At 72.2% G+C, this 52,650-nt stretch carries 61 protein-coding genes and 1 tRNA gene (1 of these 62 only partly in view); 32 read left to right on the top strand and 30 right to left on the bottom strand.

Annotation, left to right across the window (positions count from 1 at the left end):
• Window positions 1-67: 67 nt before the first annotated feature.
• The gene (locus ACFY8W_RS12390; protein WP_391103541.1) at window positions 68-739 is read right to left on the bottom strand and encodes a pentapeptide repeat-containing protein; all 672 of its coding nucleotides are present in this window, start codon (window positions 737-739) and stop codon (window positions 68-70) included.
• Window positions 740-846: 107 nt separating this feature from the next.
• Here ACFY8W_RS12390 and ACFY8W_RS12395 point away from each other — a divergent pair, with 107 nt between their 5' ends.
• Window positions 847-2,040 (top strand): NAD(P)-binding protein, encoded by a 1,194-nt coding sequence (locus ACFY8W_RS12395; RefSeq protein WP_391103543.1) that lies wholly within the window; start codon window positions 847-849, stop codon window positions 2,038-2,040.
• A 70-nt stretch (window positions 2,041-2,110) separates the two neighbouring features.
• A complete protein-coding gene (locus ACFY8W_RS12400; RefSeq protein ID WP_391103546.1) occupies window positions 2,111-3,100 on the top strand; it encodes a zinc-binding dehydrogenase in 990 nt (329 codons plus the stop codon).
• Between the two features lie 14 nt (window positions 3,101-3,114).
• On the opposite strand, the gene ACFY8W_RS12405 is transcribed toward ACFY8W_RS12400, so the two are convergent.
• The 4 genes from ACFY8W_RS12405 to ACFY8W_RS12420 are packed head-to-tail and all read right to left on the bottom strand — an operon-like array spanning window position 3,115 to window position 5,256.
• The gene (locus ACFY8W_RS12405) at window positions 3,115-3,450 is read right to left on the bottom strand and encodes a hypothetical protein (protein ID WP_391103549.1); all 336 of its coding nucleotides are present in this window, start codon (window positions 3,448-3,450) and stop codon (window positions 3,115-3,117) included.
• Window positions 3,451-3,459: 9 nt separating this feature from the next.
• Window positions 3,460-3,942 carry a GNAT family N-acetyltransferase gene (locus tag ACFY8W_RS12410; protein ID WP_391103551.1) on the bottom strand — a complete coding sequence of 161 codons (483 nt, stop codon included), beginning with the start codon at window positions 3,940-3,942 and terminating at the stop codon, window positions 3,460-3,462.
• 19 nt (window positions 3,943-3,961) lie between these two features.
• Window positions 3,962-4,858: an aminoglycoside phosphotransferase family protein gene (locus tag ACFY8W_RS12415; RefSeq protein WP_391103553.1), complete on the bottom strand. Its 897-nt coding sequence runs from the start codon at window positions 4,856-4,858 to the stop codon at window positions 3,962-3,964.
• Window positions 4,855-5,256 (bottom strand): thioredoxin domain-containing protein, encoded by a 402-nt coding sequence (locus tag ACFY8W_RS12420; protein WP_391103555.1) that lies wholly within the window; start codon window positions 5,254-5,256, stop codon window positions 4,855-4,857. Before ACFY8W_RS12420 ends, ACFY8W_RS12415 begins: the two co-directional genes overlap by 4 nt.
• A 153-nt stretch (window positions 5,257-5,409) precedes the next feature.
• Here ACFY8W_RS12420 and ACFY8W_RS12425 point away from each other — a divergent pair, with 153 nt between their 5' ends.
• Window positions 5,410-6,807, top strand: a complete 1,398-nt coding sequence (locus tag ACFY8W_RS12425; RefSeq protein WP_391103557.1) for an FAD-dependent oxidoreductase — start codon at window positions 5,410-5,412, stop codon at window positions 6,805-6,807.
• 261 nt (window positions 6,808-7,068) lie between these two features.
• Here ACFY8W_RS12425 and ACFY8W_RS12430 read toward each other — a convergent pair whose 3' ends face one another.
• The 3 genes from ACFY8W_RS12430 to ACFY8W_RS12440 all read right to left on the bottom strand — a co-directional run bounded on the left by ACFY8W_RS12430 (window position 7,069) and on the right by ACFY8W_RS12440 (window position 9,400).
• Window positions 7,069-7,500, bottom strand: coding sequence for a hypothetical protein (locus tag ACFY8W_RS12430; RefSeq protein WP_391103559.1), 432 nt, complete (start codon window positions 7,498-7,500; stop codon window positions 7,069-7,071).
• Window positions 7,497-9,230, bottom strand: coding sequence for a right-handed parallel beta-helix repeat-containing protein (locus tag ACFY8W_RS12435; protein WP_391103562.1), 1,734 nt, complete (start codon window positions 9,228-9,230; stop codon window positions 7,497-7,499). The genes ACFY8W_RS12430 and ACFY8W_RS12435 overlap by 4 nt, the downstream gene beginning before the upstream one ends.
• Before the next feature lie 96 nt (window positions 9,231-9,326).
• A tRNA-Thr gene (locus tag ACFY8W_RS12440) sits at window positions 9,327-9,400 on the bottom strand.
• A gap of 191 nt (window positions 9,401-9,591) precedes the next feature.
• On the opposite strand from ACFY8W_RS12440, the gene ACFY8W_RS12445 reads away from it, so the two are divergent.
• From ACFY8W_RS12445 to ACFY8W_RS12455, 3 genes are all read left to right on the top strand, one after another.
• Window positions 9,592-10,689: a sn-glycerol-3-phosphate ABC transporter ATP-binding protein UgpC gene (locus tag ACFY8W_RS12445; RefSeq protein WP_391103564.1), complete on the top strand. Its 1,098-nt coding sequence runs from the start codon at window positions 9,592-9,594 to the stop codon at window positions 10,687-10,689.
• 225 nt (window positions 10,690-10,914) lie between these two features.
• Window positions 10,915-11,337, top strand: coding sequence for a hypothetical protein (locus tag ACFY8W_RS12450; protein ID WP_391103566.1), 423 nt, complete (start codon window positions 10,915-10,917; stop codon window positions 11,335-11,337).
• A gap of 44 nt (window positions 11,338-11,381) precedes the next feature.
• Window positions 11,382-12,095: a sugar phosphate nucleotidyltransferase gene (locus ACFY8W_RS12455; RefSeq protein WP_391103569.1), complete on the top strand. Its 714-nt coding sequence runs from the start codon at window positions 11,382-11,384 to the stop codon at window positions 12,093-12,095.
• Between the two features lie 116 nt (window positions 12,096-12,211).
• Here the strand turns inward: ACFY8W_RS12455 and ACFY8W_RS12460 are convergent, their stop codons facing one another.
• The 7 genes from ACFY8W_RS12460 to ACFY8W_RS12490 form a co-directional block, all read right to left on the bottom strand.
• Window positions 12,212-12,739, bottom strand: a complete 528-nt coding sequence (locus ACFY8W_RS12460) for a hypothetical protein (RefSeq protein WP_391103571.1) — start codon at window positions 12,737-12,739, stop codon at window positions 12,212-12,214.
• Between the two features lie 206 nt (window positions 12,740-12,945).
• On the bottom strand, window positions 12,946-14,466 hold the full coding sequence (locus ACFY8W_RS12465; protein ID WP_391103572.1) for a DoxX family membrane protein: 1,521 nt from the start codon (window positions 14,464-14,466) through the stop codon (window positions 12,946-12,948).
• A 116-nt stretch (window positions 14,467-14,582) separates the two neighbouring features.
• A complete protein-coding gene (gene rlmB / locus ACFY8W_RS12470; RefSeq protein ID WP_391103573.1) occupies window positions 14,583-15,539 on the bottom strand; it encodes a 23S rRNA (guanosine(2251)-2'-O)-methyltransferase RlmB in 957 nt (318 codons plus the stop codon).
• 91 nt (window positions 15,540-15,630) lie between these two features.
• Window positions 15,631-17,028, bottom strand: coding sequence for a cysteine--tRNA ligase (gene cysS, locus ACFY8W_RS12475; protein WP_391103574.1), 1,398 nt, complete (start codon window positions 17,026-17,028; stop codon window positions 15,631-15,633).
• Window positions 17,029-17,210: 182 nt separating this feature from the next.
• Window positions 17,211-17,723: a 2-C-methyl-D-erythritol 2,4-cyclodiphosphate synthase gene (gene ispF / locus ACFY8W_RS12480; protein ID WP_391103576.1), complete on the bottom strand. Its 513-nt coding sequence runs from the start codon at window positions 17,721-17,723 to the stop codon at window positions 17,211-17,213.
• Window positions 17,713-18,462: a 2-C-methyl-D-erythritol 4-phosphate cytidylyltransferase gene (ispD, locus tag ACFY8W_RS12485; protein ID WP_391103578.1), complete on the bottom strand. Its 750-nt coding sequence runs from the start codon at window positions 18,460-18,462 to the stop codon at window positions 17,713-17,715. The genes ispF and ispD overlap by 11 nt, the downstream gene beginning before the upstream one ends.
• Before the next feature lie 301 nt (window positions 18,463-18,763).
• Window positions 18,764-19,246: a CarD family transcriptional regulator gene (locus tag ACFY8W_RS12490; RefSeq protein ID WP_003953493.1), complete on the bottom strand. Its 483-nt coding sequence runs from the start codon at window positions 19,244-19,246 to the stop codon at window positions 18,764-18,766.
• 841 nt (window positions 19,247-20,087) lie between these two features.
• On the opposite strand from ACFY8W_RS12490, the gene ACFY8W_RS12495 reads away from it, so the two are divergent.
• The gene (locus tag ACFY8W_RS12495) at window positions 20,088-20,750 is read left to right on the top strand and encodes a DUF461 domain-containing protein (RefSeq protein WP_391103580.1); all 663 of its coding nucleotides are present in this window, start codon (window positions 20,088-20,090) and stop codon (window positions 20,748-20,750) included.
• 99 nt (window positions 20,751-20,849) lie between these two features.
• On the opposite strand, the gene ACFY8W_RS12500 is transcribed toward ACFY8W_RS12495, so the two are convergent.
• Both ACFY8W_RS12500 and ACFY8W_RS12505 read right to left on the bottom strand, forming a co-directional pair.
• Window positions 20,850-21,530: a response regulator transcription factor gene (locus ACFY8W_RS12500; RefSeq protein WP_015035162.1), complete on the bottom strand. Its 681-nt coding sequence runs from the start codon at window positions 21,528-21,530 to the stop codon at window positions 20,850-20,852.
• On the bottom strand, window positions 21,527-23,065 hold the full coding sequence (locus tag ACFY8W_RS12505) for an ATP-binding protein (RefSeq protein ID WP_391103582.1): 1,539 nt from the start codon (window positions 23,063-23,065) through the stop codon (window positions 21,527-21,529). Before ACFY8W_RS12505 ends, ACFY8W_RS12500 begins: the two co-directional genes overlap by 4 nt.
• A 298-nt stretch (window positions 23,066-23,363) precedes the next feature.
• On the opposite strand from ACFY8W_RS12505, the gene phoU reads away from it, so the two are divergent.
• Together phoU and ACFY8W_RS12515 are read left to right on the top strand one after the other, a co-directional pair.
• The gene (gene phoU / locus ACFY8W_RS12510) at window positions 23,364-24,044 is read left to right on the top strand and encodes a phosphate signaling complex protein PhoU (RefSeq protein ID WP_391103584.1); all 681 of its coding nucleotides are present in this window, start codon (window positions 23,364-23,366) and stop codon (window positions 24,042-24,044) included.
• Window positions 24,045-24,168: 124 nt separating this feature from the next.
• On the top strand, window positions 24,169-24,327 hold the full coding sequence (locus ACFY8W_RS12515; RefSeq protein WP_384410130.1) for a hypothetical protein: 159 nt from the start codon (window positions 24,169-24,171) through the stop codon (window positions 24,325-24,327).
• A 396-nt stretch (window positions 24,328-24,723) separates the two neighbouring features.
• Here ACFY8W_RS12515 and ACFY8W_RS12520 read toward each other — a convergent pair whose 3' ends face one another.
• Complete coding sequence (locus tag ACFY8W_RS12520) at window positions 24,724-25,194, bottom strand: GNAT family N-acetyltransferase (protein ID WP_391103586.1); 471 nt, start codon at window positions 25,192-25,194, stop codon at window positions 24,724-24,726.
• A gap of 108 nt (window positions 25,195-25,302) precedes the next feature.
• Between ACFY8W_RS12520 and ACFY8W_RS12525 the strand changes: the two genes are divergently transcribed.
• Window positions 25,303-25,920 carry a GNAT family N-acetyltransferase gene (locus ACFY8W_RS12525; protein WP_391103588.1) on the top strand — a complete coding sequence of 206 codons (618 nt, stop codon included), beginning with the start codon at window positions 25,303-25,305 and terminating at the stop codon, window positions 25,918-25,920.
• Here ACFY8W_RS12525 and ACFY8W_RS12530 read toward each other — a convergent pair.
• Complete coding sequence (locus ACFY8W_RS12530; RefSeq protein WP_391103589.1) at window positions 25,910-26,263, bottom strand: hypothetical protein; 354 nt, start codon at window positions 26,261-26,263, stop codon at window positions 25,910-25,912. The genes ACFY8W_RS12525 and ACFY8W_RS12530 overlap by 11 nt on opposite strands.
• Window positions 26,264-26,387: 124 nt before the next feature.
• Complete coding sequence (locus tag ACFY8W_RS12535) at window positions 26,388-27,068, bottom strand: hypothetical protein (RefSeq protein WP_391103590.1); 681 nt, start codon at window positions 27,066-27,068, stop codon at window positions 26,388-26,390.
• Between the two features lie 231 nt (window positions 27,069-27,299).
• Here ACFY8W_RS12535 and ACFY8W_RS12540 point away from each other — a divergent pair, with 231 nt between their 5' ends.
• The 4 genes from ACFY8W_RS12540 (at window position 27,300) to ACFY8W_RS12555 (ending at window position 29,429) form a co-directional block, all read left to right on the top strand.
• Complete coding sequence (locus tag ACFY8W_RS12540; RefSeq protein ID WP_391103592.1) at window positions 27,300-27,761, top strand: DUF6325 family protein; 462 nt, start codon at window positions 27,300-27,302, stop codon at window positions 27,759-27,761.
• Window positions 27,762-27,803: 42 nt separating this feature from the next.
• Window positions 27,804-28,118, top strand: a complete 315-nt coding sequence (locus ACFY8W_RS12545; RefSeq protein WP_391103594.1) for an SHOCT domain-containing protein — start codon at window positions 27,804-27,806, stop codon at window positions 28,116-28,118.
• Between the two features lie 316 nt (window positions 28,119-28,434).
• A complete protein-coding gene (locus tag ACFY8W_RS12550; RefSeq protein WP_391103597.1) occupies window positions 28,435-29,190 on the top strand; it encodes a hypothetical protein in 756 nt (251 codons plus the stop codon).
• A complete protein-coding gene (locus tag ACFY8W_RS12555; RefSeq protein ID WP_391103599.1) occupies window positions 29,187-29,429 on the top strand; it encodes a hypothetical protein in 243 nt (80 codons plus the stop codon). The genes ACFY8W_RS12550 and ACFY8W_RS12555 overlap by 4 nt, the downstream gene beginning before the upstream one ends.
• A 649-nt stretch (window positions 29,430-30,078) precedes the next feature.
• Here ACFY8W_RS12555 and ACFY8W_RS12560 read toward each other — a convergent pair.
• Together ACFY8W_RS12560 and ACFY8W_RS12565 are read right to left on the bottom strand one after the other, a co-directional pair.
• A complete protein-coding gene (locus ACFY8W_RS12560) occupies window positions 30,079-30,891 on the bottom strand; it encodes a protein phosphatase 2C domain-containing protein (protein WP_391103602.1) in 813 nt (270 codons plus the stop codon).
• Window position 30,892: 1 nt separating this feature from the next.
• Window positions 30,893-31,729: a sigma-70 family RNA polymerase sigma factor gene (locus ACFY8W_RS12565; protein ID WP_391103604.1), complete on the bottom strand. Its 837-nt coding sequence runs from the start codon at window positions 31,727-31,729 to the stop codon at window positions 30,893-30,895.
• Window positions 31,730-31,896: 167 nt separating this feature from the next.
• Between ACFY8W_RS12565 and ACFY8W_RS12570 the strand changes: the two genes are divergently transcribed.
• The 13 genes from ACFY8W_RS12570 to ACFY8W_RS12630 all read left to right on the top strand — a co-directional run bounded on the left by ACFY8W_RS12570 (window position 31,897) and on the right by ACFY8W_RS12630 (window position 39,310).
• A complete protein-coding gene (locus tag ACFY8W_RS12570; protein WP_391103606.1) occupies window positions 31,897-32,229 on the top strand; it encodes a hypothetical protein in 333 nt (110 codons plus the stop codon).
• A gap of 2 nt (window positions 32,230-32,231) precedes the next feature.
• Complete coding sequence (locus ACFY8W_RS12575) at window positions 32,232-33,578, top strand: FtsK/SpoIIIE domain-containing protein (RefSeq protein ID WP_391103608.1); 1,347 nt, start codon at window positions 32,232-32,234, stop codon at window positions 33,576-33,578.
• Between the two features lie 82 nt (window positions 33,579-33,660).
• Window positions 33,661-33,852, top strand: a complete 192-nt coding sequence (locus tag ACFY8W_RS12580; protein WP_391103611.1) for a hypothetical protein — start codon at window positions 33,661-33,663, stop codon at window positions 33,850-33,852.
• Between the two features lie 19 nt (window positions 33,853-33,871).
• On the top strand, window positions 33,872-34,570 hold the full coding sequence (locus ACFY8W_RS12585) for a DUF2637 domain-containing protein (RefSeq protein WP_391103614.1): 699 nt from the start codon (window positions 33,872-33,874) through the stop codon (window positions 34,568-34,570).
• A 20-nt stretch (window positions 34,571-34,590) separates the two neighbouring features.
• Entirely contained in the window at window positions 34,591-34,776 is a 186-nt protein-coding gene (locus tag ACFY8W_RS12590) for a mobile element transfer protein (protein WP_391103617.1), read from the top strand.
• Between the two features lie 13 nt (window positions 34,777-34,789).
• Window positions 34,790-35,122 carry a SpdD protein gene (locus tag ACFY8W_RS12595; RefSeq protein WP_391103619.1) on the top strand — a complete coding sequence of 111 codons (333 nt, stop codon included), beginning with the start codon at window positions 34,790-34,792 and terminating at the stop codon, window positions 35,120-35,122.
• Window positions 35,123-35,127: 5 nt separating this feature from the next.
• A complete protein-coding gene (locus ACFY8W_RS12600) occupies window positions 35,128-35,676 on the top strand; it encodes a diguanylate cyclase domain-containing protein (protein WP_391103621.1) in 549 nt (182 codons plus the stop codon).
• A gap of 91 nt (window positions 35,677-35,767) precedes the next feature.
• Complete coding sequence (locus ACFY8W_RS12605; RefSeq protein WP_391103623.1) at window positions 35,768-35,950, top strand: hypothetical protein; 183 nt, start codon at window positions 35,768-35,770, stop codon at window positions 35,948-35,950.
• Window positions 35,947-36,144, top strand: a complete 198-nt coding sequence (locus ACFY8W_RS12610) for a hypothetical protein (protein WP_391103625.1) — start codon at window positions 35,947-35,949, stop codon at window positions 36,142-36,144. Before ACFY8W_RS12605 ends, ACFY8W_RS12610 begins: the two co-directional genes overlap by 4 nt.
• On the top strand, window positions 36,141-37,550 hold the full coding sequence (repSA, locus tag ACFY8W_RS12615; RefSeq protein WP_391103627.1) for a replication initiator protein RepSA: 1,410 nt from the start codon (window positions 36,141-36,143) through the stop codon (window positions 37,548-37,550). The genes ACFY8W_RS12610 and repSA overlap by 4 nt, the downstream gene beginning before the upstream one ends.
• A 2-nt stretch (window positions 37,551-37,552) precedes the next feature.
• Complete coding sequence (locus ACFY8W_RS12620; protein ID WP_391103629.1) at window positions 37,553-37,753, top strand: helix-turn-helix domain-containing protein; 201 nt, start codon at window positions 37,553-37,555, stop codon at window positions 37,751-37,753.
• Window positions 37,753-38,997: a tyrosine-type recombinase/integrase gene (locus tag ACFY8W_RS12625; protein ID WP_391103631.1), complete on the top strand. Its 1,245-nt coding sequence runs from the start codon at window positions 37,753-37,755 to the stop codon at window positions 38,995-38,997. Before ACFY8W_RS12620 ends, ACFY8W_RS12625 begins: the two co-directional genes overlap by 1 nt.
• A gap of 16 nt (window positions 38,998-39,013) precedes the next feature.
• Window positions 39,014-39,310 carry a ribosomal protein L7/L12 gene (locus tag ACFY8W_RS12630; protein WP_391103633.1) on the top strand — a complete coding sequence of 99 codons (297 nt, stop codon included), beginning with the start codon at window positions 39,014-39,016 and terminating at the stop codon, window positions 39,308-39,310.
• 85 nt (window positions 39,311-39,395) lie between these two features.
• Here the strand turns inward: ACFY8W_RS12630 and ACFY8W_RS12635 are convergent, their stop codons facing one another.
• The gene (locus ACFY8W_RS12635; RefSeq protein WP_391103636.1) at window positions 39,396-40,154 is read right to left on the bottom strand and encodes a phosphoglyceromutase; all 759 of its coding nucleotides are present in this window, start codon (window positions 40,152-40,154) and stop codon (window positions 39,396-39,398) included.
• Window positions 40,155-40,280: 126 nt separating this feature from the next.
• Between ACFY8W_RS12635 and ACFY8W_RS12640 the strand changes: the two genes are divergently transcribed.
• Entirely contained in the window at window positions 40,281-41,642 is a 1,362-nt protein-coding gene (locus tag ACFY8W_RS12640) for an MFS transporter (protein WP_391103638.1), read from the top strand.
• A 342-nt stretch (window positions 41,643-41,984) separates the two neighbouring features.
• Here the strand turns inward: ACFY8W_RS12640 and ACFY8W_RS12645 are convergent, their stop codons facing one another.
• Window positions 41,985-42,491, bottom strand: coding sequence for a YbjN domain-containing protein (locus tag ACFY8W_RS12645; RefSeq protein ID WP_386863807.1), 507 nt, complete (start codon window positions 42,489-42,491; stop codon window positions 41,985-41,987).
• Window positions 42,484-43,863 carry a D-inositol-3-phosphate glycosyltransferase gene (gene mshA / locus ACFY8W_RS12650; protein WP_391103907.1) on the bottom strand — a complete coding sequence of 460 codons (1,380 nt, stop codon included), beginning with the start codon at window positions 43,861-43,863 and terminating at the stop codon, window positions 42,484-42,486. The genes ACFY8W_RS12645 and mshA overlap by 8 nt, the downstream gene beginning before the upstream one ends.
• Window positions 43,864-44,188: 325 nt before the next feature.
• On the opposite strand from mshA, the gene ACFY8W_RS12655 reads away from it, so the two are divergent.
• The 3 genes from ACFY8W_RS12655 to ACFY8W_RS12665 all read left to right on the top strand — a co-directional run bounded on the left by ACFY8W_RS12655 (window position 44,189) and on the right by ACFY8W_RS12665 (window position 48,120).
• A complete protein-coding gene (locus tag ACFY8W_RS12655) occupies window positions 44,189-44,998 on the top strand; it encodes a class I SAM-dependent methyltransferase (protein WP_391103641.1) in 810 nt (269 codons plus the stop codon).
• A 296-nt stretch (window positions 44,999-45,294) separates the two neighbouring features.
• Entirely contained in the window at window positions 45,295-46,353 is a 1,059-nt protein-coding gene (locus ACFY8W_RS12660; protein WP_391103644.1) for an NlpC/P60 family protein, read from the top strand.
• Between the two features lie 516 nt (window positions 46,354-46,869).
• Entirely contained in the window at window positions 46,870-48,120 is a 1,251-nt protein-coding gene (locus tag ACFY8W_RS12665) for a SpoIIE family protein phosphatase (protein WP_391103646.1), read from the top strand.
• Window positions 48,121-48,156: 36 nt separating this feature from the next.
• Here ACFY8W_RS12665 and ACFY8W_RS12670 read toward each other — a convergent pair whose 3' ends face one another.
• From ACFY8W_RS12670 to ACFY8W_RS12685, 4 genes are all read right to left on the bottom strand, one after another.
• Window positions 48,157-48,492, bottom strand: a complete 336-nt coding sequence (locus tag ACFY8W_RS12670) for a DUF2516 family protein (RefSeq protein WP_391103909.1) — start codon at window positions 48,490-48,492, stop codon at window positions 48,157-48,159.
• Between the two features lie 194 nt (window positions 48,493-48,686).
• Window positions 48,687-49,238: a hypothetical protein gene (locus ACFY8W_RS12675; RefSeq protein WP_391103649.1), complete on the bottom strand. Its 552-nt coding sequence runs from the start codon at window positions 49,236-49,238 to the stop codon at window positions 48,687-48,689.
• Between the two features lie 22 nt (window positions 49,239-49,260).
• The gene (locus ACFY8W_RS12680) at window positions 49,261-49,632 is read right to left on the bottom strand and encodes a helix-turn-helix domain-containing protein (RefSeq protein ID WP_391103651.1); all 372 of its coding nucleotides are present in this window, start codon (window positions 49,630-49,632) and stop codon (window positions 49,261-49,263) included.
• Window positions 49,633-49,788: 156 nt separating this feature from the next.
• Complete coding sequence (locus ACFY8W_RS12685) at window positions 49,789-50,928, bottom strand: saccharopine dehydrogenase NADP-binding domain-containing protein (RefSeq protein ID WP_391103654.1); 1,140 nt, start codon at window positions 50,926-50,928, stop codon at window positions 49,789-49,791.
• A gap of 71 nt (window positions 50,929-50,999) precedes the next feature.
• Here ACFY8W_RS12685 and ACFY8W_RS12690 point away from each other — a divergent pair, with 71 nt between their 5' ends.
• Window positions 51,000-51,980 carry a helix-turn-helix domain-containing protein gene (locus ACFY8W_RS12690; RefSeq protein WP_391103656.1) on the top strand — a complete coding sequence of 327 codons (981 nt, stop codon included), beginning with the start codon at window positions 51,000-51,002 and terminating at the stop codon, window positions 51,978-51,980.
• A gap of 101 nt (window positions 51,981-52,081) precedes the next feature.
• Here the strand turns inward: ACFY8W_RS12690 and ACFY8W_RS12695 are convergent, their stop codons facing one another.
• A protein-coding gene (locus ACFY8W_RS12695; RefSeq protein ID WP_391103658.1) for an ATP-binding cassette domain-containing protein crosses the window boundary here: on the bottom strand, window positions 52,082-52,650 show its 3' portion. Its footprint extends 1,792 nt past the window's final position; 569 of the gene's 2,361 nt are visible here — the last part of the coding sequence; the start codon falls outside the window, past its right edge — the gene reads right to left on this strand; its stop codon occupies window positions 52,082-52,084.

Consider the following 52,650-nt stretch of genomic DNA (forward strand, 5'->3'; position numbering starts at 1 on the left):
GTGTCTCACCGGTCAGGCCGGACAGGGGCGTCGCGGGCCCGGCATGACCGGCGAGAAAGCCCCCGGCTCAGGAAGGGTCTTCCACCCGCACCCCCAGCTGCGCCGCGAACACCGGCGCCAGGTCGAGCAGCTGCGCCGTGGAGATCACCGCGCCCGCCAGGGCGTCCACCCCGCGCGCGATCTCGATCCGCTGGACGGTCCGCAGGTCGACGTCCTTCAGCTTCGCCCGGCTGAGGTCCGCCCCCGTCACCACGCAGTCCCGGAACTCCACCCGCTCCAGGACCGCGCCCCCGAAGTCCGGCTCGCCCAGCACGCACCCCTCGAAGAGGACGTCCCGCAGCTCCGCCATCCGCAGGTTCAGATAGTCGATCTTCCCGCCCCGCACCCACACCCGCTCGAGCACCGCTCCGTGCAGCTGCGTCCCGCCCAGCCGCGCGTCCACCAGCTCCACGTCCCGCAGCTGCGCCCCCGCGAGATCGGTGCCGACGCCCCGCACGCCCTCCAGCACCGAGTCGAGGAAGCGGGCGGACTTCAGCCGCGCCTCGTCGAGCCCGCAGTCCCGCACCGCGCAGTCCAGGAACCGCGCCCCCGCGCCGTTCCCTCCGGCCAGGTCCAGGCCGGCGAGCTCCAGGCCGTCGTAGTCCCCGTCCGGCTCCAGACCGCCCTCGTACGCCTCCAGCGGAGGCAGGCGGACCTCGGCCCTGCGCACCTTCGCGACCGTCTTCTTCCTCGTGCCCATGACGGCCATGGTGACGCACGCCACTGACAGTCCCCCGCCGGCGATGTCACGAACGCGCCCGGGCCGCTCGTCCCCTTCGTGAAACCCGACACGAGAGAGCCGGACAGATGCGGAAGATCACGATCATCGGCGGCGGCTTCGCCGGACTCACCGCGGCCGTCACCGCCGCCGAGGCGGGCGCCAAGGTGACCCTGTACGAGTCGCACCACACGCTCGGCGGACGCGCCCGTACCGCCGAAGGCCCGTACCTGACCAACGAGGGCCCGCACGCGATCTACGACGGCGGCCCGCACTGGACCTGGCTGAAGCAGCGCGGCCTGCTCGGCGAGCTCGCGCCGCTGCCGTTCCGGGAGGCGGCGAAGCTGCGCTTCCACCACAAGGGCGCGCTGCGCCGCGTCCCGCCGCTGGGCTTCCTGCGGCAGTCGTTCCGCACGGCGGACCGGGCGCCGGTCGACGAGGACTTCCGCACCTGGGCGACCCGGCTCGCCGGGCCGGACGCGGCCCGCGCCGCCGCCTCGTACAGCGGTGTCGCGCTGTACCACCACGACCCGGGCGCGCTGTCGGCCCGCTTCGTGCAGGAGCGGCTGCACCGGGCCGCGTCGGTGCCGGCGGAGGCGCACTTCATCAAGGGCGGCTGGGGCAGGCTGATCGAGCGGATGGCGGCGCGCGCGTGGGAGACGGGCGTACGGATCGAGACCTCGTCGCGCGTCGACGGCCTCGGCGACCTGCCGCGCGGGGCGGGCCCGGTGGTGGTGGCGACCTCGCTGCCGGCCGCCGCGCGGCTGCTCGGCGACCCGTCGCTGACGTGGGAGTCGGGCCGTACGGTCCTGTTCGACCTGGCGCTGAGGAGCCGGCCGGGCCGGAAGGGCGATCCGTTCGCGATCTCGGACCTGTACGCGCCCGGCTGGGTCGAGCGCTTCACCACGCAGGACCCGAGCCTCGCTCCCGCGGGCGAGGAGCTGATCCAGGCGCAGCTGCCGATCGGTCCCGGCGAGGCGAAGGCGGACGGGGTGGCGCACGCGGAGCGGCTGCTCGACCTGGGCTTCGCGGACTGGCGCGAGCGCGCGGTGTGGCGCCGCGAGGCGGTCTCCAACGGCCGTACGGGCGCGGTCGACCGCCCCGGCACCACCTGGCGCGACCGGCCGGCGATCGACCGGGGCGACGGCGTGTACCTGGCGGGCGACCAGGTGGCGGCGCCGGGCGTGCTCGCGGAGGTGTCGTTCACGAGCGCGGTGGAGGCGGTGTCGCTCGCGATGCGGGCGGATCTGCGGACGAAGCCGCTTGACCTCAAGCACGCTTGAGGTCGGAGGCTGGTCCCGCCGCACGAGATCACCGGGCCCGACGGACCCGACCGACCCAGGGGAGCCAGCCATGCACGCCATCCGCCTCCACGCCTTCGGCCCGGCCGAGAACCTGACGTACGAGCAGGTCGCGGACCCGGTACCGGGCCCCGGCCAGGTCCGCGTCAGGGTGACCGCGGCCGGCGTCCACCTCCTCGACACCGTGCTGCGCGAAGGCGGGACGGGGCCCTTCCCGGCGCCCGCCGAACTGCCCACCGTCCCCGGCCGCGAGGTCGCCGGCACGGTGGACGCGCTCGGCGAGGGCACCGACCCGACGTGGCTCGGCAAGCGGGTGGTCGCCCACCTGGGCATGGTGCCGGGCGGCTACGCCGAACTCGCCGTCACCGACGCCGGCCGCCTCCACGCCCTTCCCGACCACGTCGGCGAGGCGGAGGCGGTCGCCATGATCGGCACGGGCCGCACGACCCTCGGGATCCTGCAGTTCACCGAGCTCGGCCCGGAATCGGTCGCGATCGTCCCGGCCGCGGCGGGTGGCATCGGCACCCTGCTCGTGCAGTACGCGAAGAACGCCGGCGCCACCGTGATCGGCCTGGCGGGCGGCGAGGAGAAGGCCGCCAGGGTGAAGGAGAACGGCGCGGACCTGGCGGTCGACTACACGGCGCCGGACTGGGCGGAGCAGGTCGCCGCGTACCTCGACTCGCTCGGCAGGAGGGCGACGGTCGTGTTCGACTCGGTCGGCGGAGCGACCGCCCGTGCCGCGGTGGACCTGCTCGGCGAGGGCGGACAGCACGTCGTCTTCGGCTGGTCGGGCGGCGAGGAACTCACCTTCACGGAGGAGGAGCTCACGGCCCGCGGCATCACGTCGACGTCCGTCCTGGGCCCTGCGATGATCCAGAAGGCGGGCGGCGACGTCCGCAACCTCGAACTCGCCGCCCTGGCCGCGGTCTCCGCCGGCACCCTCCGCCCGGCGGTCCACCGCTTCCCCCTCGCGGAGGCGGCGGCGGCCCACCGTGCCCTGGAGACCCGGGGCACGACGGGCAAGGTGGTCCTGGTCCCCTGACGAGCCCCGCGGGCTCAGATCCCGAGCACGTCCCAGGAGTGCCCCTTGAACTCCTTCTGGAAGTCGGGGTGGTCCTCCCACATCCGGGCGATGGAGCGCAGCACGTCCCAGTTGTGCTCCAGCGCCTGGTCCACGACCTGCCGCAGCTCCGGCGCCGAGGCCCGCTTCTCCAGCAGCCCGTTCACCGCCGATGCGGCCTGCACGGTGTAGCGCAGCGCCCGCAGCGCACGGGAGGTGTCGTCCATCCCGAAGCCGTGGTCGCTCCCGTTCTCCGGGTCGAAGAGCGGCGTGAGCCGCGCCTCGACGAAGGCCGTGATCCGCTCGAACCGCTGCTGAATGTCCTTGTCCATGCCCCCTTCCTACCTTCTCCCGCCCCCGCCCAGCGACTTCAGGGCCCCGTCCGTCAGGCGGTACACCGTCCACTCGTCCTGCGGGCGGGCCCCCAGGGACTCGTAGAAGTCGATGGACGGCTTGTTCCAGTCGAGGACCGACCACTCCAGGCGCTCGTATCCGCGTTCCACGCAGAGGCGGGCGAGTTCGGCGAGGAGGGCCCTGCCGTGGCCGCCGCCGCGCATCTCCGGACGGACGTAGAGGTCCTCCAGGTAGATGCCGTGGACGCCGCGCCACGTCGAGAAGTTGAGGAACCAGAGGGCGAAGCCCGCGACCTCGCCCTCGGTGGTCTCGGCGATGTGGGCGTAGGCGGCGGGACGGTCGCCGAAGAGGGCTTCGTGGAGCTGTTCGGGAGTCGCGCGGGCCTCGTCGAGGGCCTTCTCGTACTCCGCGAGGTCGCGGACGAGCTGGTGGATCACGGGGACGTCGGCGGGCGTGGCGGTACGGATCATGGAGCCAGGGTGCACCCCGTCAGGGGTGCCTGGCCAACAGGTTCCGCGCGATGGACACCTGGTCCGGGTCCAGGGCCGGTTCGCCGTCCGCCACGTCCCACAGGCCGTTCTGGAGCACCCGGGCCAGCGTCCAGGCCCTGGCCCGGGCACGGTCCAGGGCCAGGCGCTCGGTGAGGAGGTCGAAGCGCCACGAGGTCACGGCCGGGTCCGGGTCCCACAGGTTGGTGAGGGCCGGCAACAGGTCGAAGCCCGGGTCGCCGACGAGCGGCTTCGGGTCGATGGCCAGCCAGGGCTCGCGCTCGGAGGCCAGGACGTTGTCGTAGTGCAGGTCCCAGTGGAGCAGCCGGTCGCCGGGCTCGCCCATGACCTCCCGTACCACCGCCGCGCAGGTCCGCAGGAGCGCCGCGTCGTCCGGGTCCGCCAGCCGCTCGGCCGCCTCCGGCGTCTCCGCCACCATCCGCGCCGCGACGTCCCCCAGGGACCGCAGGCCCGGCGGCGCGGGGACGGCGGCCAGGCGGGCCAGCAGGTCCGCGAGGACGCGCACGGCCTCGCGCGCGTCGCCCAGCGCCGACAGGTGACGGGTCTCGTCCGCCCGTTCCAGGAGCATCGTGCCCGTCTCCTGGTCGTGTTCGAGGAGGCGCACGGCCCCGTCCCCCGCCCACGCCCGCAGCGCGACCGGCTCGCCCTCGGTCTCCTCGTCCAGGAGCTGGAGCTTGAGCGCGGCCCGCGTGCCGTCCGCCCGGACGGCGGGCAGCACCAGCGACGCCGCCCCGTGCATCGACGGGCCGGTCAGCCGCAGCCCCCAACGGTCCACGAACTCCTCGGCCCGGCCGGGCAGTCCGGCGATGAACGCCCGCCCCGCCTCGCCGTTGCACTCCGCCTGCGACGCCGCCAGTGCCTCCGGGATCTCGATCACCCCACCGAGAGTAGGGCGTGTCTGTCGAAACAGCGCCGGGTCAAGGAGCGGCGGCCGGCCTGGTCCGCCGGGCGGGCCCTGGACACCGGCGTCGCGCACCTTCCCGGCCGCCGCCCGCTCGGCGAGGCCCCCGAACCCGCCTCGAACCTCGCGCAGTAGCTGCACCGCGGATCGACGAAAACCGTCACCGTGTGCGGCGCCTCCGCCTCCCCGACGACGATCTCCGCGCCGTCCACCGCCGCCGGCAGCCCGGCGAGCACGTCGGCGTGGTCCGCCGCCGCCACCGTCAGCGCCGCGTCCGAGGCACCGCCGCCCTGCGAACAGCCCACCGCCGCAAGGGCGGTGAGACCCGCGACGGCCGCCGCGAGGGCGGCGCGCCGGGTCCCGCGTACCCGCATGGGGAGAGTCCTTCCGGAACGACGAAATCCGTACTCCCGAAGCAAGGCGCGCCGCCGCCCGGCAGCCCGCGGCGAAGGACCCGTATCCACGGAGCCGAGGCCCCCGGTAGCCTCCCGCGCACGGCCCCGGCAGGACCCGGAAGAGGGATGGACATGAGCACGATCGGCACGGTCAACGGCGGCATCTCGTTCTGGTACGCGCAGGACGGCGCCCCCGCCCCGCGCGAGCCGCTGCCCGGCGACACGACCGCCGACGTCTGCATCGTCGGCGGCGGCTACACCGGCCTGTGGACCGCCTACTACCTCAAGAAGGCCGTCCCCTTCCTCAACATCACCGTCCTGGAGGCCGCCTTCTGCGGCTACGGCGCCTCCGGCCGCAACGGCGGCTGGCTCTACAACGGCATCGCCGGCCGCGACCGCTACGCGAAGCAGCACGGCCACGAGGCCGCCGTCCGCCTCCAGCACGCCATGAACGACACCGTCACCGAGGTCGTCGACGTCTGCGCCGCCGAGGGCATCGACGCCGACGTCCACCGCGGCGGCGTCCTGGAGGTCGCGACCTCGCCCGCCCAGCTCGCCCGCCTCAAGGACTTCCACGCCGTCGAGATCGCCTTCGGCGAGAAGGAGCGCGAGCTGTACGGGGCCCGCGACACCGCCGAACGCATCCGGGTCACCGGCGCCGTCGGCTCCTCCTGGACCCCGCACGGCGCCCGGCTCCACCCGGTGAAGCTGGTCAAGGGCCTGGCCGCCGCCGTCGAGGCGCTCGGCGTCACCATCCACGAGTCCACGCCGGTGACGGAGATCAGGCCGAAGCACGCGGTCACGCCGTACGGCACCGTCCGCGCGCCCTACGTGCTGCGGTGCACCGAGGGCTTCACCGCCTCGCTCGCGGGCCAGCGCCGCACCTGGCTCCCCATGAACTCCTCCATGATCGCCACCGAACCCCTCACCGACGCCCAGTGGGAGGCCATCGGCTGGGACGGCCTGGAGACCCTCGGCGACATGGCGCACGCCTACATGTACGCCCAGCGCACCGCCGACGGCCGCATCGCGCTCGGCGGCCGGGGCGTCCCGTACCGCTACGGCTCGAAGACCGACAACGACGGCCGCACCCAGCCCCGGACGATCGAGGCGCTGCGCGAGATCCTGATCCGCTTCTTCCCGCAGCTCGCGGGCGTCGGCATCGCCCACGCCTGGTCCGGCGTCCTCGGCGTGCCCCGCGACTGGTGCGCCACCGTCACCCTCGACCGCTCCACCGGGCTCGGCTGGGCGGGCGGTTACGTCGGCTCCGGCGTCGCCACCGCCAACCTGGCCGCCCGCACCCTGCGCGACCTCATCCAGCAGGACTCCGGCCAGTCGGGCCCGACGGACCTGACCGCCCTGCCCTGGGTCGACCACCGCGTCCGCAAGTGGGAACCGGAGCCGCTGCGCTGGCTCGGCGTCCAGACCATGTACGCCGCCTTCCGCGGCGCCGACCGCCGCGAGTCCGCCGCCCGCACGGCCGAGACGGACCGCATCGCGGTCCTCGCGAACAGACTCAGCGGCCGCTGAGCCCGGCCGCTCCGGACTCCGGGCGCCGGGCGGCGGCCTCCGGGCCCCGGGCGCCGGGCGGCGGTCTCCGGGCGGCGGTCCCGGGCCCCGGTCTTCGGGCTCCTGCCTGACCGAAGACCGAGGCCGCCCGCTCCCGCACTCCGACGCGCCGGGCTCCGGGCCCCTGCCGCAGCCGAGGCCGGCCGCTCCGGGCTCCGGTATCCCGGCGCCCTGCCTCAGCCGAGGCCGCCCGCTCCGGGCCCCGGACTCCGGCCCCCTGTCTCAGCCGAGCCCCGTCAGTCCCTGGATCGCGGAGAGCGCCCATTCCTGGGCCCCGACCGTCGTCCCGGCCGCCACGCCCGTCGCGACCGGGGCGAGCGCGCCCCGGAGCATGGTGAGGGAGCGGCGCAGCCGGCCGGGCTCGGGCTCGTCGGTGCCGCTGATGGTGTCGAGGACCTCGTTGGCCGCGGCCTCGGTGTCCTCGCGCTCCTGCGCGCCGAGGCCCTGCTCGGGCAGCCGCGCCAGCAGCTCCCTCACGAGGTCGGCGAGTTCGGTGTAACCGGGGGCCACCGCCGCGGGGGTGTGGTTGATCTGGTTCTGGGTGACCTGCTCGTTGCCCACGGCGATCTGCGAACCGGTCACCGAGCCGTGGATGTGGAGCCCGGGGGTCCCGGAGCCGTCGGAAGGCGTCACGCCGTGCTGGGGATCGTTCATGCGGGAGTTCCGTCCTCGTCGGTCTGCGTCGGCTGCCGGCTGGTGATGTGCTGGTTCATCTCGACCCGCTCGTTGCCCACGGCGATCTGGGAGTTGATCACGTTCCCGTGGATGGTGAGGGCCGGGCCCATGACGTAGGTGACGTTCGCGGGCGCCTGCGCCGGCTCCTCCGCCTCCTCCACCGGCAGCGAGGTCCGCAGCGACGGCATCGCCACCCGCCCGTTGTGCCGCACGCCCGTCCCGCGCGCCCCGGTCACCGCGCAGTCCACGAGCTGCCCGCCCGCCTCGTCCCGGACCCACGCGCCCACCGCCGCGCAGTCGGCGAACTCGCTGCCGGAGACGTCCAGATAGGCGTGGTCCTTGGCGAGGAGTCCGATCGAGTCCGAACCGGCCACCGTGAGACGGCGGGCGACGAGCCGGCCCTTCCCGAGGGCCACGGCCCCCACCGTGCTCACCGCCCGCGCGCCGCAGTCGGTCACGAACAGCTGTGCCTCTTCGGCGACGCCGAAGCCCACGGTGCCGCGTTCGGCGGTGACCCGGCGCAGGGTGACCCTCGACTGGCCGAGGGCCTCCACGGCCGACATCGCGAAGTCGTGGAAGACCGCGTCGGTGACGTCGGCCGTCGTGCCGCCGTCGCCCCGGGTCTCCAGGTGCGTCGGGCAGCGCTCCACGCGGACCTGCTCGAACTCGGCCTTGCCGCCGTCCCGGACCCGCAGCGCGACTCCCGTCAGGTCCGCGACCCGGAGCCCGGTGAAGCGGCCCCGGCCGGCGCTGACGACGGCCACGCCCACGTTGCCGCCGAGGATCCGGCAGTCGTCCACGCGCGGGGCGCCGCCCTCGCCCACGTGCACCGCCACGTTGCCGGCCCGGCCGACCTCGCAGTCCTCGAAGCGGCCGCGGCCCGCGGTCCGTACGTTGATCCCGGTGTCCCGGCAGCCGACGAAGGCGCAGCCGCGCACGACCGGGTCGGAGCCGCTCGCGACCGCGATGCCGTGCTCGGCGTCGGTGACGCGGACGCGGTCCACGGAGCCGACGGACTGCTCGATGTACGCGACGCCCTCCGCGTGACCGGCCTCGACGACGCAGTCCGCGACGGCGAGCTCCGCCTGCGCGTCGGCCATCACGGCCGCGTTGCCGGTGCCGGTCAGCTCGCAGCCGGTGACCCGGGCCCGGGCGCCGCTGACCCGGATGCCGTGGATCCGGCTGCGCTCGAACCGGCTGTGCGCGACGGACACCTGGGCGCCCTCGATCGCCGCGAGCGCGTTGTCCGCGGCGTCGGTGAACCGGCACCGCTCGACGAGCCCGCCGGCCCCGGCGAAGAGCACCCGGCCGTGCCGGAAGGCGCTGTCCCGGAGCGTCACCGCGGTGCCGGGCGTCGCGTGCACGCAGACGCCGCCCGGCGCCCGTACCTCCGTGTGCTCCAGCGTGAGCGCGCCCGCGCCGCAGCGGACGACGTCCGCGTCGCGCGAGGCCAGGACGAGACCACGGGCCAGGACCGTCCCGGCCGTCTCCAGGACGGTGCCGCGCGGCAGCCCCACCGTGACCGAACCCGGCTCGCCCGCCGCGACCAGCTCGACCTCGCCCCGGACGAAGAGCGGCTCCGCGTAGTGCCCGGGCGCGATCTCGATCCGGGCCGGCCGGCCCCTTCGGGCCGCCGCGGCGAGCGCGGACGCGATGTCCCGGTGGGCGCCCATGCCGCCGCGCGGCGAGACGCGGTACCTCGCGACCATGGCGGCACCTCCCCCGTCCGCTCCGCACGCCCCAAAAAACCGAGGCCCCGCCGCCCGCACGGACGACAGGGCCTTGGACCTGGTGCTGTTTCAGAGAGCCCCCTGTCGGGTTCGAACCGACGACCCCCGCTTTACAAGAGCGGTGCTCTGGCCAGCTGAGCTAAGGAGGCAGCGAGTGCAGTGTAACGAACGCCCGCCCGCCCACGGTCGGAAATCTCACGCATCCCGTAGCACCCGGACTGCTGACAGATCCGACGGCGCCAGGTAGCGTCACCTCGAGTTCACCCTGGTGGACTAGACCTCAATCCTTCCTTTACTCGGATCGTCCGGCACGTTCCTGCCGGTGAAGGGACACATCACCATGGCTTCCGTCACCTACGACAAGGCGACCCTGGTCTACCCCGGCGCCGAAAAGCCCTCCGTCAACGAGCTGGAGATCGAGATCGCCGACGGCGAGTTCCTCGTCCTCGTCGGCCCCTCCGGCTGTGGCAAGTCGACCTCGCTGCGCATGCTGGCCGGCCTGGAGGACGTCACCTCCGGCGCCATCCGCATCGGCGACCGCGACGTCACGCACCTGCCGCCGAAGGACCGGGACATCGCCATGGTGTTCCAGAACTACGCGCTCTACCCGCACATGACCGTCGCCGACAACATGGGCTTCGCGCTCAAGATCGCCGGCGTGAACAAGAGCGAGATCCGCGCCAAGGTCGAGGAAGCGGCGAAGATCCTCGACCTCACCGAGTACCTGGACCGCAAGCCGAAGGCGCTCTCCGGCGGTCAGCGCCAGCGCGTCGCCATGGGCCGCGCCATCGTCCGCGAGCCGCAGGTCTTCCTCATGGACGAGCCGCTGTCGAACCTCGACGCCAAGCTCCGCGTCTCGACCCGTACCCAGATCGCGAGCCTCCAGCGCCGCCTGGGCATCACGACGGTGTACGTGACGCACGACCAGACCGAGGCCCTCACCATGGGCGACCGGGTCGCGGTCCTCAAGGACGGTCTGCTCCAGCAGGTCGACACCCCGCGCAACATGTACGACAAGCCCGCCAACCTCTTCGTGGCCGGCTTCATCGGCTCCCCGGCCATGAACCTGATCGAGGTCCCGATCACCGACGGCGGCGTGAAGTTCGGCGCGAGCGTCGTCCCGGTCTCCCGCGAGGCCATCGCCGCCGCGGCCGCCAGGGGCGACACCACCGTCACCGTCGGCGTCCGCCCCGAGCACTTCGACGTGTCGGGCCCGACCGGCAAGGACGGCCTGGCCGTGACCGTGAACGTGGTCGAGGAGCTCGGCTCCGACGGCTTCGTGTACGGCTCCACCCGCGTCGGCGGCGAGGACAAGGACGTCGTGGTCCGCGTCGGCGGCCGCGAGGTCCCGGCCAAGGGCTCCACGCTGCACGTCGTGCCGCGCTCGGCCGAGCTGCACGTCTTCTCGACCTCCACGGGCGAGCGTCTCTCCGACTGACGCTCGCGCCGCACGCCGGACGCTCCGACCCCGCTTGCGGGGGCGGGGCCGTTCGCGTACTGGAGGCATGAATCCCCGACTCGGCGAAAACCCCGGCAGAACTGGGCAAACAGGCACCCGCCCACTCCCCTGCGTCAACACGGGATTCGAAAAGCCGCCTCGAACCATCCCTCGCGAGAGTGACTAAATGTCGCCATATCACTACCGGCCGCTACGCTCGCCTGCGTGACGCACACTGCCCGCCGAATCGGCCGCTCTCTCGCCCTCGTCCTGCCCGTCGTCCTGGTGCTCTCCGGAACGCTCGCGGTGTCCGCCGTTCCGTGGGCCGGACAGAGCCACGGGACCCAGATGCTGACCGCGTCGACCGCCTCGTCGACGGATGCCTCCACCCGGGCCAAGTCCCGTGCCCCGCAGGATATTCTCCGCGACCAGCTCCTCGCAGAGCTTCAGGAGAAGGACCCCGGGGTCGCCCTCACCCACCTCCAGCGTGAGGTGGAGAACCGGCCCTCGCTCGCCCAGCACTGCATGTCCATCGCCCGCGCCCTCGGCGCCGCCGCCGTCGAGCGCTTCGGCCCGACGCGTGCCCAGTCCTACTCCCGCCCGGTCTGCGACACCTCGTTCGCGACCGGCGTCATGAACGCCGCCTGAGCCGGGCCCGGTAGGCCTGCCGTTCACCGCATATCGTTCCCGGTATGCACTCTTCCCCGACGCAGGCCGTGGTCCTGGCGGGCGGCCAGGGCTCGCGGCTGCGCCCGTACACCGACGACCGCCCCAAGCCGATGGTCGAGATCCCGGGCACCGGGACCCCGATCATCGGCCATCAGCTGTCCTGGCTCGCCGCCGAGGGAGTCACGGACGCCGTCGTCTCCTGCGGCCATCTCGCCGAGGTGCTCCAGGAGTGGCTGGAGACCGCGGACCTGCCGCTGAAGGTGACCACGGTCGTCGAGTCCGAGCCGCTGGGCCGCGGCGGCGGCCTCAAGTACGCGGCGGCGCACCTGCCCGAGCCCGGGAAGCCCTGGTACGCCACCAACGGCGACATCTGGACCCGCTTCTCGCTGCGCGAGATGGCCGAGTTCCACACCGAGCGCGACGCCACCGCGACCCTCGCGCTGGCCCGGCCGCGCATCCCGTGGGGCGCCGTCGAGACCGACGCCTTCGGGCACATCACCGACTTCATCGAGTCGCCGCCGTCCCCGTACCTCATCAACGCGGGCGTGTACGTCTTCTCCCCGGCCTTCACCGAGCTGCTGCCCGAGCGGGGCGACCACGAGCGCACCACCTTCCCGCGCCTCGCCAGGGAGCGGCGTCTGGCGGGCTTCCCGCTGCCCCAGGGCGCGTACTGGCGGGCCATCGACACCGCCAAGGACCTGACGGAGGCGGCGAAGGAGCTCGCCGCGCAGGCGTAGCCCCGGCGAAGCGCGGGCCCGGCCCCCGAAACGCCGAGAGGGCGGCACCACGGATCGTGGTGCCGCCCTCTCGCGCGTCGCGGCCCTCGGCGCGGCGCGGTGGGCCCGGCGCGGCCTCACACCAGCGCGGCGGCGGTCAGGGCCAGCGCGGAGCCCGCGAAGACGGCCGTGTGGCGGACGTTCTGGAGGGTGCGGGTCCAGGCGGGGAAGGCGCCCTCGGCGGCCTTCAGGAAGGCCGGCACGTCGACGCGGAGGAGCTCGGCGTCGCCCTTGCGGCGGAAGGCGGCCTGGACGGACTTCACGGCGCCGAGCTGGCTCTGCAGGATCGCGATGTTGGCGAGCAGGGCGATGGAGGAGAAGACCCAGGTGAGGGTGGTGCCCCAGGGGTTGCCGGCCAGGTTGAGCGTGGCGGCGGCGATGTTGACGAGGGCGAAGGAGCCCGGCGCCCACCACTCGTGACCGCTCGCGTCGAAGCGGAGCTTGTTCTCCTCCAGGACCTCGGGGCGGATGCCCTGGCGGCGCAGCTCGGCGACGGCGGCGGCCTTGGCGGCGGCGCCGAAGCGGTGGCGCAGCAGCGGGATGCCGAGGAAGGCGGTGGCGACGAGGATCTGGGCGACGGCGGCGACGAGGGCGAGCGCGTTCATGAGAACTCCCGGTCCGAGGGACTTGCACTTAGTTCAGGTCCTGGTGCCGAGAACTGTAGACCCGGACTTGAACTAAGTGCAAGAACTGCGAGGAGTATCGGCACGGACGTCGGCAGCACGAAGGGCCCCTGGCGTTCCCATGGACACCAAGGGCCCCTCGTGAACCGGTCCGCCGGCCGCCGGACCAGCCAGGTCTCCGGGCCGCCTCAGCCCAGCAGGCCCCCGATCGGGTTCCGCGCGCCGCCCGACGTCGAGCCGCCGTCCGACGAGCCGGTGCTGCTCCCGCTCGACGGGGTGCCGCTCGTGCCGCCCGACGTGGAGTCGCTCGTCGAGGACGACGGAGCCGTCGTACGGGTCTGGCTCGGGCTCCGCGTGGTCGTCGCCGGCGGGCTCGTACGGTCGCTGCCCCGGGTCTCCCGCGCCGACTCCGTCGGCTTCGCCTCGTCCTCGTCCTGCTCGCCCGTGCCGCTCGCCCCGGTCGTCGCCGTGGGCTTCGGGCTCTTCGTGGCCTTGCCGGACGGGCTGCTCGTGCCCGGCTCCTGCGGCAGCGGCTGCCCCGGCAGGTGGTTGATCGGGTCGTCGTTCGGCCCGGGCACCGTGACCATCTGCGAGGAGCGCACCGCGCCGCCGAGCATCGAGCCGACGAGCAGCGTGAGTCCCACGACCACCGCCGCCACGACGGTGCCCCGCCGCAGCACCCGGCGGCGCAGCTCCCACAGCTCCGAGCGCGGCCCGAGGGTCCGCCAGGCCTCGCCGGCGAGCCGGCCGTCGATCGAGTACACCGGGGCGCCCGCGATGATCAGCGGCGACCACGCGGCCAGGTAGATGATGTCCGGCGCGTCGTAGACCGGGACGGTCTTCCAGCTGACGGTCAGGATCAGCGCCGCCGACAGCAGCGCGCCGACCACGGCCGCGACCCGCTGCCACAGGCCGAGGACGGTGAGGACGCCGACGACGACCTGGAGGAACGCGACGGTGAGGCCCGCGCCGACCGGGTGCTGCAGCGCGAAGTCGCGCAGCGGCTCGGCCAGCGCCCACGGGTGCAGCGAGTGCAGCCACTTGACCATGGAGCCGCGCTCGCCGCCGTCGAAGTAGACGGGGTCGCAGAGCTTGCCCATGCCCGCGTAGATCGAGATGAAGCCGAGGAAGACGCGCAGCGGGAGGAGCACCACGCCCAGGTTCATCCGGCGGCCCGGGTAGTAGGCGTGCCTGACGGCGTCGGGAGCCTGCCGCTGCGCGCGGGCGTGCGGATCGGCGCCCTCGTCGTACCCGTCGGGCGCCATCTCGTACACGTCGTCGTACGCGCCCTCGGCGCGCCGCATCGGCGGCAGCAGCGGGGCGGGCGGCCCGGCCGCCGGCACCACCGGGGTGGGCATCGTGTCGTCGATGCGCGGAATGGTCTGGGTCGTCGGCTCCAGGGTGGAGACGGCACCCGCCGCGGACGAGTCGCGGACCGCCTGGAGCAGCCCGGTGGCGCCCGGCGCGGACCTGCCGCTCCACACGACGGGCCTGCGGCGGGCCTGGCCGGCTCCCGCGCCGACACCCGCCGCGGCTCCGGCGAGCGCGGCGATACGGGGAGCGACCTTCGTCTCCTTGGCCGGCGCGAGCCGCACACGGAAGCTGGCGTGGTTCACGATCACCTGGGCGGGATCGGAATCCACCTTGACCATGCTCAGCGCCGGCTGATCGTCGAACCCCGGCCGGGGCGTTCTGGTGTCCACACTCATCTAACCGAGTGATGCGGGGTTAGGACACTGCCTTGACGGACCCGAAATGTCGGGGGCCCGTCAAGATCACGGCCGGGGCGCGTCCCCCGTTCGGGTCAGCCCGTACGGGGGACGGATCAGCTCATGCGGCGGCGGGCCGCCTCGTAGAGCACCACGCCCGCCGCGACACCGGCGTTCAGCGACTCGGCGCCGCCCGGCATCGGGATGCGGACGAGGAAGTCGCAGGTCTCGCCGACCAGACGGGACAGGCCCTTGCCCTCGGAGCCGACCACGATGACGACCGGGCCGGAGAGCGCCTCCAGCTCGTGCACCTCGGTGTCGCCGTCCGCGGACAGACCGACGACCGTCAGGCCCGCCTTCTGGTACTGCTCCAGGCAGCGGGTCAGGTTGGTGGCGCGGGCCACCGGCGTACGGGCGGCGGTGCCGGCCGAGGTCTTCCACGCGCCGGCGGTCATGCCGGCCGCGCGCCGCTCGGGCACGACCACGCCGTGGCCGCCGAACGCGGACACGGAACGCACGACGGCGCCCAGGTTGCGCGGGTCGGTGACGCCGTCGAGGGCCACGATCAGCGGGTCCTCGTGGTCGTCGTAGGCCGCCTCGGCCAGGTCCTCGGGGTGCGCGTACTCGTACGGCGGGACCTGGAGGACGAGGCCCTGGTGGTTGAGCCCGTTGGTCATCCGGTCCAGCTCGGGGCGCGGCGCCTCCATGATGTTGATGTTGCCGCGGCCGGTGGCGAGGTTCAGGGCCTCGCGCACGCGCTCGTCGTTGTCGATGAACTGCTGGACGTAGAGCGTGGTGGCGGGCACGCCGTCGCGCAGCGCCTCGAAGACCGGGTTGCGGCCGACGACCATCTCCGACTGGCCCTTGCCGCCGCGGCGGGCGACGGGCTTGCGCTTGGCCGCGTTCCGGGCCATCGCGTTGGAGACGCGGTACGCCTTGTGGCCCTTGCGGTTCTCGGCCTTGGGCGTGGGGCCCTTGCCTTCGAGGCCCTTGCGTCGCTGGCCACCGCTGCCGACCGTCGCGCCCTTCTTGTTGGACGTGCGACGTCCCCTGCGCTGGCTGTTCCCGGCCATGACTGCTACCTGTTTCCTCTACCTGCGTGCGTATGAAGTCTGTAAGTGAAGTGTGCCGCCCGGAGGCCCGGACGGCACACGCGTCGTCGTACTAGCGGTTGGCGAGGGTCCAGCGCGGACCGTCCGGGCTGTCCTCGATGGCGAGGCCGGACTGCGTGAGCTGGTCACGGATGGCGTCCGCGGTCGCCCAGTCCTTCCGCTCGCGGGCGGACTCGCGCTGCTGGAGCACCAGCCGTACGAGCGTGTCGACCACCCCGTGCAGCTCCTCGCCGCCACCGGTCTCCTCGGCCCAGTGCGGGTCGAGCGGGTCGAGTCCGAGGACGCCGAGCATGGCGCGCACCTCGGCGAGGCGGGCGATGGCCTCGTCCTTGTCGTCGGCGGCCAGCGCGCTGTTGCCCTGGCGGACGGTGGTGTGGATGATCGCCAGCGCGTGCGGCACGCCCAGGTCGTCGTCCATGGCCTCGGCGAAGGCCGGCGGCACCTCGTCGGCGGGCGCGACGGGCGAACCGGCCTTCTCCGTGGCGCGCTGCACGAAGCCCTCGATGCGGCCGAAGGCGGCCTCGGCCTCGCGCAGGGACTCCTCGCTGTACTCGATCATCGAGCGGTAGTGCGGGGTGCCCAGGTAGTAACGCAGGACGATGGGGCGCCAGTTCTTCACCATCTCGGAGACGAGGACGCTGTTGCCCAGCGACTTCGACATCTTCTCGCCGCTCATGGTGACCCAGGCGTTGTGCACCCAGTACGAGGCGAAGTCGTCGCCGAAGGCCTTGGCCTGGGCGATCTCGTTCTCGTGGTGCGGGAAGATCAGGTCGAGACCGCCGCCGTGGATGTCGAAGGCGGAGCCCAGGTACTTGTGCGCCATCGCCGAGCACTCCAGGTGCCAGCCCGGGCGGCCGCGGCCCCAAGGCGTCTCCCAGTCGGGCTCGCCCGGCTTGGTCGCCTTCCACATGGCGAAGTCGCGCGGGTCGCGCTTGCCGGAGACGCCCTCGTCGGGCTGGCGCAGGTCGTCGATGTCCTGGTTGGACAGCGACAGGTACTCCGGGAAGGAACGCACGTCGAAGTAGACGCTGCCGTCGGCGACGTAGGCGTGGCCGCGCTCGATGAGGCCGCGCATCATCTCGACCATCTCGGTGACGTGGCCGGTGGCGCGCGGCTCGTACGTGGGCGGCAGGCAACCGAGGGCGTGGTAGCCGTCGTTGAAGGCGCGCTCGTTCTCGTAGCCGATGGACCACCAGGGGCGGCCCTGCTCGGCGCCCTTCCTGATGATCTTGTCGTCGATGTCGGTGACGTTGCGGACGAACGTGACGTCGTAGCCGCGGTACGCGAACCAGCGGCGCATGATGTCGAAGTTCAGGCCCGAGCGGATGTGCCCGATGTGCGGGGCGGCCTGCACGGTCGCGCCACACAGGTAGATCGAGACACAGCCCGGCTTGATCGGGGTGAAGTCACGGATCTGCCGGGCGCTGGTGTCGTACAGGCGAATAGTCACCACACCAGGGTAGTGGGCGGGGGGCAGTGCCCCGCGACCCTTTGCGGGTCGCGGGTGACACTTTTCCACGCGTACCCACGCGGCGCGGACCCGGCGGACATCCGCCGGACCGGCTCCAGGGCGTGCCGTCCGGATCTTCGCCGGGTCCGCGGCGGGCCCGGCCCCGGTCCGAAAGACCCGGCCTAGGCGCGGGCAACCGGGTAGACGAGGGCGGTCGCGAGGGCGGCCAGGCCCTCGGCGCGGCCGGTGAGGCCGAGGCCGTCGGTGGTGGTGCCGGAGACGGACACGGGTGCGCCGGCCGCCTCGCTCAGCGCCTTCTGGGCCTCGTCGCGGCGCTTGCCGACCTTGGGGCGGACGCCGACGACCTGGACGGCGATGTTGCCGATCTCGTAGCCCTCGGCCCGGACGATACGGGCGGCCTCGGCGAGCAGGGTGACGCCGGAGGCGCCGGACCACTCGGGGCGCGAGGTCCCGAAGTGGGCGCCGAGGTCACCGATGCCGGCGGCGGAGAACAGCGCGTCGCAGGCGGCGTGGGCGGCCACGTCACCGTCGGAGTGCCCGGCGAGCCCGTACTCCTCGTCCTCCCACAGGAGACCGGCGCACCACAGCTCGCGCCCCTTCTCGAAGGCGTGGACGTCGGTGCCGATGCCGGTACGCGGCAGGGGCAGGGGCGTCGTGCGGAGCTCAGAAGCCATCGTTGGCCCTCCTGCGGGCGAGTACGGCCTCGGCGAGGACGAGGTCGAGGGGACGGGTCACCTTGAAGGCCTCTTCGTGGCCGGGCACGACGACGACGGGCGCGCCGAGCTTCTCGACCATGCCCGCGTCGTCGGTGGCGCCCTCTCCGGTGAGGGCGACGGTGGCGTGGGCGTTGACGAGGGTGTCTCGGTCGAAGCCCTGCGGGGTCTGTACGGCGCGGAGGCGGGCGCGGACCGGGGTGGCGACGACCTGCTCGGGGCCGCCGGGGCGCTCGGCCGGCTCGACCTCCTTGACGGTGTCGGCGACGGGCAGCGCGGGCACGACGGCGACGGCGCCGTCCCGTACCGCCTCGATGACGGCGTCGACGGTGTCGACGGGCACGAGCGGGCGGGCGGCGTCGTGGACGAGGACGGTGGTGACGTCGTCGGGGATCGCCTTGAGGCCGAGGTGGACGGACTCCTGGCGGGTTTCGCCGCCGGGCACCACCACGTAGTCGGTCCGCTCGGGCAGGGCGTGGGTGTCGAGGAGGTTCTTGACCTCGGCGGCGCCGTCGGACGGCGCGACCACGACGACGAGGGAGACGGCGCGCGAGGCGGCCATCGCCCGGACGGCGTGGATGAGCATGGGGGTGCCGTTCAGCGCGCGCAGCGCCTTGGGGGCGCCCGGGCCGAGGCGCACGCCCCGGCCGGCCGCGGGGATCACCACGGCGGTGCGAGTAGGACGCGCTTCGTCTGTCATCGGTTGCACTCCGGCAGGTTTGTTTCCGCGGGCGACGTGGGTATGGCGTCAGCAGGCTTGCCGCGACGCCTTGACCGGGCCCTTTCCGTGACGACGGTCGAGGCGTCGCCGTGCGAGCCGCCGTGATCGTCGTGATGGGTGCCGAGGTCGGCAGGGGGTCGGGAAAAGAGAGACGAACATGCCGCAGTGCCCGGCGACGGCACTGTGGAATCAGTGGGATTCACAGCGCGTCAGCGGGCACCGCGGCATTGTGCGTGGCATGTGTGTGCGCCAGACGTCGGATGGCATCAGACGGCAGGCGTCAGGACGCGAGCACCTCGTCGAGAAGTGCTTCGGCCTTGTCCTCGTTGGTGTTCTCCGCGAGGGCCAGCTCGCTCACCAGGATCTGGCGCGCCTTGGCGAGCATGCGCTTCTCACCGGCGGAGAGACCGCGCTCGCGCTCGCGGCGCCACAGGTCGCGCACCACTTCGGCGACCTTGATGACATCGCCCGATGCGAGCTTCTCCAGATTCGCCTTGTAGCGACGGGACCAGTTGGTCGGCTCCTCGGCGTACGGCGCGCGCAGCACCTCGAAGACCCGGTCCAGCCCGTCCTGACCGACCACGTCGCGAACACCGACGAACTCCGCATTGTCCGCCGGCACACGAACCGTCAGGTCGCCCTGCGCGACCTTGAGCACCAAGTAGGTCTTGTCCACGCCTTTGATCTGGCGAGTTTCGATGGCCTCGATCAGCGCGGCCCCGTGATGGGGATAGACCACGGTGTCGCCAACCTTGAACGTCATGTGACAGGTACCCCTTCCGTGGCTATCCAGAGTAACACGGATACGGCTTCTTCTGAATGGCGTTTTCGCAGGTCAGGGCATATCTCGGGGCTTGACAACAGCGCCGCGGACGTGCTGCGGAGGCCTTCCGGAAGGCGGTATTCGCAGGTCGGAGCGGCTGCGTGGACGCAGAGAAACACCCACGTTACAGGCTCCGAGGGTGGCGCGAGAGAGGGGTGATGTCCGGGTTTGCCGGGTTCGGTGTGGCCCTCTTCACGTAGTCCGTTCGAGGATCGACCACCCGTACGGGCGGATTCTCGAATTGATCACCGGAGGATTCTCGAATGGCGCCGAGGGGTGGTGCACGGGTAATGCGCGGCCGGCGGCCGAATTGATCACGGCGCTTATGTGAACGGCGCGTCAATGGGGCGTGATCCGGCCATGACGGCGGGTTCTCGACGGAGGGACGGCGGGCGGACCGTAGGGAGGGGCGGGCAGCGGGCGGGCGCCGGGGCCGGGGCGGGCGCCGGGCGACGCCCGGGCGGGGCGGGGCGGGGCAGGGGCGGGGCCCGGCGGCGCGCCCTCGCCCGCGGTGGTCCGCGCCCTTGCCCGCGGTGGTCCGCGCCCTCGCCCGCGGTGGTTTCCTCAGCGTCGAGACGGGTGCGCCTCCGCGTCCGAGACGGTTCCGCCACGCGTGCGATACGGGTCCGTCCCGCGTCCGATACGCGCCGGGTACGCGTCCGGTTACGCGTTGGGGGCGGGTCGGGTGCGGGACGGAGAGTGCGGCTCGGTAACCTAAGCGCGCTGACACACCTTTAGTCGTTACTTAGCCCGTCCGTACGTCCTAGGAGTTGCCGCCGCCGTGAGCCGCAGCCTTCGACGCGGCGCCCTCGCCGCCACCGCCATCGTGATCTCGATCGCCTCGCTGTCCGCCTGTGGTGCGGGCAACGACGCACAGACGCTCGGCGTCCGGCCGGACAACGCCGCCGTCACGGTGGACGACGTCAAGATCCAGAACGCGCTCGTGATCACCCAGCCCGACCCGGGCGTCGTCGGCCCGGCCGTCGTCTCCGCCACCATCTTCAACGACGGCCAGACGCGGCAGACCCTCGAGTCGATCACCCTGCCGGGCACCGTCGGCACCGTGAAGCTCAAGGCGGCCGAGGGCAGCGGCCCGATCGTCGTCCCCGCCGGCGGCTCCGTCGTCATCGGCGGCGCCGGCAACGCGACCGCCACGATCGAGGGCGGCCTGCGGGAGGCCCGGAACGGCGACGCGCAGAAGGTCGTCTTCAAGCTGAGCAAGACCGGCGACGTGTCGCTCGACGCGTTCGTCGTCCCGGCGGAGGGCTACTTCAAGGAGTACGGCCCCGCCGAGATCCCGAAGCCGCCGGTCACCACGCCGACCACCGGCGCCACCGCCACTCCGACGGGCGAGGCCGGCCACGGCGCCACCCCGACGGGCACGGCCACCCCGACCGGCACGGCCACGCCGACCGGCGAGGCCACCCACGCGGCCGGCCACTGAGCACCGCACGCACACACGCGAAAGGGCGCCCCCTCCGAGGAGGGGGCGCGCTTTCGTATACGCGCCGGCGCGGCGTCCACGCGCCGGCACGGGGCCGGCCTACGGCTCGAACTTGTAGCCCAGGCCGCGCACCGTCACCAGGTAGCGCGGGGCGCCGGGGTCGGGCTCGATCTTGGCGCGGAGGCGCTTCACGTGGACGTCGAGGGTCTTCGTGTCGCCGACGTAGTCGGCGCCCCAGACCCGGTCGATGAGCTGCATGCGGGTGAGGACGCGGCCCGCGTTGCGGAGCAGCATCTCCAGGAGGTCGAACTCCTTCAGCGGCAGGTCCACCTTGCCGCCCGCGACGGTGACCACGTGACGGTCGACGTCCATGCGGACCGGCCCGGCCTCCAGGGCGGCGGGCGTGACCTCCTCCGGCTCGCCGCGGCGGCGGAGCACCGCGCGGATGCGGGCGACCAGCTCCCGCGAGGAGAAGGGCTTCGTCACGTAGTCGTCGGCTCCTATTTCCAGCCCGACGACCTTGTCGATCTCGCTGTCCTTGGCGGTCACCATGATCACCGGGACGTTGGAGCGGCCGCGCAGCTGCCGGCACACCTCCGTACCGGGCAGTCCCGGCAGCATCAGGTCGAGGAGGACGAGATCCGCTCCGTTGCGCTCGAACTCGTCGAGGCCGTCGGGCCCGGTCGCCGCGACGGCGACCTCGAAGCCCTCCTTGCGGAGCATGTACGACAGGGCGTCGCTGAAGGATTCCTCATCCTCGACGACAAGCACTCGGGTCACGGAAGGACCTCCGGGGCAGGGAGTGGTTCGGTCATGAGATCGGGGGTGGTGGAGGTGGAGGTGGCGGCGGAGAGGGAAGGCGAGCCGGAGCCGAGCCCGGAACCGTGGCCCGAGCCGGAGCCCGGCCCTGAGCCGGAGTCATGGCCGGAGCCGTGGCCGCCGGAGCCGGAGCCGTGGGCGGAGCCGGAGCCGGAGTGGCCGGAGCCCTGGACCGAGCCGGAGCCGGAGCCCTGGACGGAGCCCGGGCTGTGGGCGTGGCCGAAGCCGTCGTCGTGGCCGAGGTCGTGGTCATGACCGGGGTCGTGGTCATGGCCGTGGTCGCCGTACTCGTCGTCGTGATCGTGGTCGCCGGCCGTGCCGTTCTGCTCGGCGCGGCGGTTCCGCCCCGCGCCCGCCTCGGGCAGCCGCAGGGTGAAGGTCGAGCCCTGGCCCTCGGTGCTCCACACCGTGACCTCCCCGCCGTGCGAGGCGGCCACGTGCTTGACGATGGCCAGGCCGAGGCCCGTACCGCCGGTGGCGCGGGAGCGGGCCGGATCGACCCGGTAGAAGCGTTCGAAGATCCGCTCGCGGTCCTTCTCCGAGATGCCGATGCCCTGGTCGGTCACCGCTATCTCGATCAGGTCGCCGCCGGGTGCCGCGACGCGGCGGGCGGCGATGCCGACCCGGGTACGGGCCGGTGAGTAGTTGACGGCGTTCTCGACGAGGTTGCCGAGGGCGGCGGCCAGCTGGCCGCGGCTGCCCCAGACGTACAGGTCGGCGGTGCCTCCGGACGCCATCGTGATCTGCTTGGTGGAGGCGGTGTGCCGCGAACGGTCGATCGCCTCGGCGACCAGCTCGTCCACGCGCACCGGCTCGGAGTCCTCCAGCGGGTCGTCGTTCTGCACCCGCGAGAGGTCGATGAGCTCCTGCACCAGATTGGTGAGGCGGGTCGCCTCGATCTGCATCCGGCCTGCGAAGCGGGTGACCGCCTCGGGATCGTCCGAGGCGTCCATGACGGCCTCGGAGAGCAGCGAGAGAGCACCGACGGGCGTCTTCAGCTCGTGGCTCACGTTGGCGACGAAGTCGCGCCGCACCGCTTCGATGCGGCGGGCCTCCGTCAGGTCCTCGACGAGCAGCAGCACGAGCCGCGACCCCAGCGGGGCGACCCGGGCGGATACCGCCAGGGCCTCGCCGCGTCCGGTGCCGCGCCGCGCCAGGTCGAGCTCGACCTGGCGTATCTCCCCGTCGCGGCGGGTGTCGCGGGCCATGTTGAGCATGGGCTCGACGGCCAGCTTTCCGCCGCGGACGAGGCCGAGCGCGTACGCCGCCGAGCTGGCCTTGACCACCGAGTCGCTCTCGTCGAGGACGACCGCGGAGGAGCGCAGCACGGACAGCACGGTGTCGACGCCGGGCGGGAGCACGGCGTCGGTGTGCAGGGAGGTACGGGTGGGTCGCGCCTGGTCGCGCTCGCTCCAGCGGAATGCCAGCATGGCGATCACGCCGGTGCACACGCCGGCGATAGCGGCCAATGCGGCGACCGCCGCGTTCACGTCCATGCCATCCAGGTTATGCGGGTCGAATGACACTCTCCCAGCCGTCCGGGTGGCTCCTCGAACAGTCGTCGCCCAGAGTTCACCGAGGAGACGGTGCCGGTTCATTTGCCCTGGTGGACACTGCGGCGCGCGTTGCCCAGAGTTCACCTGGGTGACAGGGGTGGTTCACGCGAGGGGGTGGAGCCCGACGCGTACGGGCCCGAACGTGGGAGCGTGGGGGCACGGACCGACCCGGGAACCGGGGTCCGGGCCCCGAGGCATTTGCGTAGAGCGCGCAGAGACGTAGAGAGGGACGACATCGATGCGGGACGCGTACCACGAGGAACTTGACTCGATCGGCGAAGGCCTGGTCGAGATGGCCCGTCTGGTCGGTTCGGCGATCGGGCGCGCCACGACGGCGATGCTGGACGCCGACCTGAAGCTCGCGGAGAGCGTCATCGCCGCGGACCAGAAGATCGACGACCTCCAGCACGACCTGGAGGCACGGGCGATAGCGCTGCTCGCCCGGCAGCAGCCGGTGGCGACGGACCTGCGGATCGTGGTCACCTCGCTGCGCATGAGCGCCGACCTGGAGCGCTCGGGCGACCTCGCCCAGCACGTCGCCAAGCTGACCAGGCTGCGCTTCCCGGACCGGGCGGTGCCGAACGACCTGCACGCGACCATCCTCCAGATGGGGCAGCTGGCGCAGCGTCTGATGGCGAAGGCGGCCGAGGTGATCATCACCAAGGACGTCGACCTGGCGATGCAGCTGGAGCAGGACGACGACGAGATGGACCTGCTGCACCGCACGCTCTTCCAGCACCTGATGGACGACCGCTGGAAGCACGGCATCGAGACGGCCGTGGACGTGACGCTTCTCGGCCGCTACTACGAGCGGTTCGCCGACCACGCGGTGTCGGTCGCGAAGCGCGTCGTGTACCTGGTGACGGGCGAGCACGCGGACGAGCTCCAGCCGGCGGAGGCGCCGGTCGAGGGCGCGTAGGCGCTCCGGGGCGGACGGCCGGGCGGCGGCCGCACGGCCGTCGCACACCTGTGCGCCGTTGATGCGCCCAGGTGACTGGGCATGCAATGGGGGGAGGCGAGGTACGCCTCTCAGGGAGGGACCCATGGCCGAATCCGCTCCGATCACCGACCCTCAGCAGGAGAGCGCGCTCCCGCGCGACGCGACGTTCCTGCCCGTCCTCGGCGCCTGCGGGTGCGGCTCGGGCTGCGGCTGCGGCTGCCAGTCCGGCGGGCCGTGCCAGTGCGGGGGCTGCTCCGGCTGACCAGCGCGAAGCCTCGGTGCGGGCCCCGCCCGGCTCTCGGGCGGGGCCCGCGACGCGCGCGGTGTGCGTACGTACGCGGCGAGGCCGCGACGAGCGGGCGGATACGCGTGGAGCTGGAGGCCGGGGCCGGGGGCCGGGGCCGGGGGCCGTACGTGTGCGGCGCGGGGCGAGGCCGTGCCTGGGCGGCCCGAACACCTGGGGCCCCCCGGTAGCACCCGTACTCCTGGGGCTTAGTCCCACTCCTGCGAGCCCCACCCGCACTCCTGGGAGCCTCACCGGTGCTCCTGAGAGCCCCACCCGCACTCCTTGGGCCCTTCCCTTTCTCCTGGGAGCCCGACCCGTACCGCTGAGAGCCCCACCCTTGCTCCTTGGGCCCTTTCCCTCCTCCTGGGACCTCTAAGAGATGTCCAGGACGCCGACCGTCTGGTCTCCGGCCAGTTCGCCGGTCTCGCGGAAGCCGAGCCGGCGGTAGAAGTCGCCGGGGCCGTTCCCGCCCTGGTGCCAGCTCACGTACATCTCGGTCGCCCCGCGCCGCTTCAGCTCCTCGCGGACGGCGTCGACGGCGAAGCGCCCGTACCCCTTGCCCTGCTGCCCGCCGCTGATGTTCAGCCGCCAGAGCCCGCTGCGCCGGTCGTCCGGGTCCTTCTCCGCATTCCACTGGATGTCGACGAAGGCCATCAGGAAGCCGACCAGCTCGTCGCCGTCGAAGATCAGCCGGGGCCAGGCGGTCTCGCCGTACGCGTAGGCCTCGGCGAGCGAGCGGACGACGGGGGCGACGTGGTCCCGCTGGTGCGGATGGACGCTCAGGCCGAGGGCGGCGTCGACGTTGGCGGGGGTGACCGGCTCCAGGCGCGGTGACGTGCTCATGGCCGGGACGCTAGGCGAGGGCAGGCACCGACCGCGCGCGAATATCGCTCACGCGCATCGCGCACAACAAGGGGCGCGGACCCGGCCGGCTCGACCAGGATGACCCGCATGCCGACCTCACCGTTGCTGCCGCACCACACCGTCCTCACCCAGGCGACCACTCCCGGGGAGGTGGGCCCGGAGCTACGCCGGCGGCTGATCGAGTGCTGGACGGCGGTGACGAACGCGGGCGGCGCCGCCGGTTTCCCGTTCCCGCCGGTCACGGAGTCGGACGTCGCACCCGTGACGGACGCTCTCCTCGCCCGTCTCGCGCCCGACGGCCACCGGCTGATCACGGCGACGGTCGGCACGCGGCTGGCCGGCTGGGTGGTGCTCGGCCACGAGCCGAACCCGCTGGTCGCTCACTGGGGCACGGTCCACCACCTGCAGACCCACCCCGACTTCCGCGGCCTCGGCCTGGGCGGGGCCCTCATGCGCGAACTCCACCGCGTCGCCCGCGACGAACTCTTCCTCACCCACCTCCGCCTCGCCGCCCGCGGCGGCGAGGGCCTGGAGTCCTTCTACGCGTCCCTCGGCTGGACGGAGACGGGCCGCTGGCCCCGCGCCCTACGCCTGGGCCCGTCCCCGGAGGACGTCCGGGACGAGGTACTGATGGGCCTGGAGCTACGGCCGGCGGCCGAGAGCTCCGGTCTCGTCCGCGACGACGGCGCCGGGGTCAGCCCCTGAGGAAGACCACCGAGCGCAGCTTCAGGCGGTCCGTGGCGGGGTTGCCGTGGGGGCGGAGGGTCCAGGTGTCGCCCGTGCAGTCGGGCTCGGTGAAGACGACCGCGTACTCGTCGGTGTCGTTGTGCGGGGCGAAGGCCGGTGAGGAGGCGGAGGGGTCCGCCACCTCGGGGAGGGTGACGCACTGCCCGCTCGCCGGATCCTGCAGGGTGACGAGGAGGGGCTGCCCGTCCAGGTCCGTCACGCGGTAGCCGAAGTCACCGGTGGCGGCGTGGGCGGGCGAGGCCAGGACGGCCGTGAGGGCGAGGGTGCCGCACGTGGCGGCGAGGGTGTGCCGAAGGCGCACGGGGGTTCTCGTTTCGTGAGGACGACCAAGGTCGTCCTCACTGTGCTCGCCGGGCGCGACCGCCACGCGCGCCGCCGGAGCCGAAAGCTTTCTTTGTCGCCCGTCCGGGCGACCGCCCGGCCGGCTACGGCGTGAAGACCTGCTCCAGGCGGTGGATCGCCCCGTCGTCGCCGGTCGTGTACTTGAAGACCAGACCCGAGTCGGGGTGCGCGTTCACCCAGTCGATGAGCTCCTGCACGCCGATCCGCGTGTTCTCGGTGCTCGCGACGATCGGGTCGGTGGCCGTGACGTACGCGGCCTGGTCGAGCGCCCAGCGGCTGTCCTCGCCGCTGACGACGAAGGGCCCGCCGTCGGTGTCCTTGCCGCCACAGCCCCAGGCCCCGTGCTGGAGAACGAGATTGACCTTGCCCGTGCTTCCGGGAAGCTCCTCGATGCGGTAGAGGGCGAACTCGTCGGGGTCGTACTCGTCGGGCGTCGGCGCGGCGGTGACGCAGTCGGCACCGGGCGCGCCGCCCGGCTTGGTCGCGGGCTTCGCCGTCGGCTTCGTCGCGGGCTTCGCGGTCGGCTTCACCGTCTCCTTCGACGGCGTCGCCGCAGGCTTGGCCGCCGGCTTCGCGCTCGCCCCTCCCGACGCGCCGGCGGACGCCGCGGTGCCCGGGTCCTGCGACGGCGCCGGCGCCGACGCCGTGGCGGCCGTACCCGGCTGCGCGGCCGCGCCGTCGTCCTTCTGACAGGCCGTGAGCGAGGCGGCCAGCGCGACGGCGGCGAAGGCGACACCGGCGGATCTGAAGCGCGTGATGTTCATCCCGGGACTCCCCCTTGTCAACGGCGGCCATCCGAAGCCGCGTCCCGTCCCGGAACGTAGCAACGCCCCACCCCAGGCGCGATATCCGGCCACGCTCTGTCGCACACCCGCGACATTCCCGTCACGCCCCGCGGACGGGAGCACCCGCTCCGCCGCCGCGGAGGTGCGGCTCACCACCCCGCGTGCTGGACTGGAGGAGCCGCTCCCGTCGGCACCGTGAGGAGAAGGCCAATGGAGAACCTCGAAGAAATGGGGCCCGTCGACTACCTGGTCATCGAGTTCCCCGGGAACCGCATGACGGGTGAGGCGTTCCCGCTCCTCGTCGACCTCGCCGATCGCGGCATCATCCGGATCATCGACCTCGCCTTCGTCGGCAAGGACGCCGACGGCTCGGTCGCGGGTCTGGAGCTGCGGGACCTGGGCGACGGCGAGACCGACATGTCGGTGTTCGACGGAGTGTCGACCGGAGTGCTCGACCAGAGCGACCTGGAGGAGGCGGCCAACGCCCTCGACCCCGGCAACTCGGCCGCCGTGCTGGTCTACGAGAACCTGTGGGCCGCTCCCCTGGCCCGCGCGCTCCGGCGCAGCGGCGCCCAGCTCGTGGCCAGCGGCCGCATCCCCGTACAGGCCCTGCTCGCGGCCCTGGACGCCACGGAGGAGGCGTCGCCGTCCGGCGGCCCCGTGGCCGCCTGATCCGGCACCCGCACGGACACCGACCCTGGGAGAGGACCGACCATGCCCGGACTGCTGAGGGGCGTCGCACGCACGGCCGTCGTCGCCGGAACCGCCACCGCCGTGTCCAACCGCGTCTCACGGCGCCAGGCCGGCCGGTGGGCGCAGCAGGACTACGCGCAGCAGGAGCAGTACGCCCGGCAACAGCAGTACGCCCAGCCCGAACCCCCGCCGCCGCCGTCCGCCCCGCCGACCACCGCCACGGACGACGACATGAGCCGCAAGATCGAGCAGCTCAAGCAGCTCGGCGACCTGAAGGCTCAGGGCGTCCTGACGGACGAGGAGTTCGAGGAACAGAAGCGCCGGCTGCTGAGCTGATCCCCCGCCGAGCCACGAAGAAAGCCCCCTCCCCGCCGGAAACCCGGCAGGTCGGGGGCTCTCCCGTACGCGTCGGCCGGCCCTCGCGAGCGGCCGCGAGCGTCGGGACTACTTCTTGCCCTGGTTCTTGATCCGACCTGGGCCGCTATCCGGCTGATGGCCTCTGACCTGCGGCTCAGCCGTCATGGCCTGTCACCGTTGGCCGCCCTCGATCGCCCTTCCACGGCCCAGGGACGGCCCAGCGCTAGACGGTCTCACTCCCCGGTCCCGGTGGAACTCGCAGCGACAAGGGCTAGTAGCCCCCTATGTTGGTGCGATGTCGATGTCGAAGTCAGCTATCCAGAGGCTCGGGAAGCGTCTACAGGAGCCCGATGGAGCGACGGATGATGCCCTGTCGCAGTTGGAAGAACTACTCATCGACTACGACGACCTGCTCTCTGCCGCACGCGGAGTGATTGACAACCTCTGCGACGCCCTTTCGTGGCCCCTAGGAGTGACCCATCGCCTCAAGACGACAGACACCTTGATCCAGAAGCTGCGACGCGCCAAGGAGAAGGGTGAGAGCACCAACCTGGCTCGAGTCCAGGACATCGCCGGCATCCGGGTGTCGGGGGACATAACACTGACCGAGCAGAACGACCTCCGCGACATGATCATCGAAGCCTTTACCAAACAAGGGCATACATGCACGATGAGGGATCGCCGCGAGGAGCCGGTAGTCGGATACCGCGCCGTTCACGTCATCGTGACCCTGGGGAGTCAGTACGTGGAGGTCCAGATCCGCACAACTGCCCAAGACCTGTGGGCCAACGTCTTCGAACGTATCGCTGACATCTTCGGGCGCGACATCAGGTACGGGAAGGACCCAGAGATCGGCGGTCAGGCAGCCAAGGACGTCATCGCCGGCATGGAATCCATGTCTGAGGAGCTGTACGCGCTAGAAAAGTTGGCCGACGAGGGAGTTGCCACCCCAGGTGGGCAAGAAGCTACTCTAGAGGTCCAGAAACGACTAGATGCACTCCGTAGAGTGCTGAGGCAGATCGAGACGATCAAGGGAGGGCTCCCCACATGAAGGCGTTGAAGCACTTCCTTCTCGTCTACAACCGCCAGAGCGGTGCAACCGACATTCGTGAGGAGTTCCCTTCCTCTGAAGGGCGCGCTGCCCTGAAGGCTCGATTCCGGCTGGAACGAGAGCTTCACGGCCAGGACACGGAGATCGTCGTACTCACCGGATCCTCTGTGGCTGCACTCAGGAAGACTCACTCCCGGTACTTCAACTCTGATGCCAGCCGAGCCCTGACGGCCGCTTGATCAGGCCTTTATCCGGCCGCGCTTACAGAGCGTAATTTCCAATGGTCGCCGTGTTGCTATCCGGGTTACGCTCCGTCGCTACGCTGACCTATGGCCACGGAGCGTAACCCGGATAGCAACACGGCGACAACGTGGCGAGTGTTCTTGGTGAGAAATTTACCTACGGATGCCGGTCCGAGCTGCCTCGGACGCTGCTGACTCCCCCCACCAACTACCCCAACTCCCATCCCGTCTGCCGTCGGCCCACACACCGTGGAGCAGGCGCGGTGCCGGGCGTCCAGGTGGAGCGCCCAACTGGACGAACGACCTGGACGCCCGGTGCCGTGTCTGCTCGGCTCTGCCTGGGCCGACGGCAGACGGGATGGGAGTTGCCCACCGCCACACCCCACCGGCCGGCACCCGCGTACGGTGCCCCCGCCATCCCGGAGCCTGAGGCCCCCGCCGGAGGCATGTCGGTGACCATGGGCATCCCGTTGGGGCTCGACTCATGCCCTTGGGCCTATCCCGCCTTGCAGGGGCGGGCGTCGGCGCAGCGGGGCGGAGCGGGCCGAAGGCAGGAGCGGCGCCCCGAGCGGAGCCGGAAAGCCCGCCCGGCGGAGCGGAGCGCAGCCGGGTGCTTGATGAGGTAGAGAAACCTGTAACAGCTCCCCTATGGGCGGATGTACGCGATCGTCGCGTCGTCGTGCTGCTTACTCCGGGGCCATCGGCTGAGATGGGGGTCGGACTGCTCCGCTTCGCGGACTTGCCGGATCGCGTAGTCGGGGCCGTGGCTGGTGAGCAGATCCAGATAGCCCGGCCAGTCGGTCGTGTGAAACGTGGTCACGAGTCGCGCCGCGCCATCGGTCAGCAGGGCTGCTCTTTGGACGTGAGATGCGCTCGCCGTACCGGTGAGGGCCTGGCTCGCTGCTGCGGGGTCGGCCGCTGCCACCCAGTACCCGCCTTGAGTGTTCCGTAGACCACGCTCTTCCCTGACGAGGGCCTGATGGGCTTTCCCCCGCTCCTCCGATCCGGGAGTCGCCTGCGCGAGAGCTTCACGGGCTTGTGGCGCCACGTGAGCAAGGCGGTCATCCGTCACGGCCGTGACCACCCCTTTCTGGTCGACGACGACAGTGCAGTCCCCCAGGACCAGCCATTCGAAAAGCTCGCCCTGTACACGGGCCATGGCCACCGTTGCGGATGGCGAGAGCGGGGCATCGACAGTGCACGTATCCCTGTGCAAGTCAGCCGTGGACTCGATCGCCGCGGCCAAGCAATGGATGAGTGAAGACTCCTCCCGAGCCGCCTCAGCGTGAAGTCGTGCGCCCAACTGCTGCACGTACCATGCGACTCCGTGACTGCACCCCGAGTCCATGCCGGGTGCCATGCCGGCGCCGTCCAGGATCACCGTCGCAACCGGGCTGGACAACACCAGGTCTTCGTTGGCCCCGTGCGGCCGTGCGGCGCTGGCCTGGCGGACCTGCACGCTAAGCCGTCTCGTGCATCAGGACGTCGCTCAGGGCTCGGCTGCCCGTGATGGTCTTGGTGCCCGGTTCGTAGTCGGCGGTGACCACCATGGAGAACGGCGAGGATCCCGCCTTCTCGTAGACGCTGGCGATGTTCTCCGTGAGGAAGTGGGCGACCCCCAGTGAGCCGACAGCGTGGACACCCGCGATGAGCAGGAAGGTGCCCTGTCCGTCGGGTCTCGGCAGCCTGCCCAGATAGGCGATGTCAGTGGGTGCCGGATCGTCGGGGCGGTCGCTCGGGGAGGTGTGGACGGTGCCGCTGTCTCGCTCGATGAGCGCCCAACGTCCATCGGCCAGGGTCTCGAAGGCCAGCTTGGGGTCCTTGCTCAGGGCCTCGGCGGTCACCGGTGAGGTCTTGGGGCCACAGACGACGATGAGGTCGTCGCGGTTCAGGTCGATCTCGCCCGAGGTTGGGATGTAGCCCAGGTCTCCTTCGAGCTGTAGCTGATGCGCCAACGCCAACAGCTTCTGACCCGTGGAGCTGTCTTCCAGGGCCACGTAGTCCCGCTCGCCGGGTCGCATGGGGACAAGCACCTGTGTGCGCTGGGTACCGAGGAACGCTCGCTCCGGCGGTGGGCCGGCATCACGAAGCTGTGCGACGCGCGCCCGGCTGACACCCATGAGCCTCGCGACGTCCGCCATCGAATGCCCGTGATCACGAAGCCACGCGATGCTCTCCTTGCGCATGCGTGAGGTCTCGACAACGGCGGCCTGGAGCTCCCCCATCAGGTCCACAGCGGCCTTCACGCGGAGCGCGTGATCTTGCATGGCGGCGACGCGCCGCACTTCGTCAATCACGGCGAACACCTCGCGGCAGCGGATGGGGGAATGTCTTCATGCCCAACATGCTAAGGGGGGGTTGACATCTCGCACCAGTCGCGTGCATCTTTGGTGGTAACCCCCCCTTAACGGAGTGGGGGTTCGAGCGCTCGGGCTGTTAAGCCCCCCTTACCGGGAGAGTGGAAATGCCGTCCTTCAAGATCGACCTTTCGACTGCCGTGGTGTTCGTCGCGACCGCGCCGGCGCCGAAGCTCGTGAGCAAGCAGACCGGTGAGCGTGCGATGGACCGGGAGACCGGTGCCGGGCTGTCCACGGTGGGCCTGCTGATTTCGGATGAGGGGGAGGGCAACCTGTACCAGGTGACCGTCCCGGAGACCGGCCTCCCGGAGAACCTGGCGCCGGGCACGCCGGTGTCGGTGATCGGGCTGAAGGCCCGGGACTGGGAGAACACGTTCAACGGCCAGATCCGACACGGCATCTCATTCCGCGCCGTCGCCGTCACGCCGATGGGGGCCTGATCATGACCGACCTGTCGACGTTATGGGAGGTCGGCCTCCCGCTGGCCGGGGCCGGTGGCCTCGGAGTCGCGAAGGTCCGCGCTCCGCGCCTGTACTGGAGCCTGGCGGGACTGCCGGTCACGCAGGTTCGGTTCGCGATGACGTACCGCTCCACGATGGACGTGTGCGGGCTGACGGTGCAGCCGTCCCGCTTCCGTGCGTTCATGGTCCGCACCGTCGCCCGTCGCAGCGAGGTCCAGCCGGTGCCGCCCAAGATCCGACGCGTCCGGGGCACGTCGACCGGACTGCGGATCACGCTCCGCCTCCCTGCCGGCCTTGAACCCGCCGATGTGGTCACGGCCTCGGAACGGCTCCGACACGCCTGGGGCGTCCACTCGGTCAAGGTGATCGAGACCAAGCCCGGGTTCGTCGAGCTGCGGATGACCGGTTACGACGTCCTGCGACGAGTGCGGATGCCTCGCCGGGTTCCGTCCGGTCTGCTGACCGCGCCGGTCGCGCTTCGGGAGGATGGCACCGCGTTCGTCCGCGACTACCTGAGGGTCCCGCACGCGCTGACGCTCGGCGCTAACCAGTCGGGCAAGTCGATGTATCAGCGCAACCTGATCGCCGGTCTCGCCCGGCTGAACGTCGCCCTGGTCGGGATCGACTGCAAGCGCGGTGTCGAGCAACGGGGCTATGCCCCGCGTCTGTCGGCCCTCGCGATCACGCCCGAGCAAGCCTCCGATGTCCTGGACGCTCTGGTGGGCGAGATGGAAGGCCGCTTCGACTTGCTGAGCGAGTACGGCGCTGGCGACATCTGGGATCTGCCCGACAAGGTTCGTCCCGTACCGGTCGTGCTCCTGATCGATGAGGTCGCCGAGCTGTTCCTTGTCGCGACCAAGAAGGACGAAGAGCGTCGGGATCGGATGGTCACGCAGATGATCCGGCTCGGGCAGATGGCCCGCGCGGCCGGTATCTACCTGGAGGTCTGCGGCCAGCGCTTCGGCTCGGACCTCGGCAAGGGCGCCACCACCCTGCGCGCTCAGCTCACCGGCCGTGTCGTCCACCGCGTCAACGACAAGCAGACCGCCGACATGGGACTGGGCGACATCGCCCCCGACGCAGTCGTGGCCGTGACGACGATCCCGCCCGACAAGCCCGGCCTCGCGGTGGCCGGCGACTCCTCCGGCGGCTGGTCCCGCATCCGCACCCCCGAACTCAGCGCGGCCAAAGCCGCTGCCATCTGCGCCGAGTACGCGCACCTCACCCCGGACCTTCCGGCGCTCGCCGCCTACCGGCCGGTGATCAGCGCCGTAGCCCCGCCGGAGAAGCCGGTGCCGCTGGTGAAGCCGCTCCCGGCGACGGACTGACACACCCCTTGCCCCTCGGTCGGCGTGACCGTCTCACGCCAGGTCCCTACCCGACCCATGCCCGAAACCGAAGGGAACCGCCATGAGCACCACCAAGAAGCCCCCGGCCCCACGCCGCCGCACCGCCAAGCCCGCGCCCATCCCGCCGGCCTGCGGCACATGCGCCGGGACGGGCGAGACCACGACCGCCGTCCGGGTCGGGCGTAAGCGCCGGGCGATCGATGCCAACCAGACCGCGCTGTGCCCTGACTGCTTCGGCACCGGCACCGCCTGACCCAGGAAGCAGGTGCCCCGTGTCCCGCACCCTCCGCTTCGACGCCGTACTCATCCAAGCCGTCATCGCCGGTGCTCTCTCCTTCGCCCACCTGCACGATCTGGCTGCGGCGGCCGGACAGGACGGATGGAAGGCGTGGGCCTACCCGGTCAGCGTCGACCTGCTGTTGGTCGCCGCCTGGCGCCGGATGCGTACGGAATCCGGGAACCGTGACGCGTGGCTGTGGTTCGCCATCGCCCTGACCGCGTCACTCGGCGCCAACGTCGCCACGGCCGGAATGCTCGACATGCAGAACGTTCCGGCCTGGCTGCGCATCCTCGTCGCCGGATGGCCCGCCCTCGCCTTCCTCGGCGGCACTCTCCTCGCCCACGCACACACCCCAGCACCTCAATCCGAACCGGCACCGGTCGCCGTGGAAGCGCCGGCCCCCGAACCGGTGGCGGATGTGGCCGTGGAGCGTGCCCCGGCGCCCGAACTCCCGCCGGTCGCTCCCGCCCTCGTGGAAGCAACGTCGGAGCCCGCCCCGGAGCAAGTCCCGGTGGAGGTCGATCCCTCGGTGCCTCTGGTACCGGTCCCGCCTGCGCTGCTCGACCACGCCCGGAAGATCGCGGATGCCCATCACGCACAGACCGGTGCCCCGATCGACGCGGCCACCCTCCGCGCTCGCCTCGGAGTTCCGGCCGCGCTGGCGGACTCGATCGCCCTTCAACTCCCCTGATCCGAAAGGAGACAGACCCCGTGCGCCCGAACCGCTTCTACAACGTCGTCCGCTTCGGCCCGGTGCGCGTCGGCACCCACCACGACGGCCGCGGCCGCACCAAGCACACCGCCGTGTGCACCGCCCCCGGCTGCGACTACTCCGCCGACTACTTCACCCGCGCCGCCGCCGAACTCGCCGCCCGCACCCACCGCTGCAAGGCCTGAGAGGACCAAGCCCGTGTTCAAGCCCAAGTACCCGACCCCCGACACCTACACCCCGACCCAGCACACCGCGCCCGACCACTCCACGGCCCTCACGCCGACCACCCCGAACCCGGCCCCGGTACCCATCCCGGCTCCGGCGCCCGTGCCGGTCGCCCCGGCCCGTCCGACGGTTCAGCTCACCCCGGGCAGCGCGGTGGCGCTCATGGCCGGTGGCGGGGCCGTGGTCCTGGTCGTCGGCACCGTGCTCGTCTCCCTGCTCCTGGCGGTCGCCATCACCGGCGTATCCGTTGCCGTCGTGGCGGTCGTGCTGCGGCTGCTCGTCCGGGACATGCAGAGGGGCCGGTGACACTCATGGACACGTACACGCTGGCAGCCGCTGGCTTACCTGCCTTGGGCTGGGCCCTGCACGGCAGCATGCTCATCCGCCGCCTGGCCACCGCCCGCCGCGACCCCCTGACCGGCCTGCACACCCGCGCCGGATGGACCACCCGCGCCGAACACCTCATCACCCGGCGCCCGAACGCGCTCGTGGTCCTGGTCGACCTGGACGACTTCAAGGCCATCAACGACACCCACGGCCACGCCGCCGGCGACACCGTCCTCACCGCGACCGCCCGTCGACTCACCGACTGGTGCGGACGCCACGGCATCGCCGCCCGCCTCGGCGGAGACGAGTTCGCCGCCATCGTCACCGACCCCGCCCACACCGACGGCCTTCGGGCCCTCCAGGCCGCCCTCGACCAGCCGGTCACGCACGACGGCCACACCCTGCGGGTCTCCGCCTCCGTGGGCCACTGCCACCGCGACGACCTGCCGGTCCCGGTCCTCACCGACGCTCTGTCCGCCGCCGACATGGCGATGTACGCGGCCAAGGGCCACGGCAGGCGCAACACACGCTAAGCGGCCCCGGGGCGGCCTCGGTCGCCAAACTTCCGCCGCCCCGGGCGCCTGAACCCACTTCCAGATCCAACGGACCCGAAAGGGAAAGCCCATGATGCCGCAGCCCCACCCCAAGCGCGTCTGCTCCCACTGCGACGGATTCGCCGTCGTTCACGTCACCACCGGCAACACCACCACCGACGGCAAGCGCCGCACGCTTCCGGCCAACTGCCCGGCCTGCAAGGGCACCGGCAACCGCGCCCACCTCGTGCGCAGCGCGGAGGTGTCGGCATGAGGGTCCCCTTCCGCCGCACGCCGCTCAACGACTGGGACCCGGTCGAGCAGCTGGCCGCAGCACACAACGAGCACGACGCCCATCGACCGGAGGCGAAGCAGCCCCGTAAGGGTTCGTGGGGCCGCCCCTCCAAGGACATCACCGGCCCTGTCGACGCCTCGGTCAACACCCCGAAGAAGGGACGGCGCTGGTGACCAACTCCGCCACCCTAACGGCGGGCCTGGACCCGGCCACCCTGGGCGATCTGCTCCGGGTGGCCGGGTCCCCCGGCTTCGACCGCCTCACCGAACAGATCCGCCACACTGGCGGATGCGCCGCCCCCATCCGCCTGTCCGGCGGCACCAAGCTCGTCGACCCCACCACGCGGACCCTGCTCCACGCCTACACGACCGACGCCGAGCCGGGCGGGGTCCTGCGGGTCGCGTGCGGCAACCGGCGTGCCTCCCGCTGCCCCTCCTGCGCCTGGACCTACGCCGGGGACACCTACCACCTGATCCGCGCCGGCCTCGTTGGCGCCCCCGACAAGGGCACCCCCGACACCATCCGGGACCACCCCCGCGTCTTCGCCACCCTCACCGCCCCGTCCTTCGGCCCCGTGCACAACCGGCCCGGCAACCGGCCCTGCCGCTGCGGCACCCGGCACGCCGAGGACGCCCCGGAGCTCGGCACGCCGCTCGACCTGGCCACATACGACTACGCGGGTGCGGTGCTGTGGAACAACCACGCCTCCGAGCTGTGGCGCTACTTCACGATCTACCTCCGCCGCGAGATCGCCGCCCGCGCCGACCTCACCCAGGAAGCCGCCCGCGAACAATCCCGCGTCTCCTTCGGCAAAGTCGCCGAGTACCAAAAGCGCGGCGCCGTCCACTTCCACGCCGTGATCCGCTTCGACGGGCCGGACGGCCTCCACTCTCTGCCCCCGTACTGGGCGACCCTCGACCTGCTCACCGACGCCATACAGGCGGCCGCTGCCCGCGTCCGCGTCGTCGTCCCCGCCGCACCGGCACACGGCGTCGAGCAGGACGTGACACTCACCTGGGGCACCCAGCTCGACGTTCAGCCCATCGGCGCCTTCGGAGACGGCGAGGAACTGACCGAACAGGCCGTCGCCTCCTACGTCGCCAAGTACGCCACCAAAGCCGCCGAGACCACCGGCACCGTCGACCACCCCGTCGGCAACAAGGAAGCCCTCATCCTCCTCGGCATCCCCGACCACCCCCGGCGCCTCATGGAAGCCTGCATGGACCTCGACGCGGCCTACCCCGACCGGAGGCTCCGCGCCTGGGCCCACATGCTCGGCTTCCGCGGCCACTTCTCCACCAAATCCCGCCGCTACTCCACCACCCTCGGCGCCTTACGCCAGGTCCGCGCCGACTACCGCGCCGCACAGCAACGCACCGCCCTCGGCCTGCCCGACCCCGACGAACACCCCGAAGCAACCGTCCTCGTCGTCGCCCACTGGACCTACGCCGGCCACGGCCACACCCCCGGCGAGTCCTGGCTCGCCGCCAACATCCGCCGCGACATCCAACACAACCGCGAACACGCCCGCGAGATCCGAACCGAACTCGAAGCCGACGACACCAACGGGAAGTGGTGACCATGACCCGTGCTCTACCCGAGCGGTACCTCACGCCGACCGATCTCGCCGACCTCCTGGGCGTCCCGCTGGAGACCGTCTACCAGTGGCGCCGCAAGCGGACCGGCCCGCGCGGCTTCCGGGTCGGCGTCCACCTTCGGTACGACCCGGAGGACGTCCGTACGTGGGTCGGCTCACTGATGGATCAGGAGAGTGCTGCCTGATGGCCGGCCACATCCAGGACCGCTGGTTCAAGACGGAGTTTGGCCCCGACGGGAAGCCCCGCCGGGTGAAGAGCGAGCGCTACGGCACCGGCATGCGCTACCGGGCCCGGTACGTCGGCCCCGACGGCACCGAGAAGTCGAAGAGCTTCCCGGACCGGCAAAAGCGGCTCGCCGATCAGTGGCTCGCCCACATCGAGACCGACATGTCCCGGGGCCAGTACATCGACCCCAAGGCGAGCCGGATCACCTTCCAGCAGTACGGGGAGAAGTGGCTCCGGAACCAGCAGGGCGACCCGAACACGGGCTTCTCCATGGAGTCCCAGCTCCGTCTGCACGCCTTCCCCTACATCGGCTCCAGGCCGCTCGGGTCCTTCAAGCCGGAGGACATCCGGGACTGGGTCGCGGATCTGACGGCGACCGGTGTGGTCGGGTCGTACGCCCGGGTCATCTACTCCAACGTCCGTACCGTCCTGAACGCGGCCGTGGACGACGGCCACCTTCCGAAGAACCCGTGTTCCGCCCGCTCGGTGAAGGCGCCGGCCGTCGAGAACAAGCGGGTCGTTCCCTGGACTGCTGAGCGCGTCTTCGCTGTCCGCAAGGCCCTGCCCGACCGGTATCAGGCCATGGTCGACATCGGCGCCGGGTGCGGGCTCCGTCAGGGCGAGATCCTGGGCCTCACCGTCGACTCGCTCGACTTCACGACGAACACGGTGCACGTCGTCCAGCAACTCAAGCTCAGCCGCAGCAAGCCGGTGTTCGCCCCACCGAAGGGCGGCAAGCTCCGGGACGTGCCGCTGCCTGGCCCCGTCGCCGATGCGCTCCGCGCGCACCTGACGAAGTTCCCGCCCGTCGACATCACACTGCCGTGGATGACCCAGCGCGGAGCGCACGTGACCAAGCAGCTGATCTTCACCGCGCCCCTGGGCAACCATGTCTGGCGGAACATGTTCAACACCGACCAGTGGAAGCCCGCCCTCGCCGCCGCCGGCGTCATCGCGGGGCGGGAGAAGGGGCAGCAGAGCTACGCCTCCGCCCGCGAGCACGGGATGCACGCGCTCCGCCACTTCTACGCCTCGGTGCTCCTCGACGCCGGGGAGAACATCAAAGCCCTCGCGGAGTACTTGGGCCACTCCGATCCGGGCCTGACTCTGCGGGTGTACGCGCACCTCATGCCGAGCAGCCGGGAACGCACCCGAAAGGCCGTGGCTCACGTCTTCCAGGGCGCATACGCTCCCCGGCACTGAGGAAGAGGGGGACGAAATGGATGCCGGGGACGACACGGAGCACTTCACGTTGATCTGCGATGACCCGCCGTACGCCGTCGTGCTCCTCGACTGCGGGCCGCGCGAGATGGACGTGGTCCGGGCCGTGCGTCAGGTGACGGGGCTGAGCCTCTGGCACAGCAGGGTGCTCATGCGGCAGGCGCCAGTCGCCGTCCTTGAGACCTGGCCCCAGGACATGGCCGACGAGGCGGTCGCGGTTCTCCGGAGCGCCGGCGCCCAGGCAGAAGTAAGGCAGGAGCCGGAGCCCGAGCGTCGCACGGCCCCGACACCCTAAGACGGCCCACAGACGGCCCCACGGCACGAAGAAGCCCCCTCCCGGCGGAGAAACCGCAGGTAGGGGGCTCTTTCGTAGGTAAGGACTACTTCTTGCCCTGGTTCTTCACGGCCTCGATGGCCGCCGCCGCGGCCTCCGGGTCGAGGTAGGTGCCGCCGGGCTTGACCGGCTTGAAGTTCTCGTCGAGCTCGTAGGCCAGCGGGATGCCGGTCGGGATGTTGAGGCCCGCGATGTCGGCGTCCGAGATGCCGTCGAGGTGCTTGACCAGGGCGCGGAGGCTGTTGCCGTGGGCGGCGACGAGGACCGTGCGGCCGGCCAGGAGGTCCGGGACGATGCCGTCGTACCAGTACGGGAGCATCCGCTGGACGACGTCCTTCAGGCACTCGGTGTCCGGGCGCAGCTCCGGCGGGATCGTCGCGTAGCGGGCGTCGTGCGCCTGCGAGAACTCGCTGTCCTCGGCGAGCGCCGGCGGCGGGGTGTCGTAGGAGCGGCGCCACAGCATGAACTGCTCCTCGCCGAACTCGGCGAGGGTCTGCGCCTTGTCCTTGCCCTGCAGCGCGCCGTAGTGGCGCTCGTTCAGACGCCAGGAGCGGTGGACCGGGATCCAGTGGCGGTCGGCGGCCTCGAGGGCCAGCTGCGCGGTGCGGATGGCACGCTTCTGCAGCGAGGTGTGGACCACGTCCGGGAGCAGACCGGCGGCCTCGAGCAGCTCACCGCCGCGCGCCGCCTCCTTCTCGCCCTTCGCGGTGAGGTTGACGTCCACCCAGCCGGTGAACAGGTTCTTCTCGTTCCATTCGCTCTCGCCGTGGCGGAGGAGGATCAGCTTGTACGGTGCGTCGGCCATGCCTCCGAGACTAGACGACGGCCGACGATTGACGCGCACCGTCAATTCGCTGGCGTCCGGCGTATGAGATCCGTAAGTTACGGGAGCGGAATGCGGGACTTACAGATCACCAGGGGGCGGCCACACATGTCCATCGACTCTCTCAGACGATCGGCGCGTGCGACCGTCTCAGGACTTCCCGGCGGCTTCTGGTGGCTCTGGCTGTCGACCCTGGTCAACCGGACCGGCGCCTTCGTCCTGACCTTCCTCTCCCTCTACCTCACCCAGGAGCTCGGGCACTCCGCCTGGTTCGCCGGACTCGTCGTCGCCCTCCACGGCCTCGGCGGTGTCGCCGGCTCGCCGCTCGGCGGCATGCTCACCGACCGCTGGGGCCGCCGCCCCACCATGGTCACCATGCACCTGGCGGCCGCCACCTGCGCCGCCCTGCTCTCGGTCGTCACCCACGCCTGGGGCGTCGCACTCGTCGTGCTCCTCATGGGCGTCGCCATGCAGGCCGTCCGGCCGTCCATCAACGCCACCATCGCCGACCTGGTGCCGGCCCACGAGGTCCGCCGCGCCTACGCCCTCAACTACTGGGCGCTCAACCTCGGCTTCGCCATCGCCGCCATCGGCGGCGGCGCCGCGATCGTCTTCGGCTACCGCACCCTCTTCCTCGTCGACGCCGCCGCGACCGCACTCTGCGCCCTGATCGTCTTCCTCCGACTGCCCGAGACGCGGCCGGAAGCCAAGGTCGACCAGGCCACCGGCGAGACCCTCGCGGAAGAGAAGGTCAGCGTCCTCACGGTGCTGCGCGACGCGCCCTTCCGCACCCTGGTGCTGCTCAACCTGCTCGTCTGCCTGGTCTTCACCGCCCCCTGGATCGGCCTGCCGCTCACCATGGCCGGCGAGGGCCTCGAGCCCTCCGCGTACGGTGCCGTCATCGCCGTCAACGGCGTCGTCATCGTCGGCTTCCAGCTGCTCGTCAACAAGGTCACCGACAAGCGCTCGCCGGTGATGCTGCTGACCGTCTCGTCCCTCCTCTTCGCCGTCGGCACCGGCGCCACCGCGCTCGCCGGCAGCTCCGTCGCCTTCGCCGCGACCGTCGTCGTCTGGACGATCGGCGAGATGGTCCACGTCCCCACCAACGCCGCCGCCACCGCCCGGCTCGCCCCGGAGCACGCCCGCGGCCGCTACCAGGGCGTGATGGGCATGTCCTGGGCGGTGGCCGGCTTCGTCGCGCCGATCCTGGCCGGCTGGGTCGTCGACGGGCCCGGGCCGGACGTCCTCTGGATCGCCTGCGCGGTGATCGGCGCCGTCGCCGCCATCGGCTACCAGACCCGGCTGCGGTCCGCCCTGTGCGAGGCGGAGACCGAGGAGCCCCCGGCTCCCGCCGCCGGGACCGGGGCTCCGTCCCCCCAGGTGGAGGCTCCGACCGCCAAGGTGGAGGCTCCGACCGCCAAGACGGACGCTGCCGGTGCTCCCGCCGCGGGGGCCGTCAGCTCTTCCTGAGGTCTGTGGGGCCTGTGGGTCCCGTGGGGCCCTTGGACCTCGCGGGGCCTGTGGAGCCTGTGGGGTCTGTGGGGCCTGAGGACCTCGCCGGGCCGGAGGGGCCTGCGAGATCTCTGGACCCCGTGAGGCCTGTGGGCCTCGCGGGGCTCGCGGGACCGTGAGGCCTGCGGACCTCGCGGGGCCCGTGAGGCCCGTGGGCCCCGTGAGGCCTGTGGCGCCCCTGGAGTCCGTAAAACCCCTGAAGCCCGTGGCCTCCCCCGAGTCCCTGACGTCCCTCAAGTCCCTGAACCGCTCCTGCTCTGCGGCCGGCGACGCGACCGGCGAGAAGCCAGCAGAGAAAGGTCAGTTCGCGGGCTTCTGGGTCAGGTTCTTGAACGCGTCGAGATTGCGCGTCGACTCCCCGCGCGACACCCGCCACGCGTACTCCCGGCGGATCGCCGTCGCGAAGCCCAGTTCGAGCAGCGTGTTGAAGTCGCCGTCCGCCGCTTCGAGGACGGAGCCGAGCAGCCGGTCCAGTTCCTCGGGCGTGACCGCCGCCAGCGGCAGCTTGCCGGCCAGGTAGATGTCGCCGAGCTGGTCGATCGCGTAACCCACCCCGTACAGCCGGAGGTTGCGCTCCAGGAGCCAGCGGTGGACGCCGGCCTCGTTCTCGTCGGGGTGGCGGATGACGAAGGCGTTGAGGGAGAGCGAGTGGCGGCCCACGCGCAGCGACAGCGTGGTGAAGAGCTTGCGCGTGCCCGGCAGCTTGACCACGTAGGAGCCCGGTTCGGTGGACTCCCATTCCAGTTCCGCGTCCTTGAACGTGTCCTCGACGATCCGCCGGACGCTCTCAGCCTCGACCTCAGCCATGGTGCGAGCGTACGCGACGCCGATGATCACGCGCCCGGAGGTCGTGCGTGCGGTGCCGGTGGTCGTGCATCGCGGCCGTGTACACGTCCGCCGTCCCCGACGCCGCCGTGTCCCAGCCGAACGAGCCGGCGTGCCGCGCCGCCGCCGCGCCCATCCGGTCGGAGAGCCGCGGATCGTCGACGAAGCGCTCGAGCGCGCGGGCGTAGTCCACCGGGTCGTGGCCGTGCACGAGGAAGCCGGTGGTGTCGTCCCGTACGGCCACGGGCAGACCGCCGACCGCGGCCGCGACGACCGGGGTGCCGGCCGCCTGCGCCTCGATGGCGACCAGGCCGAAGGACTCGCTGTACGAGGGCACGACGAGCACGCTGGCGGCGCGGAACCAGTCCGCGAGCCGGTCCTGCCCGACCGGCGGGTGGAAGCGGACGACGTCGGAGATGCCCAGCTTGGCGGCGAGCTTCTGCAGCCCCTCCGGCTTGGCGAGGCCGCTGCCGCTCGGCCCGCCGACCACCGGCACCACCATGCGCGAGCGCAGCGAGGGGTCGCGGTCCACGAGCAGCGCCGCGGCGCGCAGCAGGATGTCCGGGGCCTTCAGCGGCTGGATCCGGCCGGCGAAGGCGGGGATGAAGGCGTCCTGGGGCAGGCCGAGCCGGGCCCGGGCGGCGGCGCGGCCGTCGGCGGGCCGGAAGTGGTCCAGGTTGACGCCGGGGTGCACGACGGCGATCTTGGCCGGATCGGCGTCGTAGAAGCGGGAGAGCTCGTCGGCCTCCTCGGCCGTGTTGGCGATCAGCCGGTCGGCCGCCTCGACGACCTGGGTCTCGCCGATCACCCGGGCCGCGGGCTCGGGCGTGTCGCCCTCGGCGAGCGCCGCGTTCTTGACCTTGGCCATGGTGTGCATGGTGTGGACGAGCGGGACGCCCCAGCGCTCGGCGGCGAGCCATCCGACGTGGCCGGACAGCCAGTAGTGGGAGTGCACCAGGTCGTAGTGGCCGGAGCGGTGGCCCGCCCAGGCCTGCATCACCCCGTGCGTGAAGGCGCAGAGCTGGGCCGGCAGCTCCTCCTTCGCCAGGCCCTCGTATGGACCCGCGTCGACGTGCCGGACGAGCACGCCGGGCGCGAGCTCGACGACCGGGGCGAGGCCGCCGGTGGTGGCCCGGGTGAAGATCTCGACCTCGACGTTGATCGCGGCGAGCCGTTTGGCCAGCTCCACGATGTAGACGTTCATGCCGCCCGCGTCGCCGGTGCCCGGCTGATGGAGCGGGGAGGTGTGGACACTGAGCATGGCCACGCGGCGCGGGCCGCGGTGCCGGCCGGGAAGCCGGAGCCGGGGCGGCGCCGCCAGGGTGCCGGCGAACCGGGACACGTACTGGCTCACGTCGGCGGTCCTTCCGCTGTCGGGCATGGCAGGCATGGCAGAGGGAGGGCGGGTCGCACCCTCCGACCCCGCACAACACCGGAATCCCCCCTTTCATTTCCCCGGCGGGCCGCGCTTTGCCAAGTCATTACCGCGGGGGACGGCGCGCCTCCCGGAGGCGGGGGCTCCGCTGGGGGCCGGCTCACGCCGGTACAGGGTTCCGCCCGGGGCCGGCTCACGGCGCGTTCGCCGACGCGGAGCGGGGCAGCGGGGCACCGGGCCTCCGTCACCGCTGCCCGCACCCGGGCCCGCCCGGCAGCCCTTCCCGACCCCTTACGCTCGTTCCATGGCCCCGCGCACCACACTTCCCGCCGTCGCCCGACCCGTCGGCACGGTCACCCGCGGGACCACCAACCCCAACCGGCTGCGCCGCCAGGACCGCTGGATCGCCGCCGTCCACGGTCCGGCCCTGCGCCGCTCCGCGACCCCGCCCCTCACCGTCGACCTCGGCTACGGCGCCGCGCCGTGGACCGCGGTCGAGCTGCTCTCCCGGCTGCGCGCCGAGGACCCCCGCACCCGGCTGTACGGCATCGAGATCGAGCCGGCCCGGGTCGCCGCGGCGCGGCCGTACGAGCGCGAGGGCCTGGAGTTCCGGCACGGCGGCTTCGAGGTGCCGGTACCCGGCGAGGTCTCGCTGATCCGGGCCGCGAACGTGCTGCGCCAGTACGACGAGGAGCAGGTCGCGGCGGTCTGGGAGCGGCTGCGCCGGCGGCTCGCGCCGGACGGGCTGCTCGTGGAGGGCACCTGTGACGAGATCGGGCGGCGGCACGTGTGGGTCGCGCTGGGCCGCTCGGGGCCGCGGACGGTGACGTTCGCGACCCGCCTCGGCTCGCTCGCCCGGCCGTCCGACCTGGCGGAGCGGCTGCCCAAGGCGCTGATCCACCGGAACGTGCCGGGCGAGCCGGTGCACGCGTTCCTGCGGGACTTCGACCGGGCGTGGGCGGCCGCCGCGCCGTTCGCCTCGCTGGGCGCGCGGCAGCGCTGGATCCGTACCGTGCGGGACCTGGCGGCGGACTGGCCGGTGACGGACGGCCCGCGGCGCTGGCGGCAGGGCGAGGTGACGGTGCGCTGGGAGGCCCTGGCCCCGCGCACCTGATGACCCCGGGGCGACCGGAGATCCCTCGCACCCGACCGTAGGCGCGGCTGGAGGCGCCCCGTCCCTGGCCCGGGGCCCTTCTGAACTTCCCCTGAACTCTCCGTATTTTCATCCGCCTGGGGAACGCGAGCGGCCGAACGCTCGTCCCCCGTGGGGGGAAGTGACCCGACAGGACCCGCTTTCCCCTGTTGCTTTCGGGTTTCGCGTGGCACTATCGCCAAGGTCACGACCAAGTTACTGACGGTAAATCAGATTCAGATCGCATACGCATGACCGGGTGTCTTGAGGGGGAGCCTGTGAACCGACGCCGCCACGCCATCGCCACGCTCACCGTGGTCTGCGCCCTGACGGTGCTTGCCTCACCCGCGCTCACCCTCCAGGCCGCCGCCGCCCCGCTCCCGCCCGGGCCGCCGGCGCAGCCCAAGAAGACGCTCGAAGAGGTACGCAAGGAGATCGACGGCCTCTACCGCCAGGCCGCCAGCGCCACCGACGCGTACAACCTGGCCGAGGAGAAGGCCAAGGAGCAGTCCGACGAGATCGTGAAGCTGGCCCGGATGATCGTGGCCGGCCAGGAGAAGATCGACGACCTCAAGGCGCGGGCGGGCGCGGCGGCCCGCGCGCAGTACCGCAACGGCGGACTGCCCGACGGCGCCCAGCTCGTCCTCACGAACGACCCGCAGCTCTTCCTCGACAACGCGGGCCGGCTCAAGGAGGGCCAGAAGGCCACCAAGGACCTGCTCGCCGAAATGACGAGCACACAGGCCCAGTTGACCACGTACGCGAAGGACGCCAGCCTCAACTGGAAGAAGCTGGAGGAAAACCGGCTCAAGCAGGCCAAGGCGAAGCAGGAGATCAACGACAAGATCGACGCCGCGAAGAAGCTGGAGTCGCAGCTCGCCGCCGAGGAGCGGGCCCGGCTGCTGCGCCTGGAGCAGCAGGAGCAGTACAAGGCGCAGACCGCCTGGATCAACTCCGGAGTCCTGAAGGGCCTGAGCGAGAAGGCGACGCCGGCGGGCAAGCGGGCGGTGGAGTTCGCGACCGCGCAGATCGGCAAGCCGTACGTGTGGGGCGCCGAGGGCCCGGGCTCGTTCGACTGCTCCGGCCTCACCCAGTCGGCATGGCGGGCGGCCGGCCGTCCGATCCCGCGCACCTCGCAGGAACAGTGGCGACTCCTCCCGCGCGTGGACATCAAGGACATGCGGCCCGGCGACCTGATCGTCTACTACAAGGACGCCAGCCACATCGGGATGTACGTGGGCAACGGGGCGATCGTGCACGCGCCGCGGCCCGGGCGGGACGTGACGATCGCCGGCGCGGGCTCGATGGAGATCCTGGGAGTCGTCCGCCCGGAGTGACCCGAGCGGTCCGGCCGGAGCGGCCCGAGCCCTGCGGCCGAGTGGCCTGCGCGGTCCGCCCGGAGTGAGCCGAGCGGGCCGGAGGGAGTGACCCCAGCGGCTCCGCCCTGAGCGACCCGGGCAGTACGCACGAGCGACCCGCGCAGTCCGCATGAGCGGGCCGGGCAGTCCGCACGAGCGACCCGGGCGGTACGCCCGGAATGGCCCGATCCGGCATCTGAGAGGCGTGGGGGGCGCCCGCCGAGTGGCGCGGGGCTCGCCCGCCGAGAGGCGTCGGACCGTCCGTCCGGAGGGCGTTCCGTCCGCTCGAAGTGACACGTCGCACGTGACGTTTCTCATCGTCCGGAGGTCCTCGCCCGCCGTCGTGACGGCCTCCTGGCGGCGACTACCTCCCCATCCGTGGCATATGCCATACCGCCGTGCCGGTTCACCGCGTGATCGCCATTCCGCTGCGCCGCGAGGTACCGCTATGGTCGGTCCCCGGCCCTCGGGGGGAGGGGAAGGAAACCCATACCGATGCCCGTACCCGTACCGCGTCAGAGAATCGATTCTCCCGCGGCACCCGGAACGCCCGGCACCGCCCACGCCCACGACCTCACGCTCCTGGTCGTCGAGGACGACCCGGCCGGCGCCCTCGCCGTACCCGAGCTGCTCGACGCGGCCGGCACCCGGGTCCGTATCCGTACCGCCCGCAACCTCACCGAGGCCGAGCGGCTGCTCACCGACGACGTCCACTGCGTCCTCGTCGACCTCGCCCTGCCCACCCCCCGCGGGGCCGAGGACGAGCCGCTCGCACCGCTCCAGCACATCCTGCGGCTCGCGCCGCGCCACGCCGTGCTCGCGCTCGCCGCCTCCGCGGACGCCGAGCTCGCGGCCGAGGCGGTACGGGTCGGTGCGCAGGACCACCTCTTCCGCGAGGAGCTCGACGGGCGGCTGCTCAGCCGCGCCATCCGCTACGCGGTCGAGCGCAAGCGCAACGACGTCGTGAAGATGAAACTGGCCGAGTCGCGGCTGCGCGCCCAGGAGAACGCCCGCCTGGAGCGCGGGCTGCTGCCCACGCCGCTCCTGGAGGGCTCCGACCTGCGGTTCGCCGCCCGCTACCGGCCCGGCCGGTCCCGGGCGCTGCTCGGCGGCGACTTCTACGACACCGTGCGCACGCCCGACGGCACGGTCCACGCGATGATCGGCGACGTCTGCGGCCACGGCCCCGACGAGGCCGCGCTGGGCGTGGAGCTGCGGATCGCCTGGCGGGCGCTGACCTTCGCGGGCCTGTGCGGGGACGAGCTGCTCTCGACGCTCCAGCAGGTACTGGAGCACGAGCGCGAGAACGACGAGATCTTCGCGACCCTGTGCACGGTCGACATCTCCGCCGACGGCCGCCGGGCCGGCCTGTGCCTGGCCGGCCACCCCACTCCGCTGATCGCCCGGCACGGGCGGGCGGCCGAGCTGCTGCCGTACGAGGACGGCGGCCCGGCCCTCGGTCTGCTGCCGCGCGCCCGCTGGCCGCGCCGGCAGGTGGAGCTAGGCGGTTCGTGGAGCCTGCTGATGTACACCGACGGGCTGATCGAGGGCCGCTCGGCGGGCCCCGGCTCGCCGCGGCTCGGCCAGGACGGGATGGTCGAGATGATCAACCGGCAGCTGGCCTCGGGCCTGCGGGGCGAGGAACTGCTCGACGCGGCGGTGACGGAGGTGCGGTCGCTGAACGGCGGGGAGCTGACGGACGACGTGGCGGTCCTGGCCCTGGAACGGGACAAGGCCCGGGCATAGGCCCGGGCCTTGGGACCGCGGTCGTTCCGCCGGCTCCTACCGGCCGCCGTTGTAGGGGCCGTACGGGCCGTCGCTGCTGGAGCCGCCGCGCCGGCCGCCGCCGGACACCTGCTTGAGCGCGGGGCGGACGTCGACCATGAAGACGATGGCGGCGATGAGCCCGGCGATCTGGAGGAACAGCATCGGCAGCAACAGGTTCAGGACGAGGTTGATGCCGAGCAGGATCAGCCAGAACTTCTTGGTCTGCTTGTCGGCCGCTCGGTACGCGTCCTCGCGCGCCGTGGCGGCGAAGACGAACGCGGCGACGGCGAAGCCGGTGAAGACCAGGAAGGTCACCAGGGACAGAATCGAGTCGAAGCCGTTCGCCAACATGCTGAGCACCGCCTAGGTGTGTGGGTGGAGCGCCTCGCGGCCAAGGTACCCGTTACAACGCTCAGGACACCGGGATTGGTGCCCGGACCGCCGTACGGCCTATTTCCGCCCGTACGGCTTCTTTCCCGCCGCACGGCCTCCTCGCCGCCGTGCGGCCTCGTTTCCGCCGTGCGGCCTCTTCCCCGCCGCACGGCCTACTTGTCGGCGCCTTCGGTGGCCGGAGCCTTCTTGGCGGACGTCTTGCGGGCGGTGGTCTTGCGGGCGGCCGGCTTGGGAGCGGCGGCCTCGGAGCCGTCCTCGGTGGTGGAGGCCCCGGCCTTCTCGGCCTCCGGCTCCTTCTCCGAGCCGGGCTCGACGACGACGGCGATCTCGGTGATCTCCTCGGCGACCTCGCCCCGCCAGGCCTTGACGGCCTCCTCGCCCTGCGCGGCGAGCTCCTCGTACTTCTCGCGCGCCTTGACCGCGTACTCGGCGGCGACGCCGACGCCGCGAAGCGCCAGGTCCTGCGCCTGCTCGCCCAGCTTCTTCAGGTCGGTGTCCAGGCCGCCGACGAGCTCGGCGAACTTCGCCTGAGCCTTCTCCTGCACCGCCTTCGGGTCCGTGTTCTTCACGGCCTCGATCCGGCCGGGCGCCTCGGCCGCGAGCTGCTCGATCAGGCCGGGCACCTTCTTGGCCTGCCGGACGGCGAGGTCGGCGGTGCCGGCGGCGAAGTAGAGGGGCGTGCGGAGTTCGTCGATGATGGCCATGGTCGTGGTCCTCCCAGAGGTTCTACACGTCGGTGGACTGCGCCTGCTCGGCGGCGTTCTCCTTGCGGAAGGAGTCGTAGATCTGCAGCAGCACCTGCTTCTGCCGCTCGTTGATCGAGGGATCGGCCAGGATGACGGCGCGCGTCTCCAGCTCCTCCCGCTCCTTCTCGTCGAGGATCCCGGCGCGCACGTACAGCGTCTCGGCGGAGATCCGCAGCGCCTTCGCGACCTGCTGCAAGACCTCGGCGCTGGGCTTGCGCAGCCCCCGCTCGATCTGACTCAGATACGGATTCGACACCCCCGCGGCCTCGGCGAGCTGCCGCAGTGACAGCTGCGCGGTGCGCCGCTGCTCACGGAGGTACTCGCCAAGATTGCCGACGTTGAGTGAAGCCATGCTCCGACCATGCCAGCTGGTGCTAACTATTGCAAGCAGCCGCTTGCAATAGTTCTGTCACACGAAAGCGGCGGCCACCGCCCGGCGTTCGGGTCCCGCCCGGGCCGACGGCCCTGGCGGCACGGCCACGACGGTGAGGAGACCGCCTGGGGGACGTCACGGCGCGTCCACGTGGCCCGCGCCCGCGGCGGACTCCACCACCACGCTCGGGGTCAGCGCGCGCAGGAAGTCCGCGGCGTCGAACAGGGCGCCCGCCGAGACCGCACCCGCCGGGACCCGCGTACGGCCCGTGAGGACGCGGTCGACGGCCTCGACCGCCAGCGGCGCCGTCACCGCGTAGATGTCCCGGCCCGTCGCGACCGCGCGGCGCTCCTCGGCGCCGGAGCGGACCAGGACGTCGATCAGGAAGGTCTGCGCGGAGCGGCCGCTCTCGTCGGCCGGGGCCGGCGGCGGGGTGTCCGCGGCGGCCAGGTCGCCTGCCGCCTCGGTCGTCATGTACGTGCGCACCTCGGGTACGGCGAGATGGCTCGGCACCGTGACGACGTCCGCCATCGTGAACTCGCCGATCACCGCCCGGGGTCCCATCGGCTCCGGGAACGCCCACTCCAGCCTCGGCGGGGCGTCGTCCCGGTACTGGAGGCGGCCGTCCCGGTGGACCGGGCGCCGGCCGCCGCGCCGCTCGCGGGAGACCGCGCCCGCCGCGCGCGTGCCGGCCGTCGGGTGCCAGCTGTCCAGGCCGTACGCGACGTGCACCTCGTCCGCCGCGGTCCACTCCCCCATCGCGGCGGTGGCCAGCAGATCGCCGAGCCCGCCGTAGAAGGCCATCGCCGGGACCACCAGGACTCCGGCCGCGCGGGCCGGCTCCGCGTACCGCGCGAGCGTGTCCACGTTGGCCTCGATCTCGGCCGCCACGTCCACGTACGGGATCCCGGCGCGCAGCGCCGCCTCGATCACCGGCGCGGCCGTCGTCGCGAACGGGCCCGCGCAGTTGATCACGGCCGCCGCGCCGGCCAGCGCCCGGTCGAGCGCCGCCGGGTCGTCCACCGCCGCCGGGCGGACCTCCAGGCCGTCCGTCGCCTCCTGCAGCTCCTTCAGCTTCCGCTCGTCACGGCCGGAGAGCACCGGGACGAAACCGCGCTCCCGCAGCTCCGCCACCACGAAACGGCCCGTGTGCCCGTACGCGCCGTACACCACCACTGCCCGCTGCGTGGTCCCCGGCGTCCCCGCCGTCTGCTCCGTCTGCGTCGCCTGTGCGGTCTGCGTCGTCTGTGCGGTCTGCGTCGTCTGCGTCGTCATACGGCCATCCTGGCCGCCGCGCCCCGGCCGCCGTGAGTGTCGGAAACGACGTGACCCGTACAGTTTCCGACATGGATTCCTGGGACGCCCGGCCCGCCGCCCCCTCTCCCGCCCCCTCCGTGGCGCTCGCCGTCACCGACGGCATGCTCCACTTCGAACTCGCCGTCGCCTACGAGGTGTTCTCCCGCGACTACGACCTCACCGTCTGCGGGCCCGGCCCCGTCCGCGCCGGGCGGTTCCTGCTCGAACCCGACCACGGGCTCGACCGGCTCCGCGACGCCCGCACCGTGATCGTCCCCGGCTGGGCGGACGTCGACGTCGCCCCGCCCGCCGCCCTCGTCGACGCCGTGCGCGCCGCCCACGAGGCGGGCGCCCGGGTCGCCTCGCTCTGCACCGGCGCGTTCGTGCTCGCGGCCGCCGGGCTGCTCGACGGCAGGCGGGCGACCACCCACTGGGCGCACACCGACGTCCTCGCCGCACGCCATCCCCGCGTGACGGTCGACCCGGACGTGCTCTACGTCGACAACGGCAGCGTCCTCACCTCCGCCGGCAAGGCCGCCGCCCTCGACCTGTGTCTGCACCTCGTCCGGCTCGACCACGGCTCGGCCGTCGCCAACACGGTCGCCCGACGGCTCGTCGTACCGCCGCACCGGGACGGCGGCCAAGCCCAGTTCGTCACCACGCCGGTTCCGGCGCCCGGCAACCACCCGCTGGGCGAGCTGTTCCCGTGGGTCATGGCCCGGCTCGACCGGCCGCTGACCGTCGAGGACCTGGCCCGGCGGGCCGGGATGAGCAGCCGTCATCTGGCCCGCCACTTCCACGCGGTGACCGGCACGACCCCGCTGCGCTGGCTGCTCGCGCAACGGATCCGGCGCGCCCAGGAGCTCCTGGAGACCACCGACGACGGCATGGAGACCATCGCGGCGGCCACCGGGATGGGGACCGCCACGACTCTGCGCCGGCACTTCGCCCGTACGGTCGGGGTGCCCCCGGACACGTACCGCCGCACCTTCCGCGTACGGGCGACGCACCCGGCCCCCGCCCCGGCCTAGAACGGCCCGTCCGGCCGCGACCAGCCGCGATCGGCGGTGATCGGCCGGCCAGGCCGTGTCCGGCCGTGCTGGGCCGTGACCGGCGGGCGGGCTCCCGGACGTCACGCGCCGACGTACTCCGCGAGGTGCTCGCCGGTGAGGGTGGAGCGGGCCGCGACCAGGTCGGCGGGCGTGCCCTCGAAGACGATCCGGCCGCCGTCGTGACCGGCGCCCGGGCCGAGGTCGACGATCCAGTCCGCGTGCGCCATGACCGCCTGGTGGTGCTCGACGACGATCACGGACTTGCCCGAGTCGACCAGCCGGTCCAGGAGCCCGAGCAGCTGCTCGACGTCCGCCAGGTGCAGCCCCGCGGTCGGCTCGTCGAGCACGTACACCCCGCCCTTGTCGCCCATGTGCGTCGCCAGCTTGAGCCGCTGCCGCTCGCCGCCGGACAGCGTGGTGAGCGGCTGACCGAGGCTCAGATAACCGAGGCCGACGTCGGCGAGCCGCTCCAGGATGCGGTGGGCGGCGGGGGTGCGCGCCTCGCCCGCGCCGAAGAACCGCTCGGCCTCCTGCACGGACATCGCGAGCACCTCGGCGATGTTCCGCCCGCCGAAGTGGTATTCGAGCACCGCGGCCTGGAACCGCCGGCCCTCGCACTCCTCGCAGACCGTCGCGACCCCGGCCATCA

It is taken from the genome of Streptomyces sp. NPDC012637, assembly GCF_042954805.1.
Classification (GTDB): Bacteria; Actinomycetota; Actinomycetes; order Streptomycetales; family Streptomycetaceae; genus Streptomyces.

What these genes read in the sequence shown, in the direction of transcription:
- ACFY8W_RS12390 (WP_391103541.1), bottom strand. Translation starts at nt 739, where the DNA reads ATGGGCACGAGGAAGAAGACGGTCGCGAAGGTGCGCAGGGCCGAGGTC.
- ACFY8W_RS12395 (WP_391103543.1), top strand. Translation starts at nt 847, where the DNA reads ATGCGGAAGATCACGATCATCGGCGGCGGCTTCGCCGGACTCACCGCG.
- ACFY8W_RS12400 (WP_391103546.1), top strand. Translation starts at nt 2,111, where the DNA reads ATGCACGCCATCCGCCTCCACGCCTTCGGCCCGGCCGAGAACCTGACG.
- ACFY8W_RS12405 (WP_391103549.1), bottom strand. Translation starts at nt 3,450, where the DNA reads ATGGACAAGGACATTCAGCAGCGGTTCGAGCGGATCACGGCCTTCGTC.
- ACFY8W_RS12410 (WP_391103551.1), bottom strand. Translation starts at nt 3,942, where the DNA reads ATGATCCGTACCGCCACGCCCGCCGACGTCCCCGTGATCCACCAGCTC.
- ACFY8W_RS12420 (WP_391103555.1), bottom strand. Translation starts at nt 5,256, where the DNA reads ATGCGGGTACGCGGGACCCGGCGCGCCGCCCTCGCGGCGGCCGTCGCG.
- ACFY8W_RS12425 (WP_391103557.1), top strand. Translation starts at nt 5,410, where the DNA reads ATGAGCACGATCGGCACGGTCAACGGCGGCATCTCGTTCTGGTACGCG.
- ACFY8W_RS12430 (WP_391103559.1), bottom strand. Translation starts at nt 7,500, where the DNA reads ATGAACGATCCCCAGCACGGCGTGACGCCTTCCGACGGCTCCGGGACC.
- ACFY8W_RS12435 (WP_391103562.1), bottom strand. Translation starts at nt 9,230, where the DNA reads ATGGTCGCGAGGTACCGCGTCTCGCCGCGCGGCGGCATGGGCGCCCAC.
- ACFY8W_RS12445 (WP_391103564.1), top strand. Translation starts at nt 9,592, where the DNA reads ATGGCTTCCGTCACCTACGACAAGGCGACCCTGGTCTACCCCGGCGCC.
- ACFY8W_RS12455 (WP_391103569.1), top strand. Translation starts at nt 11,382, where the DNA reads ATGCACTCTTCCCCGACGCAGGCCGTGGTCCTGGCGGGCGGCCAGGGC.
- ACFY8W_RS12460 (WP_391103571.1), bottom strand. Translation starts at nt 12,739, where the DNA reads ATGAACGCGCTCGCCCTCGTCGCCGCCGTCGCCCAGATCCTCGTCGCC.
- ACFY8W_RS12465 (WP_391103572.1), bottom strand. Translation starts at nt 14,466, where the DNA reads ATGAGTGTGGACACCAGAACGCCCCGGCCGGGGTTCGACGATCAGCCG.
- rlmB (WP_391103573.1), bottom strand. Translation starts at nt 15,539, where the DNA reads ATGGCCGGGAACAGCCAGCGCAGGGGACGTCGCACGTCCAACAAGAAG.
- ispF (WP_391103576.1), bottom strand. Translation starts at nt 17,723, where the DNA reads ATGGCTTCTGAGCTCCGCACGACGCCCCTGCCCCTGCCGCGTACCGGC.
- ispD (WP_391103578.1), bottom strand. Translation starts at nt 18,462, where the DNA reads ATGACAGACGAAGCGCGTCCTACTCGCACCGCCGTGGTGATCCCCGCG.
- ACFY8W_RS12490 (WP_003953493.1), bottom strand. Translation starts at nt 19,246, where the DNA reads ATGACGTTCAAGGTTGGCGACACCGTGGTCTATCCCCATCACGGGGCC.
- ACFY8W_RS12505 (WP_391103582.1), bottom strand. Translation starts at nt 23,065, where the DNA reads ATGGACGTGAACGCGGCGGTCGCCGCATTGGCCGCTATCGCCGGCGTG.
- phoU (WP_391103584.1), top strand. Translation starts at nt 23,364, where the DNA reads ATGCGGGACGCGTACCACGAGGAACTTGACTCGATCGGCGAAGGCCTG.
- ACFY8W_RS12515 (WP_384410130.1), top strand. Translation starts at nt 24,169, where the DNA reads ATGGCCGAATCCGCTCCGATCACCGACCCTCAGCAGGAGAGCGCGCTC.
- ACFY8W_RS12520 (WP_391103586.1), bottom strand. Translation starts at nt 25,194, where the DNA reads ATGAGCACGTCACCGCGCCTGGAGCCGGTCACCCCCGCCAACGTCGAC.
- ACFY8W_RS12525 (WP_391103588.1), top strand. Translation starts at nt 25,303, where the DNA reads ATGCCGACCTCACCGTTGCTGCCGCACCACACCGTCCTCACCCAGGCG.
- ACFY8W_RS12535 (WP_391103590.1), bottom strand. Translation starts at nt 27,068, where the DNA reads ATGAACATCACGCGCTTCAGATCCGCCGGTGTCGCCTTCGCCGCCGTC.
- ACFY8W_RS12540 (WP_391103592.1), top strand. Translation starts at nt 27,300, where the DNA reads ATGGAGAACCTCGAAGAAATGGGGCCCGTCGACTACCTGGTCATCGAG.
- ACFY8W_RS12545 (WP_391103594.1), top strand. Translation starts at nt 27,804, where the DNA reads ATGCCCGGACTGCTGAGGGGCGTCGCACGCACGGCCGTCGTCGCCGGA.
- ACFY8W_RS12550 (WP_391103597.1), top strand. Translation starts at nt 28,435, where the DNA reads ATGTCGATGTCGAAGTCAGCTATCCAGAGGCTCGGGAAGCGTCTACAG.
- ACFY8W_RS12555 (WP_391103599.1), top strand. Translation starts at nt 29,187, where the DNA reads ATGAAGGCGTTGAAGCACTTCCTTCTCGTCTACAACCGCCAGAGCGGT.
- ACFY8W_RS12570 (WP_391103606.1), top strand. Translation starts at nt 31,897, where the DNA reads ATGCCGTCCTTCAAGATCGACCTTTCGACTGCCGTGGTGTTCGTCGCG.
- ACFY8W_RS12575 (WP_391103608.1), top strand. Translation starts at nt 32,232, where the DNA reads ATGACCGACCTGTCGACGTTATGGGAGGTCGGCCTCCCGCTGGCCGGG.
- ACFY8W_RS12580 (WP_391103611.1), top strand. Translation starts at nt 33,661, where the DNA reads ATGAGCACCACCAAGAAGCCCCCGGCCCCACGCCGCCGCACCGCCAAG.
- ACFY8W_RS12600 (WP_391103621.1), top strand. Translation starts at nt 35,128, where the DNA reads ATGGACACGTACACGCTGGCAGCCGCTGGCTTACCTGCCTTGGGCTGG.
- ACFY8W_RS12605 (WP_391103623.1), top strand. Translation starts at nt 35,768, where the DNA reads ATGATGCCGCAGCCCCACCCCAAGCGCGTCTGCTCCCACTGCGACGGA.
- ACFY8W_RS12610 (WP_391103625.1), top strand. Translation starts at nt 35,947, where the DNA reads ATGAGGGTCCCCTTCCGCCGCACGCCGCTCAACGACTGGGACCCGGTC.
- ACFY8W_RS12620 (WP_391103629.1), top strand. Translation starts at nt 37,553, where the DNA reads ATGACCCGTGCTCTACCCGAGCGGTACCTCACGCCGACCGATCTCGCC.
- ACFY8W_RS12625 (WP_391103631.1), top strand. Translation starts at nt 37,753, where the DNA reads ATGGCCGGCCACATCCAGGACCGCTGGTTCAAGACGGAGTTTGGCCCC.
- ACFY8W_RS12630 (WP_391103633.1), top strand. Translation starts at nt 39,014, where the DNA reads ATGGATGCCGGGGACGACACGGAGCACTTCACGTTGATCTGCGATGAC.
- ACFY8W_RS12635 (WP_391103636.1), bottom strand. Translation starts at nt 40,154, where the DNA reads ATGGCCGACGCACCGTACAAGCTGATCCTCCTCCGCCACGGCGAGAGC.
- ACFY8W_RS12640 (WP_391103638.1), top strand. Translation starts at nt 40,281, where the DNA reads ATGTCCATCGACTCTCTCAGACGATCGGCGCGTGCGACCGTCTCAGGA.
- ACFY8W_RS12645 (WP_386863807.1), bottom strand. Translation starts at nt 42,491, where the DNA reads ATGGCTGAGGTCGAGGCTGAGAGCGTCCGGCGGATCGTCGAGGACACG.
- ACFY8W_RS12655 (WP_391103641.1), top strand. Translation starts at nt 44,189, where the DNA reads ATGGCCCCGCGCACCACACTTCCCGCCGTCGCCCGACCCGTCGGCACG.
- ACFY8W_RS12665 (WP_391103646.1), top strand. Translation starts at nt 46,870, where the DNA reads ATGCCCGTACCCGTACCGCGTCAGAGAATCGATTCTCCCGCGGCACCC.
- ACFY8W_RS12670 (WP_391103909.1), bottom strand. Translation starts at nt 48,492, where the DNA reads ATGTTGGCGAACGGCTTCGACTCGATTCTGTCCCTGGTGACCTTCCTG.
- ACFY8W_RS12675 (WP_391103649.1), bottom strand. Translation starts at nt 49,238, where the DNA reads ATGGCCATCATCGACGAACTCCGCACGCCCCTCTACTTCGCCGCCGGC.
- ACFY8W_RS12680 (WP_391103651.1), bottom strand. Translation starts at nt 49,632, where the DNA reads ATGGCTTCACTCAACGTCGGCAATCTTGGCGAGTACCTCCGTGAGCAG.
- ACFY8W_RS12685 (WP_391103654.1), bottom strand. Translation starts at nt 50,928, where the DNA reads ATGACGACGCAGACGACGCAGACCGCACAGACGACGCAGACCGCACAG.
- ACFY8W_RS12690 (WP_391103656.1), top strand. Translation starts at nt 51,000, where the DNA reads ATGGATTCCTGGGACGCCCGGCCCGCCGCCCCCTCTCCCGCCCCCTCC.